The organism is Marinimicrobium sp. ARAG 43.8 (assembly GCF_050113635.1).
Classification (GTDB): Bacteria; Pseudomonadota; Gammaproteobacteria; order Pseudomonadales; family Cellvibrionaceae; genus Marinimicrobium.
This window is the reverse complement of the sequence record NZ_JBNJLT010000001.1, coordinates 944199-1001869: the sequence shown is the minus strand read 5'-3', so window position 1 is coordinate 1001869 and position 57671 is coordinate 944199. Positions and strand designations below refer to the sequence as shown.

General features: G+C 56.6%; 49 protein-coding genes and 2 pseudogenes (2 of these 51 cut by a window edge). 31 read left to right on the top strand and 20 right to left on the bottom strand.

What is annotated here, in order from left to right:
* The 9 genes from gspG to ACQCLF_RS04140 all read left to right on the top strand — a co-directional run.
* Nucleotides 1-123, top strand: the final stretch of a protein-coding gene (gspG, locus tag ACQCLF_RS04180) for a type II secretion system major pseudopilin GspG (RefSeq protein WP_426985026.1). The gene continues 336 nt to the left of window position 1, outside the view; only the last 123 of its 459 coding nucleotides appear in the window; its start codon lies off the left edge, out of view; its stop codon occupies nucleotides 121-123.
* Nucleotides 123-695: a type II secretion system protein gene (locus tag ACQCLF_RS04175; RefSeq protein WP_426985025.1), complete on the top strand. Its 573-nt coding sequence runs from the start codon at nucleotides 123-125 to the stop codon at nucleotides 693-695. Before gspG ends, ACQCLF_RS04175 begins: the two co-directional genes overlap by 1 nt.
* Entirely contained in the window at nucleotides 692-1132 is a 441-nt protein-coding gene (gspI, locus tag ACQCLF_RS04170) for a type II secretion system minor pseudopilin GspI (RefSeq protein ID WP_426985024.1), read from the top strand. Before ACQCLF_RS04175 ends, gspI begins: the two co-directional genes overlap by 4 nt.
* Nucleotides 1122-1814 (top strand): type II secretion system minor pseudopilin GspJ, encoded by a 693-nt coding sequence (gspJ, locus tag ACQCLF_RS04165; RefSeq protein ID WP_426985023.1) that lies wholly within the window; start codon nucleotides 1122-1124, stop codon nucleotides 1812-1814. The genes gspI and gspJ overlap by 11 nt, the downstream gene beginning before the upstream one ends.
* Nucleotides 1783-2793 carry a type II secretion system minor pseudopilin GspK gene (gene gspK, locus ACQCLF_RS04160; RefSeq protein ID WP_426985022.1) on the top strand — a complete coding sequence of 337 codons (1011 nt, stop codon included), beginning with the start codon at nucleotides 1783-1785 and terminating at the stop codon, nucleotides 2791-2793. The genes gspJ and gspK overlap by 32 nt, the downstream gene beginning before the upstream one ends.
* Before the next feature lie 93 nt (nucleotides 2794-2886).
* Nucleotides 2887-4146 carry a type II secretion system protein GspL gene (gspL, locus tag ACQCLF_RS04155; protein WP_426985021.1) on the top strand — a complete coding sequence of 420 codons (1260 nt, stop codon included), beginning with the start codon at nucleotides 2887-2889 and terminating at the stop codon, nucleotides 4144-4146.
* The gene (gspM, locus tag ACQCLF_RS04150; protein ID WP_426985020.1) at nucleotides 4143-4625 is read left to right on the top strand and encodes a type II secretion system protein GspM; all 483 of its coding nucleotides are present in this window, start codon (nucleotides 4143-4145) and stop codon (nucleotides 4623-4625) included. Before gspL ends, gspM begins: the two co-directional genes overlap by 4 nt.
* A 17-nt stretch (nucleotides 4626-4642) precedes the next feature.
* The gene (locus tag ACQCLF_RS04145; RefSeq protein ID WP_426985019.1) at nucleotides 4643-5422 is read left to right on the top strand and encodes a type II secretion system protein N; all 780 of its coding nucleotides are present in this window, start codon (nucleotides 4643-4645) and stop codon (nucleotides 5420-5422) included.
* Between the two features lie 41 nt (nucleotides 5423-5463).
* Complete coding sequence (locus tag ACQCLF_RS04140; protein ID WP_426985018.1) at nucleotides 5464-5646, top strand: PLDc N-terminal domain-containing protein; 183 nt, start codon at nucleotides 5464-5466, stop codon at nucleotides 5644-5646.
* 62 nt (nucleotides 5647-5708) lie between these two features.
* Here ACQCLF_RS04140 and ACQCLF_RS04135 read toward each other — a convergent pair whose 3' ends face one another.
* Nucleotides 5709-6218, bottom strand: a complete 510-nt coding sequence (locus ACQCLF_RS04135) for a TlpA disulfide reductase family protein (protein ID WP_426985017.1) — start codon at nucleotides 6216-6218, stop codon at nucleotides 5709-5711.
* A 91-nt stretch (nucleotides 6219-6309) separates the two neighbouring features.
* Here ACQCLF_RS04135 and ACQCLF_RS04130 point away from each other — a divergent pair, with 91 nt between their 5' ends.
* Both ACQCLF_RS04130 and ACQCLF_RS04125 read left to right on the top strand, forming a co-directional pair.
* On the top strand, nucleotides 6310-7809 hold the full coding sequence (locus ACQCLF_RS04130) for an NfeD family protein (RefSeq protein ID WP_426985016.1): 1500 nt from the start codon (nucleotides 6310-6312) through the stop codon (nucleotides 7807-7809).
* A 22-nt stretch (nucleotides 7810-7831) separates the two neighbouring features.
* The gene (locus ACQCLF_RS04125) at nucleotides 7832-8590 is read left to right on the top strand and encodes a slipin family protein (RefSeq protein ID WP_426985015.1); all 759 of its coding nucleotides are present in this window, start codon (nucleotides 7832-7834) and stop codon (nucleotides 8588-8590) included.
* A gap of 62 nt (nucleotides 8591-8652) precedes the next feature.
* On the opposite strand, the gene ACQCLF_RS04120 is transcribed toward ACQCLF_RS04125, so the two are convergent.
* The 6 genes from ACQCLF_RS04120 to ACQCLF_RS04095 form a co-directional block, all read right to left on the bottom strand.
* Entirely contained in the window at nucleotides 8653-8844 is a 192-nt protein-coding gene (locus ACQCLF_RS04120; RefSeq protein WP_426985014.1) for a CPXCG motif-containing cysteine-rich protein, read from the bottom strand.
* Nucleotides 8845-8950: 106 nt separating this feature from the next.
* Nucleotides 8951-10561 carry an ABC transporter ATP-binding protein gene (locus ACQCLF_RS04115; protein WP_426985013.1) on the bottom strand — a complete coding sequence of 537 codons (1611 nt, stop codon included), beginning with the start codon at nucleotides 10559-10561 and terminating at the stop codon, nucleotides 8951-8953.
* Between the two features lie 7 nt (nucleotides 10562-10568).
* Nucleotides 10569-11591, bottom strand: a complete 1023-nt coding sequence (locus ACQCLF_RS04110; protein WP_426985012.1) for an ABC transporter permease — start codon at nucleotides 11589-11591, stop codon at nucleotides 10569-10571.
* Nucleotides 11592-11606: 15 nt separating this feature from the next.
* On the bottom strand, nucleotides 11607-12677 hold the full coding sequence (locus tag ACQCLF_RS04105) for a microcin C ABC transporter permease YejB (protein ID WP_426985011.1): 1071 nt from the start codon (nucleotides 12675-12677) through the stop codon (nucleotides 11607-11609).
* Nucleotides 12678-12716: 39 nt separating this feature from the next.
* A complete protein-coding gene (locus ACQCLF_RS04100) occupies nucleotides 12717-14588 on the bottom strand; it encodes an extracellular solute-binding protein (protein WP_426985010.1) in 1872 nt (623 codons plus the stop codon).
* Between the two features lie 78 nt (nucleotides 14589-14666).
* Entirely contained in the window at nucleotides 14667-15287 is a 621-nt protein-coding gene (locus ACQCLF_RS04095) for a uracil-DNA glycosylase family protein (protein ID WP_426985009.1), read from the bottom strand.
* A 375-nt stretch (nucleotides 15288-15662) separates the two neighbouring features.
* On the opposite strand from ACQCLF_RS04095, the gene ACQCLF_RS04090 reads away from it, so the two are divergent.
* Nucleotides 15663-17315: a lytic polysaccharide monooxygenase gene (locus ACQCLF_RS04090; RefSeq protein ID WP_426985008.1), complete on the top strand. Its 1653-nt coding sequence runs from the start codon at nucleotides 15663-15665 to the stop codon at nucleotides 17313-17315.
* A gap of 70 nt (nucleotides 17316-17385) precedes the next feature.
* On the opposite strand, the gene pulA is transcribed toward ACQCLF_RS04090, so the two are convergent.
* The 7 genes and pseudogenes from pulA to ACQCLF_RS04055 form a co-directional block, all read right to left on the bottom strand.
* Nucleotides 17386-20868 (bottom strand): pullulanase-type alpha-1,6-glucosidase, encoded by a 3483-nt coding sequence (pulA, locus tag ACQCLF_RS04085; protein WP_426985007.1) that lies wholly within the window; start codon nucleotides 20866-20868, stop codon nucleotides 17386-17388.
* 292 nt (nucleotides 20869-21160) lie between these two features.
* A complete protein-coding gene (locus ACQCLF_RS04080) occupies nucleotides 21161-21304 on the bottom strand; it encodes a hypothetical protein (protein WP_426985238.1) in 144 nt (47 codons plus the stop codon).
* A 42-nt stretch (nucleotides 21305-21346) separates the two neighbouring features.
* A pseudogene (locus tag ACQCLF_RS04075) lies at nucleotides 21347-21687 on the bottom strand (tryptophan 7-halogenase); the annotation flags it as partial.
* Nucleotides 21647-22015: a tryptophan 7-halogenase gene (locus ACQCLF_RS04070; protein ID WP_426985231.1), complete on the bottom strand. Its 369-nt coding sequence runs from the start codon at nucleotides 22013-22015 to the stop codon at nucleotides 21647-21649. The gene ACQCLF_RS04070 and the pseudogene ACQCLF_RS04075, both read right to left, overlap by 41 nt.
* Nucleotides 21993-22425: pseudogene (locus tag ACQCLF_RS04065) on the bottom strand (tryptophan 7-halogenase). The gene ACQCLF_RS04070 and the pseudogene ACQCLF_RS04065 overlap by 23 nt, the downstream one beginning before the upstream one ends.
* Before the next feature lie 142 nt (nucleotides 22426-22567).
* Nucleotides 22568-25384, bottom strand: a complete 2817-nt coding sequence (locus ACQCLF_RS04060) for a TonB-dependent receptor (RefSeq protein ID WP_426985006.1) — start codon at nucleotides 25382-25384, stop codon at nucleotides 22568-22570.
* Nucleotides 25385-25687: 303 nt separating this feature from the next.
* Entirely contained in the window at nucleotides 25688-27364 is a 1677-nt protein-coding gene (locus tag ACQCLF_RS04055) for an alpha-glucosidase (protein WP_426985005.1), read from the bottom strand.
* A 316-nt stretch (nucleotides 27365-27680) separates the two neighbouring features.
* Between ACQCLF_RS04055 and ACQCLF_RS04050 the strand changes: the two genes are divergently transcribed.
* On the top strand, nucleotides 27681-29186 hold the full coding sequence (locus ACQCLF_RS04050) for an MFS transporter (protein WP_426985004.1): 1506 nt from the start codon (nucleotides 27681-27683) through the stop codon (nucleotides 29184-29186).
* Nucleotides 29183-30856 carry an alpha-amylase family glycosyl hydrolase gene (locus ACQCLF_RS04045; RefSeq protein WP_426985003.1) on the top strand — a complete coding sequence of 558 codons (1674 nt, stop codon included), beginning with the start codon at nucleotides 29183-29185 and terminating at the stop codon, nucleotides 30854-30856. Before ACQCLF_RS04050 ends, ACQCLF_RS04045 begins: the two co-directional genes overlap by 4 nt.
* Before the next feature lie 38 nt (nucleotides 30857-30894).
* On the opposite strand, the gene ACQCLF_RS04040 is transcribed toward ACQCLF_RS04045, so the two are convergent.
* The 4 genes from ACQCLF_RS04040 to ACQCLF_RS04025 form a co-directional block, all read right to left on the bottom strand.
* Nucleotides 30895-31935: a LacI family DNA-binding transcriptional regulator gene (locus ACQCLF_RS04040; RefSeq protein WP_426985002.1), complete on the bottom strand. Its 1041-nt coding sequence runs from the start codon at nucleotides 31933-31935 to the stop codon at nucleotides 30895-30897.
* Between the two features lie 175 nt (nucleotides 31936-32110).
* Nucleotides 32111-32542, bottom strand: coding sequence for a hypothetical protein (locus ACQCLF_RS04035; RefSeq protein WP_426985001.1), 432 nt, complete (start codon nucleotides 32540-32542; stop codon nucleotides 32111-32113).
* A 103-nt stretch (nucleotides 32543-32645) separates the two neighbouring features.
* Nucleotides 32646-33314: a response regulator gene (locus ACQCLF_RS04030; RefSeq protein WP_426985000.1), complete on the bottom strand. Its 669-nt coding sequence runs from the start codon at nucleotides 33312-33314 to the stop codon at nucleotides 32646-32648.
* A gap of 2 nt (nucleotides 33315-33316) precedes the next feature.
* Nucleotides 33317-34726: an ATP-binding protein gene (locus tag ACQCLF_RS04025; RefSeq protein WP_426984999.1), complete on the bottom strand. Its 1410-nt coding sequence runs from the start codon at nucleotides 34724-34726 to the stop codon at nucleotides 33317-33319.
* A gap of 204 nt (nucleotides 34727-34930) precedes the next feature.
* Here ACQCLF_RS04025 and ACQCLF_RS04020 point away from each other — a divergent pair, with 204 nt between their 5' ends.
* The 8 genes from ACQCLF_RS04020 (at nucleotide 34931) to ACQCLF_RS03985 (ending at nucleotide 42379) form a co-directional block, all read left to right on the top strand.
* Complete coding sequence (locus tag ACQCLF_RS04020; RefSeq protein ID WP_426984998.1) at nucleotides 34931-35224, top strand: YrhK family protein; 294 nt, start codon at nucleotides 34931-34933, stop codon at nucleotides 35222-35224.
* 31 nt (nucleotides 35225-35255) lie between these two features.
* Nucleotides 35256-35684: a hypothetical protein gene (locus ACQCLF_RS04015; protein WP_426984997.1), complete on the top strand. Its 429-nt coding sequence runs from the start codon at nucleotides 35256-35258 to the stop codon at nucleotides 35682-35684.
* Between the two features lie 107 nt (nucleotides 35685-35791).
* The gene (locus tag ACQCLF_RS04010) at nucleotides 35792-37636 is read left to right on the top strand and encodes a copper resistance system multicopper oxidase (protein WP_426984996.1); all 1845 of its coding nucleotides are present in this window, start codon (nucleotides 35792-35794) and stop codon (nucleotides 37634-37636) included.
* A gap of 12 nt (nucleotides 37637-37648) precedes the next feature.
* Nucleotides 37649-38428, top strand: coding sequence for a copper resistance protein B (locus ACQCLF_RS04005; RefSeq protein ID WP_426984995.1), 780 nt, complete (start codon nucleotides 37649-37651; stop codon nucleotides 38426-38428).
* A 209-nt stretch (nucleotides 38429-38637) separates the two neighbouring features.
* Nucleotides 38638-39204 carry an alkyl hydroperoxide reductase subunit C gene (gene ahpC, locus ACQCLF_RS04000; RefSeq protein WP_426984994.1) on the top strand — a complete coding sequence of 189 codons (567 nt, stop codon included), beginning with the start codon at nucleotides 38638-38640 and terminating at the stop codon, nucleotides 39202-39204.
* Nucleotides 39205-39317: 113 nt separating this feature from the next.
* Entirely contained in the window at nucleotides 39318-40919 is a 1602-nt protein-coding gene (gene ahpF, locus ACQCLF_RS03995; RefSeq protein WP_426984993.1) for an alkyl hydroperoxide reductase subunit F, read from the top strand.
* A 77-nt stretch (nucleotides 40920-40996) separates the two neighbouring features.
* Complete coding sequence (locus tag ACQCLF_RS03990; protein WP_426984992.1) at nucleotides 40997-42007, top strand: zinc-dependent alcohol dehydrogenase family protein; 1011 nt, start codon at nucleotides 40997-40999, stop codon at nucleotides 42005-42007.
* 93 nt (nucleotides 42008-42100) lie between these two features.
* The gene (locus tag ACQCLF_RS03985) at nucleotides 42101-42379 is read left to right on the top strand and encodes a hypothetical protein (protein ID WP_426984991.1); all 279 of its coding nucleotides are present in this window, start codon (nucleotides 42101-42103) and stop codon (nucleotides 42377-42379) included.
* Here ACQCLF_RS03985 and ACQCLF_RS03980 read toward each other — a convergent pair.
* Nucleotides 42376-43494 (bottom strand): endonuclease/exonuclease/phosphatase family protein, encoded by a 1119-nt coding sequence (locus ACQCLF_RS03980; protein WP_426984990.1) that lies wholly within the window; start codon nucleotides 43492-43494, stop codon nucleotides 42376-42378. The two genes, ACQCLF_RS03985 and ACQCLF_RS03980, sit on opposite strands and share 4 nt — an antisense overlap.
* Before the next feature lie 346 nt (nucleotides 43495-43840).
* Here ACQCLF_RS03980 and ACQCLF_RS03975 point away from each other — a divergent pair, with 346 nt between their 5' ends.
* The 5 genes from ACQCLF_RS03975 (at nucleotide 43841) to ACQCLF_RS03955 (ending at nucleotide 53956) form a co-directional block, all read left to right on the top strand.
* Nucleotides 43841-46987: a TonB-dependent receptor gene (locus ACQCLF_RS03975; RefSeq protein ID WP_426984989.1), complete on the top strand. Its 3147-nt coding sequence runs from the start codon at nucleotides 43841-43843 to the stop codon at nucleotides 46985-46987.
* A gap of 492 nt (nucleotides 46988-47479) precedes the next feature.
* The gene (locus ACQCLF_RS03970) at nucleotides 47480-48832 is read left to right on the top strand and encodes a TolC family protein (protein ID WP_426984988.1); all 1353 of its coding nucleotides are present in this window, start codon (nucleotides 47480-47482) and stop codon (nucleotides 48830-48832) included.
* Entirely contained in the window at nucleotides 48829-49773 is a 945-nt protein-coding gene (locus tag ACQCLF_RS03965; protein ID WP_426984987.1) for an efflux RND transporter periplasmic adaptor subunit, read from the top strand. Before ACQCLF_RS03970 ends, ACQCLF_RS03965 begins: the two co-directional genes overlap by 4 nt.
* Nucleotides 49774-49788: 15 nt before the next feature.
* Nucleotides 49789-52908, top strand: a complete 3120-nt coding sequence (locus tag ACQCLF_RS03960; protein ID WP_426984986.1) for an efflux RND transporter permease subunit — start codon at nucleotides 49789-49791, stop codon at nucleotides 52906-52908.
* A gap of 100 nt (nucleotides 52909-53008) precedes the next feature.
* Nucleotides 53009-53956, top strand: coding sequence for a cation diffusion facilitator family transporter (locus ACQCLF_RS03955; protein WP_426984985.1), 948 nt, complete (start codon nucleotides 53009-53011; stop codon nucleotides 53954-53956).
* Nucleotides 53957-53994: 38 nt separating this feature from the next.
* Here the strand turns inward: ACQCLF_RS03955 and ACQCLF_RS03950 are convergent, their stop codons facing one another.
* On the bottom strand, nucleotides 53995-54804 hold the full coding sequence (locus tag ACQCLF_RS03950; RefSeq protein ID WP_426984984.1) for a hypothetical protein: 810 nt from the start codon (nucleotides 54802-54804) through the stop codon (nucleotides 53995-53997).
* 103 nt (nucleotides 54805-54907) lie between these two features.
* Here ACQCLF_RS03950 and ACQCLF_RS03945 point away from each other — a divergent pair, with 103 nt between their 5' ends.
* From ACQCLF_RS03945 to ACQCLF_RS03930, 4 genes are all read left to right on the top strand, one after another.
* Entirely contained in the window at nucleotides 54908-55567 is a 660-nt protein-coding gene (locus tag ACQCLF_RS03945; RefSeq protein WP_426984983.1) for a Fe2+-dependent dioxygenase, read from the top strand.
* Nucleotides 55568-55710: 143 nt separating this feature from the next.
* A complete protein-coding gene (locus ACQCLF_RS03940; RefSeq protein WP_426984982.1) occupies nucleotides 55711-56019 on the top strand; it encodes a hypothetical protein in 309 nt (102 codons plus the stop codon).
* Between the two features lie 103 nt (nucleotides 56020-56122).
* Nucleotides 56123-56677: a CBS domain-containing protein gene (locus ACQCLF_RS03935; protein WP_426984981.1), complete on the top strand. Its 555-nt coding sequence runs from the start codon at nucleotides 56123-56125 to the stop codon at nucleotides 56675-56677.
* 292 nt (nucleotides 56678-56969) lie between these two features.
* Nucleotides 56970-57671: the 5' end (the start) of a TonB-dependent receptor gene (locus ACQCLF_RS03930; RefSeq protein ID WP_426984980.1), read on the top strand. The gene runs 2223 nt beyond the window's last position; only the first 702 of its 2925 coding nucleotides appear in the window; its start codon is at nucleotides 56970-56972; its stop codon lies beyond the right edge, outside the window.

The window sequence follows — 57671 nt, the reverse complement described above, 5'->3', positions numbered from 1 at the left end:
TACATGAGCCCGGGTGAATCCCGCGAGTACGACATTTATACGCTGGGGGCGGATGGCGTGTCCGGAGGCGATGGTCAAAACGCGGATATCAGCGTCTGGGACGAGAGCTCTCAAGGTAACTAATGAGACACGCGGCCCTGGCGCAGCGACAGCGGGGCTTCACATTGGTGGAGCTGCTGGTCGTGCTGATGATTATCGGCATCGCCGTCGCCATGGCTTCGCTGTCCGTTGGCGGCGACGACGGCGGCTCCCCGGCGGAGGAGGAAGCCGATCACTTTCTGCTCATGACCCGGTTTGTCTCTGAGCAGACGGTGTTGGATCAGGAAGTGCTCGGGTTGTTCTGGGAACCCCGTTCAGTGTCCGGTACCACGCAACAACAGTGGTGCTATCGCTGGGAGCGGTTTCGCGACCAGGTTTGGGAAGCCACCAGCGACTTTCTGGAAGAGCGGTGCCTGCCCGAAGACATGCAATTGGAAGTGCGGGTGGAGGGCGATGAATGGCAGTACGACCCGCGTCAAGATCCGCCGCGTCCGGTGCTGGTGTTTTATCCCAGTGGCGAGGCCACGCCTTACGAAATGGCCATCATCCCGGACCGTTTTGGCGATGCGGAAACCCAGCGGGTGGAAGTGTCCATGATGGGGGAAGTGGCCTGGCTGAATCGGCTCTCTGAAGAAGAGTGGGAGCGGTGGGAATGAGCCGTCAACGCTTCATACAACCCCTTCAAAGGGGGGCTCAATCCCTCCAGCGGGGTTTTACGCTGATTGAAGTGATGGTGGCGCTCGTGGTGGTGGCCGTTGCGCTGCCGGCGTTCCTGACCCTCGTCATGACGCAGCTTGATGGCGCCGCCGCCATTCGCGATAAAACCCTGGCGTTCTGGGTCGCCGAAAATGAAATGACCAAACTGCGATTGCGCCGTCGTGAAGTACAGGATTTTACCCTGCCCGACCAGGAACAGGGCGAAGTGACGTTGGCCGGGATGGAGTGGCAGTGGAGGCTGACCAACGGCCCGCTCGAAATTGGCGAGTACGGTGAAATGGCAGAGTTCCGGGAAATCGATATCGAAGTCTCGCCGCTGTCACAGCCCGACAATATCCTGGCAACGCTTTCCGGGGTGTTTCAGGATGACCCATAGTCGCGCCCGGCGCCAAGGGGGCTTTACGCTCCTGGAAATGATGGTGGCGCTGGCCATCGCTGGCGCTATCGCGGCGATTTCGTATCAGGCGCTGTCGGTGGCGAGCGATGGTGCGGAGAGAACGCGGGAAGTGATGGGCCGGATCAATGCGCTGGATCGTACCTGGCAGATCATCGGCGCTGATTTTCGGCACATACTGCCTCCGGAACCGGGGCCAACTGGAATGCGTTTTTCCTTTCAGTCCGATCCGCTGAACGGCATTGGCCAGGACGAACGGCTGTTACTGTTTTCCCGCCACGCCTGGCTCAACCCGATGGAGCGGCTGCGCAGCGACTTGCAGGAGGTGAGCTACCGTTTGGAGGAAGGCACGCTGTGGAGAGATTATCGGCCGGTGCGCAACCGACCGTTCGATGAGCTGGATTTTGAGGAGCAGGCCCTGAACCAGCGCATGGTCGAAGGCGTGGAACGTTTTGAGCTGTTGTTCCTCTCGCGCTCACTGATGAGTCGCTCAGGGCGCAGCGCACTGGAAAGCGATGATTACACCCGGGACTGGGCGCTGGCCTGGCCAGATCCGAATCAGGTGGGAGGCGACCCGACGGAGCTTCCGCTGGCGGTTCTGGTAAGAATTGAGATTGAGGGGGTAGGTGTCAGTGAGCGCCTGTTCGAAATCACTCAGTTCTGAGCGCGGCACCGTACTGATCATGGCGCTGCTGATCGTGGGCGTGGTGGCGGCCTTGGCGGTGCGTTTTACCGCCGACTACCAGTTAGGGCTGGCCAAGGCGGAGAGTCGCTGGCACGGCGCTCAGGCACGCTCTTACTTATTGGCGGCCGAAACCGTGGCACAGTTCGTGTTGGAAATGGACCCGGATCCGGCGGTGGATTACCCCGACGAAGGCTGGGGTGGAGAAACCCCGGTGGAGTTTGGTGGAGTGTGGCTGTTCGTGTCGATTACCGACGCGCAGAGCCGGATTAACCTGAATGATCTGAGCGGCGGTGACCTGACCTCCCAGAGAGCGCCGACAGACCCGCAGCGCTACACCGAACCGCAACGGCGTTTCATCCGGTTGCTGCAGACGTTTGAACAGGAGGGTGTCCCGCTGAATCCCGACGAAGCCGTAGCGATACTAGAGGCGGTGGTGGATTGGTTGGACCCGGACAACGAGGTTAGCGGGTTTGGCGGTGCCGAAGCGGATTATTATCTGGGGCTGGATCCGGAGTACCTGCCGGCCAATGGAGAGTTCAAAAGTGTGGAAGAGCTCCGGATGGTGCGCTACATCACCCCGGATCTTATGGAGCTGATCAGGCCCTATATTGAAGTGCTGCCCGCCGGGCAGTCGTTGAATGTCAACACGATGTCGCCGCGCTTACTGCGCACCTTGAACAGCAGCGATAACCTGATGCCACTCAGCGAGGTTCAGGCAGAACAGTTGGTTCAGGGCTGGCCACAGGACGGTTATTTTGTGGACGTCGCAGCGTTCCAGGGGGACAGCGTTTGGGCCAGCCTTGGGGTGACACCGGACACCAACGGTTTGGGCGTGGGCACCAGCTATTTTGCGGTGAACACCATCGCTTCGCTGGTGGAGCAGAGGCGCGCTATGCGCAGTATCCTGCAACGTAACAATGACGAATTTGTCGTCGTGCGCCGCAACGATGTCTATTAGCGGCTTTTACGGATAAGATCTTTACGTTTATAGATCTTCACGCATATAGATCTTCACGCATATAAGGTAACGAATAAGGCAGCAAGCGTTTTTATGGCGAATCAACTTGTACTGTATAGCAATCGCGCTCAGGACCAGTTTCGCTGGTGTTGGCTCGACAGCGAACGACGCCCCCTGCTCGACAGTGCGGCGGCAGGCGATCTGGAAACGCTGGCCGCGGTGCTGGGCGACGGGCACCATAATGTCTGGTTGCTGCTGCCGGGCAACCAGGTGGTGACCCGCGAGCTGGAATACCAGGAGGCCGAGAAAAAACACCTGCGCCGCTTGCTGCCGTTTCAGCTGGAAGAGAGCGTGATTGGCGATATCGACCAGTTTCATTTTGCGCTCGGTGTCCCGCGTGACGGAAAAGTCGTTACGGCGTATGTGGAACGTGCCTGGCTTCGGCAGTTGTTTGATCGTCTGGCCGAGTATCGTATGGAAGTGCAGCACACCTGGCCACTGCCATTGCTGTTGCCGCTGGCCAAAGCCGAGATCGCCTCGTCGGAATATCCGGCGTGGAGCCTGCGGCTTCTGGGGGACAAGGTGCTGGTGCATTACGCGCCGAACCTGGGTTTCAGTCTGGAGCGGGACCAGGCGCGGCTGAGTCTGCAACTGCTTCTGACCGCTCAGAACCGCGTGGAGAATCTGCCTCGGCTGACGTTGCGCGCAGAAACCGATGCCGACCTCGTCGCTCTAATCGAGCTTTTGCCCGATGAGCTGAAAGATCGGATCGATGACCAGGCGGTTGCCCCGCTATGGGAGCTGGACTTTCAGCCGGACCATCGTCTCGATATCTCTCAGGGGGAGTTTTCCCGCCGCCTGCCGGTGCAGCGCTGGTGGCTTGATTGGCAGGGTGTCGTGGTGGCTGCGGCAGCCTGCCTGATGCTTTACATTGGCACGACCGTCTACCAGGTCAAGGCGCTGGAATCCGAAAATATCGAGATTCGCCGGGACATCGAACAGGTGTACCGGGGCGTGGCCGGGCAGGGCAACCTGGTGGATGCCGAACGGCAGTTGCGACAACAACTGAGCGAACTGCAACCGGCCAGCGCAGGGGGGCGGGTTACGCCGGTCCTGGCGGAACTGTTTCCGGTCCTGGCTGAAGCCGAGGATGTCACCCTGGGTGCCATTTCCTATTCGGCGCGCAACGGCGAACTCAGCTTGAACGTCAGCGCCAGCGCGTTTAACGCCATCGAGACATTGCGCGGTGCCATCGACGAAGCCGGGCTGCCTGCGGAATTGCTCAGCGCCAGCGCCCAGGGCGAGCGGCACAGCGCCCGCTTGAGGGTAACGCCCCCGGGAGGCCGTCCATGAAAGCATTTTTCGACTGGCTGGATCGCTACAATCGCCGTGAACAAACGATTCTGTTAATTGGCGGTGTCGCCGTGGTGCTCTACATCCTGTGGAAAGCGCTATTGGTGCCTCTGGCCGACTGGCGTGACAGCCAGGCCCGCACCAATGTCTCGACCAGCCAAAGCCTCGGGCGAGTGGAATTGCTGGCCGCGCAACTCGAACAGGCGCGCCGCCAGGCTCAACAGGGCGGCAATGGAGGCAGTAACCTCAGTGCCCTGGTGGACTCCAGCCTGAGGGCCAATAATTTGAGTATGAGCGGTTTTCAGCCGGGCACGGGTGGGCAGGTTCGGGTTCGTTTGGATGAGGTGCCGTATGACCGTTTCATGCAATGGCTGCACGACATGGAATATCAGCACGGTGTCAGCGTGGTGGATTTCTCCATGGCAGGCACCAGTGAGCAGGGCCGGGTTACGGTCAATATCCGTTTGCAGCAAAACTGAGGAGTCCAGACAAGATTATGTGGGATAGCATCTCCAGGTTCATTCCCCGGCTGCGCTGGATTGTATTGCTGGCACTGTTCACCGTACTGTTCGCCATCACCCGGATACCCGCCACATGGGCAGCCCATTTCATGACGCAGGGCAGTACGCTCGGGCTCAGCGGCGTGACCGGAACCGTCTGGTCCGGGCAGGCACGCATGGCCAGCGTGCGGATCGACAGCAACGATTATTCGCTGGGGGCGTTGCGTTGGGAACTGAACCCCTGGTCGGTATTGACCTTGCGGCCCTGCGCCGATGTCGCCGCCGATCTCGAAGCCCAGCGCATCGAGGGGCGGGTATGCGCCGGGCTGGGTGGCGCCGTCACCGTCACGGACACCAGCATCGATGCCCCGGCCAGTCTGGTGCAGGCGGGTGTCCCGGTCCCCGTGGATGGCCTGCTGGCCGCGAATATTCAACGGCTGCGTATGAATCAGGGGCAGTTGGTCGAGTTAAGTGGTAATCTGAGCTGGACTAATGCCCGTATTCAGGTGCAGGAGCGGTGGGTGAGCCTGGGCAGTTATGCGGCCGAGGCCCGGTACGACCCTGAGCCGGAGGCGCTGATTGCGGACGTGTTCGACTTGGACGCACCCGTGGATATTGACGTTGAGGCGCGCCTGCCGCTGGCCGGTGGGATTTTCCTCAACGGTGAACTGACGCTGAGTGATGCGTTCAGTGACAGTCTTCAGGCCCGGGAATGGTTGCCCATGGTCCTGGAGCACCGGGGGAGCAATCGCTATCGCGTCAACCTGCAATTCTAGGCGTGCTTCTTACTTAACTAACGAACGACGAGGGAAAGCCTATGTCCGTTGAAATCTCTGGTATTCTTGGCCTGATTCTTCTGGTGTGCGTGATCTACGCCATCATTCAGACGGCCCAGAGTGGCGAATCCAGCACCGCCAAGTTGATTTGGATCCTGGCGCTGTTGTTCCTGCCCTTTCTTGGTTTCATCATTTGGTTGTTTATCGGCCCGCGAGGAAAGTAAACAGTTTCGGGTTTCGGCAGGGGCGCCGCCAGTGAGCGCCGTCCTGCCGCTTAACGCCGTTTTCACTTATCCAGCAATGCTTCTACCTGCTTGCGATACTTTTCCTCATCGCCCGGGCGATAGCCCCGGTTAACATGCCTTACCTGCCCCCGCGCATCCACCACCACCGTGGTGGGCATGGCATTTACCTGATAGCGTCGGCTGACCTCACTGCTCGGATCGGCCAGTATCGGAAAGGAAACGGGCAGCTTTTCAAGGAAGGCTTTGGCGGCTTCGGTATTCTGTTCCACATTCACGCCGAGCAACACAAACCCGTCTTCTTCATACTCTTGATACATCGCATCCAGTAAGGGCATTTCTTTTCGGCACGGTGCGCACCACGACGCCCAGAAGTTGAGCATCACCACTTTCCCGCGCTGGTCGGCCAGGCTGATGCTCTCCCCCTCGAAGCTCTCGAGCGTGAAGTCCGGCGCTGGCTCCGCGTTTGTGCCCAGGCTCAAGGTCAATAACAGCGGCAGGCTCAGCCAGTGCCACATCGGGTATAGGGACCATTTCGAGTACAGCGGCATCATGTCATCCTCTCAGTGCAAACAGCCGTTAGCTTCTCCAACTCTATGGTCCGCTGTCAATCTTTGGTAGTCTTCATTGTGGAGGTGGCCAATCATGAGTCGAGCTCGTTGCGGTGTTACCTTTTCCTTCCGGGCCGTAAGTGCCCGTGCGTCCCGGTATCTTCTGATACTGGTGAGTCTTTTGATGCTGATAGCTGGCGCCACAAGCGCTCAAGCCGACACCCAGGCCAACACCCAAGCTCAAGCACCTCATATCGCTGAACTGACCATCGACGGCGCCATAGGCCCGGCGACCAAAGATTATATCCTGCGCTCCATCGACACGGCTTATGACGCGGGCGCTACGGCGATACTCATTCGCATGGACACGCCGGGAGGCCTGGACGCAGCGACGCGGGATATGATCAAAGGCCTTCTGGCGTCCCCACTGCCTGTGGTTACTTATGTTCATCCCGCTGGCGCCCGAGCAGCCAGCGCTGGCACCTATATTCTCTACGGCAGTCATATTGCGGCCATGACGCCCGCCACCAGCCTTGGCGCCGCCACACCGGTACAAATGGGCGGTTTGCCCTCCATGCCAGGCGGGGAGGAGGACACATCAGACCGGGATGAGCGTGACAGTGACAAACCAGAGGGCAGCGGTGACAGCGAGGAAGCCCCGCCGGAAACGCCTGCCAGTGAACCGCAAGACAAAAGCGGTGTGCCGCAACCCGCCAGCGCCATGGAACGTAAGGTCATTAACGATTCAGTGGCGTTTATTCGCGGGCTTGCGGATCGCTACGGACGCAATGCTGACTGGGCCGAGCGGGCGGTGCGTGAAGCCGTCAGTCTGACGGCCAGCGACGCGCTGGCGCAGAATGTCGTCGATGTGGTGGCCGAGAATCGTGAGTCTCTACTGGAGCAGATTGATGGGCGCGAAGTGGTGCTTGAGAGCGGTCCGGTGGTGCTGGAAACAGCCGGTCTGGAGATCGTGTCTTACGCCCCGGACTGGCGCAGTGAGTTGCTCAGCATCATCACCAACCCGCAAATCGCTTCGATCCTGCTATTGATCGGCGTCTATGGCCTGATTCTCGAAGGCTACAACCCCGGCGCCATGGTGCCCGGGGTCGTGGGTGTGATTTGCCTGCTGCTGGGGTTGTACGCCATGCAGGTGTTGCCAGTGAACTATGTGGGCCTCGCGTTGCTGGTGCTCGGTGGTGCGCTGATTGTGGCAGAGGCGTTCGTGCCGAGTTTTGGTGTGTTAGGTATTGGGGGTGTCATCGCGGTCGTGATGGGATCAATCATGCTGGTAGACAGCGATATTCCGGGGATGGAAGTGTCTTACGAAATTGTTGGTGCAATGTCCGTGGTGGGCATACTGATTGTGCTGGGTATTGTCACCATGGTGGGCCGAAGTCTGAAAATACCCAGTCGTGATAGTCGCTATGCGATGGTGAATCGTGAAGCCGAGGTGGTTCAGAGCCACGGGCTAAACGGGACGGTGAAAATTGATGGTGAGTTCTGGTCGGTCAGCAGCGAGCAAGCGCTGCGGCCAGGAGACTGGGTTCGGGTGGTGGACCAAAACGGGTTGCATCTGACGGTGGTGCCTAAATAGTTCAACCCTTAACGGAGGACTTATGTTGATTGAATATATGGTCGGTTTGTTACTGACGTTCATTGTATTGTTAATCGCCTATGCGATTCGCATTCTGCGCGAGTATGAACGTGGCGTCGTGTTTATTCTGGGCCGTTTTCAAACGGTAAAAGGTCCGGGTCTGGTCATCATCATTCCCTTCATCCAGACGATGGAAAAAGTGGACTTGCGCACGATTGTGATGGACGTGCCAAGCCAGGATGTGATCAGCCGCGATAACGTGTCGGTCAAAGTGAATGCGGTGGTTTACTTTCGAGTGGTTGATCCCGAAAAAGCCATCATCAATGTGGAGCAGTATTACGAAGCCGTGAGTCAACTGGCTCAAACCACATTGCGTTCGGTGCTGGGTAAACACGAGCTTGACGAAATGCTGGCGGAACGCGACAAGCTGAACCAGGATGTGCAGGAAATTCTGGATCAGAGTTCAGACAGCTGGGGCATTAAAGTCAGCAACGTGGAAATCAAGCACGTCGACCTTGACGAGAGCATGATTCGAGCAATTGCTCGACAGGCCGAGGCGGAGCGGTCGCGGCGCGCCAAGGTGATTCACGCCGAAGGTGAATTCCAGGCATCCGCCAAATTGACCGAAGCGGCGGAACAGTTATCGAAAAACCCGAATGCGATGACGCTGCGGTACTTGCAAACGCTGATCGATATCGCGGGCGAAAAGAACTCCACCATTGTGTTTCCGTTGCCGGTGGACATGATCGGGTCGATTATGGATCAGTTTAAATCCAAGTAGAGGAGCTTGTGGCCTATTGGTGTTTGGTTGGACGCTTGACGTTCGACCAGTCACCATAGGCCCTATTCATTCTCCTGCCGCGCATACACCTCAATCGCGTCGGTTTCGTCAATCACCACATCCAGAAGTATCGGCTGGCAGCATACCTGGCAATCTTCCACATAGGATTGCTCGGGTTCCGATGGGTCGATCAGTATGGCGATGACCTCGGAGCAGTAGGGGCAATGGATGTTTTTCTCGACCAGATCCGTCATAAACACCTCCCGGTATTCTATGGATGATGGGTCACCGTGTGCCCGCTTAGACGATGCATTGGCGGTGATGTTCCCGCGCATCGTGGGCGCGGTTATGGGTCTCCGATTACAGCGTGGGAATGGCTGCCATTAGTTGTTGCGTATAACGTTCCCTGGGGGCTTCGAACACCGTTTCGGCGTCGCCGGATTCTACGACGCGACCTTCCTTCATGATCATTACGCGGTGACTCAGTGCGCGCACTACGCTGAGATCGTGGCTGACAAAAAGATAACTGAGATGCCGCTCGCGCTGCAAGCGTCTGAGCAGATCGATAATATCTTTTTGCACAGACCGATCCAGGGCGGAAGTTGGCTCGTCCAGGATTAACAGTTTCGGGTCGAGAATCAGAGCGCGGGCGATGGCAATACGCTGGCGCTGCCCTCCGGAGAATTCGCCGGGGTAACGGTGGCGGGTGACGGGATCGAGCTGTACCGCTTCCATCGCACGAATCACTTCCCGGTCCAGTTCGGCGGCACTCAGGCGGGTGTGGACGCGCAGCCCCTCGGCGATAATCTGGCTGACTGACAGACGCGGGCTGAGGCTGCCGTAGGGGTCCTGAAAAATAATTTGCAGCCGTTGGCGCAGGGGGCGCATGGCTTTGTGGTCAAGGGTGTTGAGGTTGAGCTTCTCCCGCCCGGTGTCGGTAAACCAGATGTCGCCCCGGCTGCCGATCAGGCGTAGCAAGGCTCGGCCCAGTGTGGTTTTACCGGAACCGCTTTCACCGACGATGCCCAGGGTTTCTCCGGCGCGCAGCGTAAGGTTGATGCCGTCTACGGCTTTGACGTGATCGTATACTCGCTTGAACAGGCCGCGTGTCATGGGAAACCAGACGCGAATGTCATCCGCATCCAGCACCACCGGGGCATCCTGAGGCACAGGTTCCGGCTTGCCGCGGGGTTCGGCATCGAGCAGGCGGCGGGTGTAGTCGTGGCGGGGCTGGGTGAACACGTCAGAGGTGGCCCCGGTTTCCACGATCTGTCCCGCCTGCATGATCGCCACCCGGTCGGCCAGTTGTTTCACAATCGCGAGATCGTGGGTGATGAACAGTACGGCCATATGCAATTCGCGCTGCAACTGTTGAATCAGCTCCAGCACCTGAGCCTGAATCGTAACGTCCAGTGCGGTGGTGGGCTCGTCCGCGATCAGTAAGTCCGGTTCGTTGATCAGCGCCATGGCAATCATGACGCGCTGGCGCTCGCCACCGCTCAGTTCATGGGGCAGGGCATTCATCCGCTGCTCGGCATCGCGCAATCCCACTCGTTGCAGCCAGCGCAACACCTCCGGCTTTGCCTGGGAACGGGTGGCGCCCTTGTGTAAAAACAATGCCTCGGCCAACTGCTTTTCAATACTGTGCAATGGGTTGAGGCTGGTCATGGGCTCCTGAAAGATCATGCTGATGCGCGCCCCGCGAATCGGACGCAACGCTTTTTCCGGCAACGTCAGCAAATCTTTCCCTTCGAGCCGGACGGCTCCATCCGCGTAACGCACGCTGTGCTCCGGCAGCAGACGCAGTATGGATTGTGCCGTTACGGATTTTCCCGAACCGCTTTCGCCCACCAATGCCAGCGTTTCGCCTTTGGCAATGGATAGATTCACGCCGGATACCACCGTCCGGTAGTCGTCGCCGGTACGGAATTGGACGCTGAGATTATCGATGGTCAGCAGATCGTCAGTCATGGCACGGCTACCGGGTACGGTTGGGGTCCAGGGCGTCGCGAGCGGCTTCGCCGACAAACACCAGGAGCGTCAGTAATACAGATAACACGACAAACACGGACAAACCAATCCAGGGCGCGTGCAGGTTGTTCTTGCCCTGGCTGATCATTTCACCGAGCGAGGGCGAGCCCGGGGGTAAGCCAAAGCCCAGAAAATCCAACGCCGTCAGACTGGTAATGGAACCGACCATGATAAAGGGCAAAAAAGTGACGGTGGCGACCATGGCATTGGGCAGCAGGTGACGGAACATCAGCGTGCGATCCGAGACACCCAGCGCCCGGGCCGCCTGCACATAATCGAAATTGCGGGCGCGGAGGAACTCCGCTCGTACCACGCTCACCAGTGCCATCCAGCCGAACAGCAACAGAATACCCAGTAAAATCCAGAAACTCGGTGGCACAAAACTGGCAATAATAATCAGCACGAACAGAGTGGGTACGCTGGACCAGACTTCCAGCAAGCGCTGGCCGAACAGGTCGATCTTGCCGCCATAGAACCCTTGCACCGCCCCGGCGGCGATACCGATGATGGACGTTAGCACAGTCAGGGTAAGGCCGAACAAAACAGAAATCCGAAAGCCGTACAGCAACCGGGCGAACACATCCCGCCCCTGGTCATCCGTGCCGAGCCAGTTTTCCGATGTCGGCGCACTGGGTGCGGGCGCGGGCAGGTCGTAGTTGATAGTACGGTAGTTGAAGCGCACCAGAGGCCAAAGCATCCAGCCATCCTTTTCAATCTGTTCGGCAATATACGGATCGCGGTAGTCGGCGGAAACCGCGAAGTCGCCGCCAAAAGTGAGCTCCGTGTAGTCGTTCCACAACGGGAAGTACCAGCCATTGTCGTAGTGAATCAGGACCGGTTTTTCATTGGCAATAAAGTCGGAGAACAGGCTGAACACAAACAGCCCAAGGAACAGCCACAGGCTCCAGTAACCGCGTCGGTTCTGACGGAACCGGTGCCAGCGCTCGCGATTGAGTGGACTCAGTGTCATGGCCAAAGCGGTGTCCTATCGGGATTCAAAATCAATGCGGGGGTCGACCCAGGTGTAGGCCAGGTCGCTGATAATACCAATCAACAGGCCGAGCAGGCCGAAGATATAGAGAGTGCCGAACATCACCGGATAATCTCTCTGCAGGGTGGATTCAAACCCGAGTAACCCCAGCCCCTCCAGGGAAAAAATGACTTCAATCAGCAGCGAGCCGGCAAAGAACAGGCTGATAAACGTGGCCGGAAAACCGGCGATGACAATCAGCATGGCGTTGCGAAATACGTGCTTGTACAAAATGCGTTTTTCGGTAGCCCCTTTGGCCTTGGCCGTCGTGACATACTGTTTGTTGATTTCATCCAGGAAGGAATTCTTGGTCAACATGGTCAGGCTGGCAAAACCACCGATGGTCAACGCCAGAACCGGCAGTGCCATATGCCAGAAATAGTCGAGAATTTTCTGATACCACAGCAGTTCGTCGAAATTCTGGGAGACCAGTCCGCGCAGCGGGAACCAGTTAAAGTAGGAGCCACCCGCAAACAGAATAATCAGCAGGATGGCAAACAGAAAGCTCGGTATCGCGTTGCCGATGACCACCACCCAGCTTGTCCAGACATCAAAGCCCGAATGGTGACGCACGGCTTTTCGGATGCCTAAAGGAATGGAAATCATGTAAATGAGCAGTGTGCTCCACAGCCCCAGGGAAATAGAGACCGGCAGCCGTTCAACGATCAGGTCAATGACCGAGCGGGCTCGAAATAAGCTGTCACCGAAATCAAACGTGAGGTAGTTGCCCAGCATGGTGAAGTAGCGTTCCCATATGGGCCTGTCAAAACCAAACTGTTTTTCGATTTCGGCAATCACCTCGGGGTCCAGCCCGCGAGCGCCGCGGCTGTCGCCCAGCTGAGAGACCTCTCCGGATTGCGCGCCAGTAGCTCTGTCCAGCGCTGTTCCTTCTACTTGAAGCGCAGAAGCTAAGGCCTGTTCAACTGGACCACCAGGTGCAGCCTGAACAATAAAGAAGTTCAGTGAAATGATAGCCAGCAGCGTTGGCACTAACAGCATTAACCGCCGAACAACGTAAACACCCAAAACGAACGCCTCTTTCTAAAGGGAAACCGCTCTTACCTGTTACTGTTTAATGGACGCTGCTTTGTCAGGGTCGTACCACCAAGTATCCAGACCAATGGAGTATCTGGGTCTTACTTCAGGTTGGGAGAACTTGTTCCAATAAGCGATTCTGAAGTTATTAGAATGCCAATGAGGGACTATATAAAAATTCCAACGTGCGACACGATCAAAGGCATGACCATAGGCTTTAAGTTGTTCGGCATTTTGCTGGTTCTCTTCAATGCCTTTGATCAATGCATCAATGACAGGGTCTTGAACACCGGCTTGGTTGTAAGTGGAATCTATATAATCCGATTGCCAAGTGATTTTCATGGCGGGATGAGGGTAGGGGTTTGCTCTATATCCCTGAAATATCATATCGAAGTCGCGAGAGCGCAGACGGTTCAGAAACTGTGTGCTGTCCACTTGCCTAAGATTCATTGTGACACCCATTCGCTCAAGGTTTCTTTTGAATGGGAGCGCCACCCTTTCGCCGCTTGCGGTATAAATCAGCAGATCAAATTCCAGTGGCTTTCCTGTCTTGGAATTGGTCATTTTACCTTCTTTAAGAGTCCAGCCAGCGTCATTTAGAAGTGCTATAGCTTTTCTAAGTGAAGGCCGGATGTTGCCGGAGCCATCTGTTTTATTGGGCACCCATACGGTTTGCTCGAACACCGCTTCAGGCAGCTGATCCTTAAAGGGTGTTAAAACTTCCAGTTCGGATTGCGTAGGTTTTCCTGAGGCCATGTATGGGGTGTTTTGAAAGTAACTGTATGAGCGTTGATACTGTCCGTAAAAGAGGTTTTTATTCATCCATTCAAAATCCATAGCGTAATTCAACGCCTCACGAACTCTTCGATCAGAAAACATAGGGCGCTGTGTATTGAATACAAATCCTTGTAAAGGCTGGGGGATGTCGTGGCTGATTTCATCCAGCTTTATGTCGCTTCTTCGGACAGCGGGTCCCTTGTACTCCTCAGCCCACTGCTTGGCGATATTTTCCTGACGAAAATCGTAAGCTCCGGCGAGAAAGGCTTCTAATGAAACATTGTGATCGCGATAGTAGTCGTGCCGAATGCTTTGAATATTGTACATCCCCTTTCTTGAAGGGAGGTCTTTAGCCCAATAATCCTCTATAAGCTCATAGGTAACTTGTTGCCCTATTTTATAGTTGGAAACTTTATAGGGGCCTGTTCCTAGTGGGGGGGTATTTAATGGTTCAGAGAAGTTCTTGTCTTCCCAGAATCGTTTGGGCATAACTGGAAGATCGACCAAGTTTAGAATGTCCTCTCTATTGGGTGTCTCGAGATGGAACTTTACTTGATGGCTGTTTAAAACTTCTGCCTGGGTAACATTTTTGTAATTGTTTCTGAAAAAAGGAACGCCCTGGTCCATAAACTTCTTGAATGTGAATGCGACATCTTCGGCGGTGATTGGCTCACCGCCTTGGTCCTTGGCAGCGGGGTTGATGTTGAAAATTACCCAAGCGTAGTTTTCAGGGTATTCAAGACTTTCTGCGATGAGTGGATAGAATACGCTAATCTCGTCGTCACTACTGACCATCAGCGTATCGTAGAGCTCTCCGCTCATTATGGCGGCGTCGCCTCGTTGAGCATAGCGGTTGAAGTTGTCGAATGTCCCGATTTGGGAGAGGACTATTTGTCCCCCCTTGGGCGCATCGGGATTGACGTAGTCAAAATGCTTGAAGTCCGAAGGGTACTTGGACTCCCCTTGAGCGGCGAAATAGTGGCTTTTGATGATGCGGTGGTCTGCTTCGCTATCCGTTTCGTGACCTGCGTTCTCCTCGGCCAGGCCCCAGGGGCTGATCAACAGCAGGCCGACCACAAGAGCGGCATAGTAGTTGATGTGACTGAAGCGGTTGAATAGGAACATGGTGACCCTCGTACTCGTTGAATCAGCAGCGTTAGAGCCCTCCGATGGCCAGGTGTTCAAGGCTAAGGTAAAACGGCGTCAATTTCCATGTTTATGGCTCAGTAGCCCGGCTACGCGGGCCCGTAGCGCGGGCACCACATCGGTTTCGAACCAGGGGTTGCGACGCAGCCACAGGTTGTTGCGGGGGCTGGGATGCGGCATCGGGAGGCGGTCAGGCCAGTAGTCTCGCCAGTTGGCCACGCGCTGCGTGAGGGTTTCCCGGCTTTTCCCCAGGTGGTAGGCATGCGCGTATTGCCCGATGACCAGCGTCAGTTGCAAGTTGGGCAGCCGGGCCAGCAGGTCGGCGTGCCACGTCTGGGCACACTCTGGTCGCGGGGGCATATCGCCGGAGCGCCCGGTGCCCGGATAACAAAACCCCATGGGAATGATGGCCAGCTGTTCCGGGTCGTAAAAGGTCTCTCTATTGATTCCCATCCAGTTGCGCAGGCGGTCGCCGCTTGGGTCGTTGAAGGGCAGGCCGGTCTCATGCACCCGGCGACCGGGTGCCTGGGCGGCTACCAGAATACGGGCGGCGGGGTTGAACTGCAGCACCGGTCTCGGTCCCAGCGGCAAATGGGCCTCGCACAAGGTGCAAGCCTTGACTCGCGCAATCAGTGACTGCCAGTCGTTGGGGTGGGTGTGAGGTTTGCGCTCGCTCATACCGGATTGATGATGGCTTCCTGATTGGTGAGTGGTTAACGATGACAATGTGTCCTGGATTAAATGTGCCTTGGGTTAATTGTAAGCAAGCGGAAACCTGTTGCCCAGCCATTGCCGTGCTTGAGTGAATGTGAACGGCTTCGTCGATGCGCGGGTGTTGGATTCGGTGTCGATATGAGGATTTGTCAGCCACAGACGCTCCAAAGTGTGGGCTGCGTCATGCTATTTCTCGGTTCATGGTGGTTATTTTTGCTATGACTATAACGGTGTGGTGGGTTATCAGGAATCCATCTAACCGGTTGCCCATTTGTGGATTCAGGTTGTGCTAGCTTTTGGGAACACCTTACGCTCAATCACAATAAGAGGGATAAAATTATGCGGTATCAACGTGTGTTATTCGGTTCAATAGCCCTGGCGTTATCCGCCAGCGTCATGGGGCATGGCTTGATGTCCGAGCCGGCGGCGCGAAACTGGTTTTGTGGCGCGGTCACCAAGCCTGACACCGCTGCGCCCGGGAGCGCTTGTGCCGAGGCATTTGCCGATGACTTTACGGGTGGCTACCAGTTCATGAGTGTGTTGACTCACGACCTGGGCCGCAAGGGAGTGTCGACGCTGCCTACGAATGTGTGTGGCTTCGATAGCGAAACCTGGCAGGGCGGCGCAACACCCTGGGACAAACCAATCGATTGGCCTACCAACTCTATCAGTTCCGGGCCGCTGACCATCACCTGGGATATTGCCTGGGGCCCACATTATGATGATACGGAAGAGTTCGTGTATTACATCACCAAGCCGGACTTCGAGTATCAAGTGGGTGTGCCCTTAACCTGGGATGACTTTGAGAGCGAGCCTTTTTGTGACCTGACCGGCTACGACGATACGAATCCGGGTGCGACGCCGAATATGGTGCCGGATAAGGGGAATGCGCTCTTTCACACGACCTGTACGGTGCCCGAGCGCACAGGCCGCCATGTAATTTACGGGGAATGGGGACGCAACTACTTTACCTATGAACGCTTCCATGGGTGCATTGATGTGGAGTTCGATGGCGGTGGCGGACCGGCACCCGTGGTGGCGGATATTGCCGCGACACCGGGCAATAGCGTCTTCTCTGGAGCGGGCCAGATTAATCTGAGCGCGAGCAATTCCCAGGGAAGTAATCTCAGTTACGCCTGGAGCGTGGAGGCAGCGGACAACAGTCTGTATACCCTAAGCAGCACCAGCGGTGTGGATACGACGTTAACACTGGGCGAACCGGCGAGCGAAAGTTCGGTGACGGTGCGTTTGCAGGTCAGTAACGCCAATGGCAACAGCACGGATTCGTTTTCCTTTACCCATGTACCCTCTACGGGTACCAGTTGGGAGAACCTTGGGGCGCTCACCAATACCGCACGTACCCTGGCCGCAGGCGATGAAGTGTCACTTCGTCTCGTGACAAATTCAGGTACAGATGTGTACTTGCCCGCATCGCCCTATGTGGTCAGCAACGGTTCGGCCAGTGTGTGGACTGAAACGTTCGCGCAAGCTGTCAACGCGGAAAATACCGATGTCCGTGTCGGTGTACTGGATGCCAACGGGGATGTGACGCCGCAGACCAGTGCCACCAATAACAGCGTGTATGCCCAGGTTCCGTCCAGCTACACCAGCGCTTTCCTGGTGGTGGATGAACAGGGGAGCTCCAGTTCCTCATCCAGTTCTTCTTCCAGTTCATCGTCAAGCTCATCTGAGCCCGCGCAGGGTAACTGCGAGTATGTGGTGGTGGATAGTTGGGGAGCCGGTTTCGTGGCCAACATTATTATTACCAATAATGGCAGCAGCCCGATCAATGGCTGGGAAGTCTCCTGGGACTATGACGGCGCCGTATCGGTGAGCAACAGCTGGAGTTCGGTGTTGAGCGGCTCGAATCCCTATACCGCCGTGAATGAAAGCTGGAACGGCAACATCGCTCCTGGAGACTCGGTGGAATTTGGTTTCCAGGGCACCGGTCCCGCCGAAGTGCCCGAGGTCACGGGCAATGTGTGTGACTGAGGACTGATGTTAACAACAACCACCCCGGCTTGAGCCGGGGTGGTTGTACATGGCAGGATGCCAATGATTTTTAGCGGCGATCAAGTGACATACACCAGCGTCGGCGGGCACCGAGCACCGTCAATAGCAGCAGTAACAGGGCACCGGTGTAGCCACTGCTTTTCTTCCCTCCCCCACTATTGCCTGGGTTGCTGGCTTGCTGTGCTATCTGGAACACCGCTGTGGTTCGGGCGGGGACGGAAAAGGTGCCCGTTTCGTTATCGAAGCTCGCCTCTGCCAGCAAGGCGTCATCGGAGTTTTGCTGTACGGGGTGCAGTTCAAAGTCGGCGTTTTGCCACGCTTCCCGGCTGAGCGTCTGGGCTTCTGTTCCGGCATTGAACAGTACCAGTATCGCGTCCCTTTCGGGGTCCAAGTCGGCGTCGCTGTCTTGCAGGTGCATGGCGATCAGTCCCGGCTTTTGGTCAGCGCCGGTATTTTCAAATCTCAACTGCGATTGAATGGCTTTGGCAGTGTGTAACCGGAACAGCGCAGAGCTTTTGCGTATCGCCAACATTTCCTCGACGTGCGCCAATGCACGCTGGATATGCTCACCGCTGACGGCCAGGCGCTCGTCGGTTAAGCGAGTGGCGATCTGCTCCCAGCTTTCCTCTGTGGTCCAGGCCGGGGGAAGGCCGCGAGCCCAGCCATTATCCTCGTAGTGATAATCAAGCCGGTTGAACCAGTCGCCGGAGTCATAGCTGTCCCGGTCCATGGATTTTGACCGCAATATTTCCTGCCCGGCGTGCAGGAAGGGAACCCCTTGGGAAAGCAGCACCAGGCTATTGCCGAGGTTTTGCACGCGCACACGAGTGTCGGCATCGCGGTCCAGAGGAATTTTGTATTGGTTGATGTCGAACAGGGTCTCGTTGTCGTGAGCGGCAATATAGACAATCGATTCCTGAGGGTCTTCGGTGTAGCCGACCTGCGCGTCGTAGTCGCCGGTCGTGTCGTTGCCCTGCCAATCTGTCAATGCGAACGCTTTCAGGTTCCCTGCCAGTCCAATACGAATGCGGTCCGTGCTGTCGAGCAGTTGTTCCAGTGTATCGGTGTCCGCGTCGTTGTTGGGGTCATAGTACAAACCGTTAATGAATCCTTGATGGCGCACATGGTTGATGCCGGTATCAAACGGGCTGCCGCCGCGCACGGCATCGCGCATCCGGTCATTGAAAGTGCCGATGCCGGTGCCCGCCATATTGGGTTGTGTGGCTTGCTCGAAGCGTGCATCATCGGCCACCTCGCCGAAGTTCCAGCCCTCTCCATAGATGTACAGGCTGCCGCCATCTACACCGTCGGTTTCCATGGTCAGTGCTTTTAGCGTGTCACGCACCTTGAGAATATTGGCTTTGCTGTGGTGGCCCATCAGATCAAAACGGAAACCGTCGACTTTGTATTGCGTGGCCCAAGTGTGCAACGAATCCACCATCAATTTTTCCATCATGACGTGTTCGCTAGCGGTGTTCTCGCAGCAACTGCTGCGCTCAATGGCGCCACTGTCGTTCAGGCGGTGATAGTAGCCGGGCACCACTTTATCGAGTACGGATTTACCCCCAAGTAGTGCCTGGCTGGTGTGGTTGTACACCACATCCATGATGACTCGCAGGCCAGCGTCATTGAGTGCACTGACCATCTCGCGGAATTCCAGGATACGGTTCGTACCTTCGGGGTTGGTCGCGTAGCTGCCTTCGGGCACCGTATAGTGATGCGGGTCGTAGCACCAGTTGAAGGCATCGCTGCCGCGAATGGTGTTGATGGCCTCCTGTTGCTCGGTGCTGTCGGGTGCGTACACCGACAGGTCGTCCGTCAGGGTGAGACGGTCATCGGCATTTTCGGGAATGGTGGCGCAATCGAATACGGGTAACAAATGAACGTGTGTTAACCCAGCGGCCGCGAGTCTGCCCAGGTGCTTCATTCCCGCGCTGTCGTTGGCTGTGAAGGCTTTAAATGTGCCTCGCCGGTCTTCGGGTACGCTCGTGTCACTGATGCTGAAATCGCGTAAATGCAGTTCGTAAACCACGATATCTTCGGGCGCATCCAGTGCCGGCTTGCTCAATGTCTGCCAGCCCTGGGGTTGCAGGTCGGGGTCATCAAGGTTGACTAACTGGCTGCGAGAGCCATCGGTGTTGGCGCTTATTGTATAAGGGTCGGTGACGAGGTTTTGCTCAATTGCCTGGGTGGCGGGCACATAGACATCGACACGAAAACGATAAAATTGACGATCCCAGCTTTCCGAACCCGTGATATGCCATACCCCCGTGTCGGTGTCGAACGTCATGGGTAGTTCGGTGGGGGATGTGTCCTCTTTGCCGTCGGCGTACAGAAGCAATGTGACGGACTGCGCGGTAGGCGCCCAGAGATGGATGGTGGGAACCCCCTCATTGTAGACCGGGCCCAGGAGACCATCGTAAGCGAATACGTCATCCAGTACACCGGGGATCTGAAGGCCGGTGGCGTCGATCAGCCGACCCTCACCGGTAGTTGCAGAGAGCGCCGTTTGTTGTTTCAGTATCCCGGGAATTTTGTCCAAATCCGAGTCACTGATGCGGAATACCGGATAATCGGCCAGGTGAGGAAAGCGGGCACGCAATGCGTCACTTAGCCCGGAAGCGTCATGGGTAAGAGGAATTTGCTCGCCGCCGCTGACGCCGTCGACACTACTGGTGAGACCGGCCTCGGCATCATAATGCAACGCCACATCAGCGTCGGGGGGAACACGCCACACGAGCGTGTTCCGGCTGAGCCAGTGCGCTTTGGCACTGCCGAGATCCCCCGTGTTTACCGGGTCACCAACACTCACGCTGTTATCCAAACGGTTGTAGGTGAAAGTCACGCTTTCATCGATGACACTGACTTCGAACGCGATGTTGTTCCCGTTTACATCACCGTAACTGATGTCCCAGGATTCATTCAGTGCGATCTTTGCCTCATAGTTTCCAGGCGGAATGTCCGTCGTCGTAAATTGGTAAATGCCCGTGTTCGCCGGGTCCTGCACCCAGCCGCGCAGGCATTCAGGGTCCCAGTTGGATGAGCATCCAAGCGCTGTCTGGAAATCACCGACGGCTGTGGCGATGACATAGTTGCTGGAGTCCGCGATCCAGTGCGTGTGAGGGTTGTAGTAAAAGTGAACGGCTGTTGGCTCATCAATGATCAGATTGATGTTGCTGCCATCGGCAACGCCACCCTGGCCGTAGTTTTCATCCCAGCTGTTGTTGAGGGCAGCCTTGTATTCATACTCACCTTCGGGCAGGGAAAAGGTGCCGCGCCAGATACCATCGTCGCCAATCGCCAGTTGTGTATCAGCACAGTCTGGAGCCCAGTCCGCCGGGCAGCCAATGGCCGTTTGCAGGCTTCCGGGTATGGAAACGGCGTTGGGGGTGCCGGTGTGATCCGAGTGGGCGGCACAGGAGATAATCAGATACGTTAACGGAAGCAGTCTGGTGACCAGCCGCAGGCGAGGCAGGTAGTCAATAATAAAAGGCGGTTTTATTAAGGACGGTTTTATTAAGGATAGTTTCATCGTGTCTCCAAGCGTGATTATGATTATTAATGACCTGGTTCTTTAAGGCGTGCGCATAAAAAAGGCGCAGATAACTGCGCCAAAACTTCCCAACACAAAGCAATGAAATGGGTCAGCTGTGCAAGCCACACCAATTCGCCCTTGGTCTCCAAGGGCACGGGGGTAAAGGAGAGTCCCAACCGTTTTTTGATGCTAGCTGTAGCCCAACGTGGGCTCAAGCGCATGCATACGTATGCATCGAGCAGTGGTAAATGAATACGTATGTAATGCGAGAAGGGTGCGCGCTTTTCCTCTATAGGTCTTGGAAAGCACTGCGCGGTTTCAGTGTTCTAAGGTACTCGTCGTGTGTGGGCAAGCGCTCAACGGTGTGTGCCACCAGTTGCCGCCAGGAGGACATGAACTCGGAAAGCTGTTGCGGTGCTACGTGTTCTGCCACGGGGTGATAGTCCTCTGGTTCAACCTCCTGGCCAAGCATAACCTGTTCCCAGGCGGTCTCGGTAAATAACTCGTCCTGTTCTCGAAAAACCTGTGCCGAACCGGAAAATAGTTCAATGCGGCGGAGCAGGGAGCTGGGTTTTTCCGTTGTTCGGCAGTTACGCCAGAAAGAACTGGTTTTTTTATTCAGGTGATAATGCAGGATAATGAAGTCCCTAATGTTTTCCCACTCAATGGAGGTCTGACGATTGTATTCGTCGATGTCGGTAGGTTTAAAATCCAGGCGGGGAAAAGCTTTAGTAAGCGGGTGATGCCCTGCTGCACGAGGTGCAAGCTGGTGGACTCAAGGGGTTCCAGAAAGCCGCTGGCCAGATCGAGAGCCACCACGTTCTGGCACCAGGGCTGGCGCACGCGTATAAGGAGTGGTCGGAGCGACGGGCTCGCTGGCTACAGCGAGGGCGCGGTCGCAAGGGAGCCAGTGACTCCAATCCTCGAAGTTTACGCCAAGCGCCTCGCCAATCAACAGCGCACGAAAACCAGAACAATCGATAAACAAGTCGGCGGACACTCTCTCGCCAGTAGTCAACTGCACCGAAAGGATGTGGCCCCGCTTGGGATCCTTGTGGACCTGATTAACCCGTCCGTCTATACGCTGGACGCCGCGTTGCTCACTGTAATGTCTCAGCATTTCAGCGTATCGGCCCGCGTCGATATGGTAAGCCTGGGTCAGGCTGGGATAATGAGTGTTTGGAAAGGGTGGGTAATGGTGTGTAGCGATTGTTGATGGCGGCCTGTTGATTGATTGAATAATGCCAGAAGTCATCGGCCAGTCCCAACGCCCGCGCGCGCAACCAGTAATGATGAAATCCGGCCAGCCCGACGTTGCGGCCGATGTCACCAAAGGCATGCATATAGCGCGTGCCTTCGCGGCTCCAGTTAACAAACTCAATGCCAAGTTTGATGGTGCCCTGGCACTGTGAAAGAAAGTCCTGTTCCGTGATTCCCAGTGCATCGTTGAACGTCTTGATGGGGGGGTGTGGCTTCTCCCACACCGACGGTGCCGAGTTCACTGGACTCGATCAGCGTAATAGTCAAACTCTCGCCCATAAAGCGCGAGAGCATTGCTGCGGCCATCCAGCCTGATGATCCACCGCCGATAATCAGTACCTGTCTGATAGCATTATTCATACGTTATTCTCGCGTTCAAACAAAAAAGCCCCCGCTACAGCGTTCACTATAGCAGGGGCTTGGGGTAGTGCTCGATTTAGAACTGGTAGTTCACGCCGAGCAGGTAGTTGGCTCCAAAGGTTTGATAAGACGTGATGCGGCGGGCATCAGCATCTTCGAATGCCACGGTGTCCTCGTCGGTGAGGTTCTGAGCTTGCAGGGTAATGCTCAGGCCATCGAGGGACTGGAAGCCGCCGGCACCGAAATCATAGCCGATCTGTGCGTCCCAGAGTTCTTCGCCCTGACGCATTTGTTGCTCAAGCGCCAGGCTTACGCCTCGGCCTTCGCTCAGGAACTCGTCGCGCTTCCGGCCACTGATACGGAACTCGAAACCGTTCTTCTCGTAGTAGAACGTCAGCTGGTAGATTTCTTCCGACAGTCCAGGGATACGCAGCATTTCACCGTCGTTATCAATGTTGCCATCCAGGAAGGTTGCGCTGGCGATTACACCAAAGCCATCGAGCAGTTCACTGAACGTATAGAATGGCAGGCTGCCTTGAAGCTCCAGACCTTCCACCTTGCCTTTGCCCAGCTCGGCCAGTTCGCTGGATGGACCCGTGTAGGACTGGAAGTCCACACCGCCATTATCGTGATAGCCCGGAATAAAGTAAGGCGTAAAGTCCATCTCCACTTCACGGGACAAGTGCCAGTTCAGAAGATCCTTGTAGAACCAGGTTGCCGCCACATAACCATCGTTGGTGAAGTAGTACTCATAGGACAAGTCCATTTGAATCGCTTCCAGAGGGCGCAATTCAGGGTTGCCGCCATTGGCGTTCCAGGCACTGAACTCGGGATCGGTACTTTCGCGACGGGTATCGTCGAAGTTAAAACCAATCGTCGTGTTTGCACGCATGTCATCCATACGGGCACGGGACAAGGTCTTGGACGTGGCGAAACGTACGACCTGATTGTCCGTCAACTGGAAGTTGAGGTTCAGGCTGGGCAGCAATTTTACGTAGTCTGCACCGCCGGAAACCGCGACAGTTTGCACCTGCGCCAGCCCGGTATCCTCGTTAACCCCGGGTTGAGAGCGAAAGCCCTCGGAGCTTTGATCGGTGTCGACGATTTGCAAACCGAAATTGCCCGACAGAATGCCCGTTTCGAAGTCTGCTTTAGCGTAGGCGGTGAGCACTTCTTCGGTGACGCTGTAAGTGTCTCCCAAACGATCAGTTTCAAACTCGGTGGCATCAACTTCCGTGTAGAAACCGTCGCGATACATGCCGACACCGTCGTAGGCCACCATGCCGCCGAGACCAAGGAAGCTCAAGTCAGTGGTGCCCACATAATAAGGTTGCAATGAAGCGTCGGTGAACGCCAGTGCGGTCTGGTCTTCATAGGCCAGGTTTGCATCAAAGCCCGGGGCAACGAGGAAAGCGCCATAGTTGATCTTGCTTTTGGTGCGGTCAGAGTAATTCAGGCCGAACTCCACGCTTTGCAGGAAATCGCCGTTAATGGCGGCGGTGGCTGATAGCCGCAAAGTGTCCAACTCTTCCTCGAAGCTCGGGTAGTTCACAAAACCATCCTGGGCGTTGTCGTATCCTCCCATACGCTGAGCAATAGCGCCGCCCCAGTTTTGTGGACCAGCCAGCCGAATGACGGCGGGGTCGGTATAGTCGGGCATGTCAATACTGGAATGCGGGCCGAACATGACCCCTTCCGGAGAGACTTGTTGCCAGGAGCGAGCGGCGGCGGCACCTTGTTGCGTAGTGCCGGCGCGACCGGTGCCCGAGTAGCTTTCGATGTTGACCAGGTCTTTGGTGGATTCGCTGGTGGCGATATCCAGTTCGGCACTCCAGGTGTCGTTGATGCGATAGGCAGCGTTGAAACCAAAGGTGGACAGCTCCCCATCTTTTTCTTCGCCGTCGTTACGAATGACGCTATGGAAACCGTTGAACTCACCATTCACCACCAGCCCATCGACCACGTCGCCGGGCGTATAGGCGGCACCGCTCCAGATTGGCCCACCTTCTTCAAAGCCGCGAAACACTTTGGATTCAAGAAAATCGATGTACAGTGCATCGACGGTGAGGGTCAGGTCCTGATTCGGTTCCCATTGGAAGACACCGGAAATGGTGTCGCGCTCCATGGTCGCCGAGCGCACATAGGAGTCGTGTCCACCAAAAATAAAGTCGCCGTTGTCGTCAATTTGCGGGTAACCCCAGATGCGCACATTCTCTTCCTGACTGGGGGATTCCATAGTGGCCAGGCTCAGGGCCAGTCCCATGGTGTCATTGGCGAAAGTGTCCGAATACGTGAAGGCGAGGCGGTGGCCAGTGTCATCGTAATCCGGGTTGGCAGACTCCATGCCGTTCAGTTCATAGCTTCCGTTGAAGCTAATGATGCGCTCATTTTCCAGGGGGCGCAGGGTGCGCAGATCAACAACGCCACCGAGGCCCTGGTTGATCAGACTGGCGTCTGGCGTTTTGTAAACGACCGCACCGGAAATAATTTCAGAGGGGTATAGATCATATTCTACGCCGCGGTTGTCACCGATACCCAGCAATTCCCGACCGTTCATCGTGGTGGCCACATAATCTTCATTGAAGCCGCGCACTGAAATCCCACTGGTGCGACCGTTGACGCGCTCACCAGCAAGCCCCGGCAGTCGTGCCAATGATTCGGCGATGCTGGTGTCGGGCAGTTTGCCGATATCCTCGGGAGAAATGGCCTCAACAATTGAGGATGAATTTTCCTTGATGGCCATGGAGTTAATCAGGCTGCGACGGATACCGGTCACGACCACCTCTTCCAATGCGCCGACTTGTGTGTCCTGAGCATAGGTGGGTACAGCGGTGAGGCCCGCGGCGAGGCATCCAATCACGGAAGGTAGAATGAGCTTTCTGGTATTTATCATCTGTTAATCCCCTTTCATAGGTTATTATGGTTTCGATTCTGGCCGCAGCTTACTGCGCTGCGGTGGTTCCGATCTTTCACCACCTGGCATTCACTTCCTAGTATTCACCTCCTGAGAGTGTCGTGACGGTGATGATCGGATAATTTGCAGTAGCCATTTCGTTTTCGTTCGGCCGCTCCTCTGCTTGATTTCAGGCTATCCCATACCCTGGGGAGCGGCAATTCATTGCATACGTATTCAATCGCCTTTTTCGAGGATGGACTTCTGAATACGTATGCAAAGCGTTCAGAAATTTCACCGAAATCAGCGAGTAATCACCTGAAAATACCCGGCGCCGAGAGCGGGCAGGGAGATTTCGTTCCCCTGGGCTTCGGCTCCTTCAAAGCCGTGGCCGTGCATCGTTTGTAGGGAGACATCTCCCGGTACGGTGAGAGCGGCACGCTGGTCGGTAAAATTCAGCGCGACCCAAAGTGTCTGCTCTGAGTGCTTGCGCTCAAACAGCAGTTGCCCCTCTGGTGTGGGGATAAACCGGATATCGCCGGTTTGCAGGGCGGGCTGTTGCTTGCGCCAATGCACAAAAGTCCGGTAATGGTTGAGCACTGATGTGCTCTCCTGCTCCTGCAGGCTGACCGCAATATGACGATGCTCCTCGGGAACGGGAAGCCAGGTGTGTTCACTGTCAGAGAAGCCGGCCTGGGCGTCCGAAGCGTTCCACGGCATGGGGGTACGACACCCGTCACGGCCTTTGAAGCGCGGCCAGAATGCAATGCCGTAAGGATCCTGCAGTGCCTCTTTGGGGAGGTTGGCCTCGGTCATCCCGAGTTCTTCTCCCTGATAGCTGCACACACTCCCTCGAAGGGAGAGCAGCATGGTGTTAAACAATTTGGCGAGCGCAGGAGAGGCGGCAGCGCCTCCCCAGCGAGACATGACGCGTGCCACATCGTGGTTGCCAATGGACCAACAGGGCCAGCCCTCGCTCAACCGGTGCTCGAGTGTCTCTACGGTCTCGCGCAGATAATCGGTGGAAAACGTATCGACCAGAAGCTCGAAACTGTAGGTGGTGTGTAAGCGCTGTCCCTTTGTATATTCCGCCATGGTGGCGAGCGAGTCTTCCGAGGAAATCTCACCCAGTGTGACGGACCCCGGGTAGCGGTCCATCAGGGCACGCAAAGACTCCAGAAAGGAGAGGTTTTCCGGCCGGTCATTATTGAAGTAGTGATATTGAAAGGCGTAAGGGTTGTCTTCACTGAACCCTCGTCCTTTACGTTCCGCTTTCGGCTTGGCGGGGTTGTCCCGTAGTTCTTGGTCGTGGAAACAGAAAGTGATGGCGTCCAGGCGCAAGCCGTCGACACCGCGTTTCAACCAGAACTCTACCTCGTCCAAAATGGCTTGGCGCACCGCAGGATTGTGAAAATTAAGGTCCGGCTGGCTTTTCAGAAAATTGTGCAAGTAGTATTGCTCGCGGCGTGCTTCCCACTCCCAGGCACAACCCCCAAAGATTGATAACCAGTTGTTCGGCGGTGTGCCATCTTCACGAGGGTCGGCCCACACATACCAGTCGGCCTTGGCGTTGTCGCGGCTTTGGCGACTTTCTTCGAACCAGGCGTGCTGGTCGGAGGTGTGGCTCAGTACCTGGTCAATAATGATTTTAATATTGCGTTCGTGTGCCCGCTCAATGAGTCGGTCAAAGTCGGCAAGGCTGCCGAAAATCGGATCAATGGAACGGTAGTCGCTGATGTCGTAACCGAAGTCTTTCATCGGCGACTTGAAGAACGGAGACACCCAGATGGCGTCCACGCCAAGGCTGGCGATATAATCCAGCTTGTCGATAATGCCCGGAATGTCACCAATGCCATCGGCGTTGCTGTCACATAAACTGCGAGGGTACACCTGATAGATAACCGCGCCGCGCCACCAGGGAGTGTCATTGAGAGTAGCGGTATTGGAAGAATGGGCGCTGAAAGAGTGGGTCGAGCACATATCGAAAGGCCTTGAAGCGTTATTGTCTTGGTAATACGTTCGGTAAGTACCGGCGGTTTTCATGTTGAAATTAATATACGCCAGCGCTGGAATGACCAGCAACCGGCTACATACGTATGCATAAGGTGAATGATTGCCACAAAGGGCTTTTCGTATAAAAAATGGTCATGAATACGTATGCAGCGGCTTGCCGTAGAAGAGGCGCTTGCTTACTTTGTCTCCCGCAGAACTTGATGTTCTTGATGGCCAGACGTCCTTCTCTGGCAGGAACATGCTAAGCTGGAACTTTCCCTATAATCGATAACAAGTGGTCAAGATGAAACAGCAACCCCCATTGAGTTTTTGGCAAATCTGGAACATGAGTTTCGGGTTTTTGGGAATTCAGTTCGGCTTCGCCCTGCAGAACGCCAATGTCAGCCGCATCTTTCAGACGTTGGGCGCGCCCATTGATAACCTCGCGTTCCTTTGGCTCGCCGCACCGGTAACGGGGCTTCTGGTGCAGCCGGTGATTGGCTACCTGAGTGACCGAACATGGAATCGACTGGGTCGCAGGCGCCCCTACTTCCTTTTCGGTGCGATCGCGGCGAGCCTGGCGCTGCTTTATATGCCGCACTCGCCAGCGCTCTGGGTTGCAGCGGGCATGCTGTGGATTCTGGACGCCTCCATCAATATTTCCATGGAGCCCTTTCGGGCGTTTGTCGGCGATATGTTGCCGGAGAAACAACGCACTAAAGGCTTTGCGATGCAGAGCTTTTTTATTGGCGTGGGTGCCATTGTGGCGTCGTTTATGCCCTGGATCATGACCAACTGGATGGGCATCAGTAACACCGCTGCCCCCGGGCTAGTGCCTGATTCGGTGATCTATGCGTTTTGGATCGGTGGTGTGATTTTGCTGCTGGCCGTACTCTGGACCGTGCTGACCACCAAAGAATACAGCCCCGAGCAAATGGCGGCGTTCGAGCAGTTTCAGCAGGCGCAAAAGCAAAATGCCCCGCCCCGAGTAAACCGAAGCCTGTCGGCCTATATAAACTGGGGTGCGGTCTTTATCGCTATCGGTGTGGTGATCGCACTGTGTGTGGTATTGCTCGATTTTGAAAAGGAAATCATGGTGTTGGCCGGGCTGTCAGGGGCCGTGGGTTTACTGCAGTGGGCTGCCGGCTGGTTGCAGCACCGTGGTCGAACCGAGAACGGCCTCTATCAGGTAGCGCACGATCTTTTCCACATGCCAAAAACCATGGCGCAATTGGCGGTGGTACAGTTTTTCTCCTGGTTCGCGCTGTTTTCTCTGTGGATTTATGCCACCAGCGCAGTGACCAGTTTCCATTATGGCGCACTCGATACCACCTCTAAAGCGTACAACGATGGCGCTGACTGGGTGGGCGTACTGTTTGGTGTCTACAACGGTTTTGCAGCCCTGGCAGCGGTGGTTATTCCCTGGCTGGCGAAAAAGACCAGTCGCAAAGGTGCCCATATGATCAACTTATGCCTGGGTGCGGTAGGGCTGATTTCCTTTGTGCTGATTCGCGATCCACTGTGGCTATTGGCTTCAATGGTGGGGATAGGTTTCGCCTGGGCGTCCATCCTTTCCATGCCCTACGCCATTCTTTCCTGCTCGCTGCCTGTACACAAAATGGGTGTGTACATGGGAATTTTCAATTTCTTTATTGTCATTCCACAAATTGTAGCAGGCAGCTTGTTGGGATTGATTCTGACTCATCTGTTTGATGGGCAGGCGATTTATCTGTTGGTGGCCGGGGGCGTTTCTTTCCTGATTGCGGCGGTGGCCACATTGCTGGTTGACGATGAAGGGGCTGTAAAATGAACATACTGCGACGGACGTTTGGTTTGGTGGGCATGGCGCTGTTACTCAATGCCTGCGCTAATTCACCGGAGACGACTTCAACGGCTCATTATTACGGCACCCAGGAGCCGTTTGCCGAAGAGGCCATCTACTTTCTGTTGACCGATCGGTTTGTGGATGGCGACCCTTCCAACAATCACGAAAATCAGGGCGGTGCGTTTCCGACCTTTGATCGGCCCATGTATGGTCGGGGAGAGGATCAAGTAGCGAATGTCGGTTACATGGGCGGTGATTTTCAGGGCATCTTGGATAATGCCGATTACCTGGCGGACCTGGGCGTTACGGCGCTGTGGATCTCACCCATTGTCGATAACCCCAACCAGTCGTTCAGCGGGGGCGATCCGGTAGGGTTTGCTCAGCCGGGCGATGGTGGGAAAACCGGTTTTCACGGCTACTGGGGAACCAATTTCTATCGAGTGGACGAACACTGGGAATCCGATGGGTTACGTTTCTCTGACCTGACGCAGCGATTGCGGGATGAGTACGATCTGAAACTGGTGCTGGACATTGTTGCCAACCACAGCTCACCGGCTTACTCCATGCCGGAAGATCAGCCCATGTTTGGCGAGGTGTATGGCCCGGATGGCGAGCGTGTGGCGGACCATAAAAACCGCGAACCGGAAAACCTCGACCCGAACGACCCGTTGCAGGCCTTCTACGAGCAGGAAAAGGATCTGGCGCAGTTGGGCAAGTTTGATGCGAATAACCCGGCGGTCATGGATTACGTGGTCGGCGCCTATCTGCAATGGATCGATCAGGGCGCGGCGGCGTTCCGCATTGATACGTTGCGACATAAACCCCACGCCTTCTGGAAAACCTTTGCCGAACGTATCCGTGAGCAGCACCCGGACTTCTTTATGTTCGGTGAAAGCTTTGTGTTTGACGCGGAGTTTCTGGGCGAGCACACCCGTCCGGAACACGGTGGCCTGAGTGTACTGGACTTTCCAGCTCAGCGTGCATTGACCGGGGTGTTTGAAAATCCAGCCAGTGACTATGCCGACATACTGAGCTACCTGCATTTGAAAAACGGCCCTTATCACAACCCTTACGAACTGGTAACTTTTTACGAGAATCACGATATCCGGCGTATGAACGGCGACGCTCAGGCGTTTATCAACGCCAACAACTGGCTGTTCACCGCCCGGGGGATTCCTGCGATTTATTACGGTTCGGAAATTGGCTTTATGCCGGGAACGAAAGAACATGAAGGCAACCGAAATTACTTCGGAGAAGAGGGAATTGAGCGCGCCCGTCATCACGACATTGCGCAGAACCTCAAGCGCATTGCGCATATTCGTCAAGGCTCAGTAGCGTTACAAAAAGGGTTGCAGGTCAATCTGGATTTCGAAGGTCAAACAGCCGCGTTCCTGCGGGTCTATCAGGATGACGAGCAGGCGCAAACCGCATTGGTCTTGCTAAATAAGGGAAATACTCCAGCAACCATGACGGTAGACCGCTGGTTGAATCGGGGCGACTGGAAAGACGAGACAACCGGTGACATTCATTCGGTGAAGCGCGAGGTTTCACTGGAGGTGCCGGCGTATGGGGTCCGGGTGTTAACGTTTGAAGGACGAGTGAACAACGAGGATCTGGTGGAGAGGCTCGACGAGTTGCAGCAGTCGGTGCCGTAGAGGGCCGGTCCCTGTCCCTGGGGGGGGTAGCCGGGTCGTTAATTTTCTTTCGTGGGGCTTCCACACGAACCCCGCACAATCAGGTCGGTGGGCAACAAAAAGGATTCCGGTTGCTCGCCGTCGAGCATTTTTAGCAGGTTGTCCACGAGCAGCTCACCCGCCAGGCGGGTGTTTTGCTGGACGGTAGTCAGTGGCGGGTGCGTGTAGCTGGCCGCCGGAATATCATCAAAGCCAATTACAGCGACATCTTCCGGTACGGTTTTACCGAGCGCTTCAAGGCCCTGGATAGCGCCGATGGCGATCAAATCGCTGGCTCCGAAGACCGCATCGAACATGACGCCTCGTTCACTCAGCGTCTCTATTCCCGCCCGTCCCTCTCTCTCTGAAGTTTCGGCGTTAACCTGCAAGCCGGGATCGACGTCGAGACCATGCTCTGAAAGCGCTTGCGCATAGCCTTCGTAACGTCGCTTGAACTCGGGCGCGTGTTCACTGGCATTGCCGATAAACGCGATACGGCGGTGGCCAAGTGTCAACAAATGCTGCGTCGCTTTGTAGGCGCCCTGGTAATTGTCGCAGCCAATGGACATCCCGGGCTGGCCCGGCAACACCGGTCCGAACGTAATGTAGTGCGCCCCCACTTCATTAAGCTGAATCAGCTTTTCCACGTAGGTCACGTAATCGCCATAACCGAGAAAAATAATGCCGTCGGCGCGATGCGCATCTTCAAAGTCCGCATGCCAGTCGTCACTCATCTGCTGAAACGACACCAGCAGGTCGTATTGGCGGTTGGCGCAGGCCCGCGTGATACTGCCGAGCATGGATAAGAAAAAGGGGTTGATCATGGAGTCGCCAATCCCCTGGTCTTCACACAGCAGCAGGGCGATCGTGCGCGTTTGTTTGGAGCGAAGATTGCGAGCGTTCTTGTCGACTTTGTAATTCAGTTCCTGGGCGATGGCCTGGATGCGGTGACGCGTGGCTTCATTCACCAGAGGACTGTCACGCAGTGCGCGGGACACCGTGGACTGGGACACGCCGGCCCGGTAGGCGATATCAAACGAAGTGGGCTTGTCGTCTTTCATACCTCGGTGATCCCGGGCCTCGGGGCCGCTGTTGTTATGCGTTTATTCCAGGAAATCGTCAACGGATCGTCGCCGTTGGGATATTGGGAATATACCACAGTGATCGAGCCTGACGCACCTGCCAGGCGCGACCACTGTTAGGGCATTTTACCAGAGGCCGAAATACAAGAGGATCTTACGGTTGGTCACTTTCTCGCTCGCCGAGAGGGCGCTCATCTCCATGCGCTTGCCCGCGCTTGTGCCACCGGTGTGGGCGCGGCCGGTGGGCGTCCAGGTAGGTCAGCAGGTCCTCTACCTGCTCGTCGGTCATCACGGTATTCAGCCGTTCGGCCAGCTCAGCGCGGTGCGTCTCCCGCCGGGCTTTCATTGTCTCCCGGTCCGGGCGAGCGTCGCCGCTTTGGCGGCGGGCCTGAATGTCCTGGCGGCGTTGCTCCATCGTGCTCTTCATAATGTCGAGCGTCTGGGTGCGCTGTTCGTCGGTCAGTTGCAGTTCGTTGAAGATGTAGTCCAGCCGGTGTGCTCGCGGTTCGTTACGATCTTCGGCCCAGGCCGGAGTGGAGAGCAGCGCACTGGTGAGTGTGGCAATCAGCAATCGGTGTTTGATCATGGGTATTTCTCCTCGTGAGAGCGGGGCCTTTGACGAGTAATCGGCTCCCTTCAAGGAGTAGAATGCGCCCGGAACGCGCAGGGAATACGGAGAAAATAAGGATTTATTCGAATTTGTAACCAGCGCCATACACCGAGCGCACAAAGTCCTGCTCCGGGTCCAGTTCCTGCAGTTTGCGGCGCAGGTTTTTAATATGGCTGTCGATGGTGCGGTCGCTGACCATGCGTCGGTCCGGGTAAATGGCATCCATTAACTGGTCCCGGGACAGGATGTGTCCCGGTCGCTCCATCAGTGCCTGGAGCAATCGCATTTCCACCGCTGTCAGTTCTACCCGTTGTTCGCCCAGTAACAGTCGGTTGCCCTGCCAGTGAAAGCGTTGTTCCGGTTGTGACTCCAAAGTGGTGGTCTGCGCAAGGCTCCGCCGTAGTACCGCCTTGACGCGGGCGGCGACTTCTCGGGGGCTGTACGGTTTGCAAATGTAGTCATCAGCGCCGAGCTCAAGGCCAATCAGGCGGTCGACTTCCTCAACGCGGGCGGTGGTCATGATGATGGGCAGATTTGAGCGCTGGCGAATGTGGCGACACAGCGTAAGACCGTCCATGCCCGGTAACATCAGGTCCAGCAGCACCAGATCGGGCGTTTCGGTGTTCAGCCAGTGGGCGGCGTCATCACCGCGTTCAAACTGCACGGTTTCGTAACCGTCACGCTCCAGATACTGGGTGAGCACACGGGCCAGTTTGAGTTCGTCTTCTACAATCAGTATGCGGGGCATGGTCATATCGCCTGGTTGCTTTTAACGGTGGATGCCGGGAAGTGGATAACCAGTTGTAAACCGCCCCACTCGGAGGTGTTGGCAACGATGGTGCCACCGTGTGCGGTCACCACATTGTGCGCAATGGCGAGCCCGATCCCGGAGCCACCGGTGGCCCGGCTGCGAGAGTGCTCGCTTCGGTACAGGCGTTCGAACAGCCGCGGGAGGTCGCTCTCTGGTACGCCGGGTGCGGAATCGGACCAGAGCAACTGCCAGCTGTCGCCGTGACGCTGCAAGGTAATGTGCACCCGTCCGGGGCTGTCGGCGTCGCCTTGCGTGTAGCGCAAGCTGTTGTGCATCAGGTTCGTCAACAACTGGGTGAGACGCTTGGCGTCGCCTTCAATGAAGGCAGGCTCAGAGGGAGCCTCCCAGTGCAGCTTCAGATGAGCCTGGCGCAGGGCGGATTGGCACTGAGCACACACTCGCTCAATCAGCTCCGACAGGTTGACCGGTGCCATTTGGTAACTTAACGCCCCCGCATCGGACAACGACAGCTCGTGCAGGTCATCGATCAAGCTGCCCAGGCGCCGGATTTCCTGATACAGAGACTCCAGGGTATCGGAGGTCACCGCGCTGATGCCGTCCTGAATGGCTTCCAATTCAGCCCGCAAAACCGCCACCGGCGTGCGCAGCTCGTGGGAAATATCGGCAATCCAGCACTGACGTGCCTTGAGGTTAGCCTCCAGGCGTTCGGCAAGCCGGTTAAAGTCCGAGGCCAGATCACCGAGTTCATCCGAGCGTTGATCCTCCAGGCGCAGATTGTAGTGCCCATCGGCCAACTGCCGGGTGGCGCGGCCCAGCCGGCGAATCGGGGTGACCAGCGCGTGGGCAAACGGAATAGCGATGACCGCACTTAACAGTAAGGCCACCAGCGCGATCCAGAGGAAGTGACGACGTTGCTGCTCGGCGAATACCTCGTCGAACTCGGCGGTGAGCCGCAGGCTGGACGGCACTCCCAGGCTGCCGATCACCTGGCCGTCGACCTCAATGGGAAGCCAGGTGGTACGGCGCTCGGCGCGAGGGTCTCCCCACAGCAGCGTGCCGGTGGCATCGCGCAGCTGAAAGATCCGGTACAGGCGTCGGTGCTCGGGCCGGGGGCGCGGCTCGCGCGCATGGCGCGGTGACAGGAAGCGCTCGTTCAAGGCGCGCCAGAGGTCGGGGTGATCTTCGATCCAGCCCCAATTCCCCTCGCGTTGGTACTCATCGGCCAGAGCGTCGAGCAGCGGCGCCAGCCGCCGTGACTGCACTTGACTCAGGTAAGTGTCGAAACTGGTGCTGAACGCCCGGGTGTTGGCATAGAGCATGGCCGCCGCCAGCAACACATTGGCGAGCAATATAATGAAAAAGACTTTATAGCGAAGGCTCAGGCGCATATTTCAAGGAAAATTCAGGCGTTAACGGTATAGCCGACGTCATACTCTAACGCAATTTTATGCACACAATATGGATTTAGTGTGGTAGCAGGCGCCAAAGTGAGGGCGTATAGTGGTCGGTATACTCTCGTTACCGCCAGTGTGTAAGCCATGACTCATGGTGCGCCGGGAAGATGGCGAGCAGCAACAAGATGCGAGTTCATTATGGAGCCCACCCCGACAAACCGTAAGCGGAATCTCGATAACCCGCTGACGTTCACTTTTGGTCACGAGCAACTGATTATTCGTCGGCGATACGAAGTGCTCAGTATCCTGAACGATTTCATGATTGCCCTTTGGTTTCTGGTGGGGAGCGTGCTGTTCTTGTTTCCCTCGGAGGAAGCGGCCGCGATCTGGCTGTTTATTATCGGGAGCTTCCAATTCTTTGTGCGGCCCTGCCTGCGCCTGGCGGCGCACATCCATCTGCGACGCATGCCGGAGAGTGAGTGGCAGCGTTGATTCTCGCTTGAGCATTCTTTACGATGCTTTTATGAACGTCATAAACGCCGCAAGGGTAAAGCCCGTCGCTGTACTGCTTTTGCTTTGGCTGCTCTGCTATCAGGCCGTGGCGGTAGCGGGTGCCTGGCCGTTTGCTTCAGGTAACCACAGCGGGCCGGAAGCGGGTTCAGCCTGTCACGAGGCGGGCTCGCAGGCCTTGTCGACGAACCGATCGGTTACCAATGCCTCTCATGGGGCCATGCACGACAGCCACGAGGGGCACTCTGACGATGCAGCCGCGCAAGCGGGTGACTGCTGCCACCTGGGGTGTGGTTGTTGCGTGATGGGATGCCACTCTCTGGCCTCGCCAGTATTAACCCGCTTACTTGCGCCCGGCTCGCTCCCCTTGCTCGCCAAGGAATCACCTGCCGTGCCGGAAGGGCCTGCCAATACCCCTTATCGACCTCCTATCCTGACGTAGTTCTCCCCGCCCCCCTGTTTTCTTTACTGGATCGTCCGTGGTTATGCCGTGTCCCGGCCTGACGGCGCGACGGTATACGTTATACAGGTATACCTGGAGATTGCGTTATGGCACCTGTTAAACAGCCGGCTCGTCGCCGGTTTATTCAAACGTTGGCTGGCGCTGCGGGCTCGGTCGCCCTGGCCGGGATGATGCCCGGCTGGGCCAGCCCCCAGGGCCGGACTTCCCCGGTACAAGCTAATTCTGGTGAACCCAAGCTCGGTGAACCTAAGCCCGGTGAATCGATGGAGTTACATATTCGTCGTGAGTCCCTGGATATTGGTGGCCGGCTCGGCCAACCCGTCACCATTAATGGCACCATGCCCGGCCCTCTGCTTCGTTGGAAAGAGGGCGAGCGAGCCAGGATTGATGTTATCAACCACATGAAGGAAGACACGTCCATTCACTGGCACGGTATTTTGCTGCCGGCGAATATGGACGGTGTGCCAGGGCTCAGTTTTGCCGGCATCAAGCCGGGCGAGACGTTTCGGTACGAATTTGATTTACGGCAAAGCGGTACCTACTGGTACCACAGCCATTCCGGCTTGCAGGAGCAGATCGGGCACCTGGGGCCGTTGATCATCGACCCGCCTGACGGCGATATCGGGGCCGACCGCGAGCATGTCATCCTGCTCAGTGACTGGACCTTTGAGAATCCCCATACAGTGTATCGTCGCCTGAAAGTGGCGGAGGGTTACTACAACCACCAGCAGCGTACCCTTGGCGATACGTTAAAAGATGTGCGTGAACAGGGGCTGGCCGAAACCTGGAAAAGCCGCGCCATGTGGAACCGGATGCGAATGAGCGCCCGCGACCTGCTGGATGTCACCGGTTCGACCTACACCTACCTGATGAACGGGCGCGACAGCAGTGCCAACTGGACGGCCCTGTACCAACCGGGAGAGTCCATCCGGCTGCGCATTATTAATGGTTCCGCCATGACTTATTTCGACGTCAGGATTCCCGGGCTGGAAATGATCGTGGTCGCGGCAGATGGCCAGCCGGTCAAGCCGGTTGCCGTGGAGGAATTCCGTATTGGTGTGGCGGAAACCTACGATGTCATTGTGCGCCCAAATGATGCGCGCGCTTATACCCTGTTAGCCGAAAGCATGGACCGGAGCGGCTACGTGCGCGGCACACTGGCCACGGCGCCAGGGCAGGAAGCGGCAATCCCTGAACGACGGCCGGTCCCGGAGCGGGGCATGGCCGCCATGGGAATGGGGCATGGCATGGAACACGAAATGCCAGGCCACTCAATGCAGGGAGCGGCGGGGGCCGCCATGTCGATGGAGACGGGCGAGCACAGTGGCCATCACAGCGCTCATCAACATCCCGGCCATGCTCATGATGAGCGGTCTGAACCGGATAAGGTGCGCCCCACTGCGCCCGCCTTTGATATACAGCACGGGCCAAAGGGGCATGGGACGGGTGCCGCCATGGTCGCCATGCACCCGGTCAGTCGCCTGAACGAACCGGGCGTCGGGCTGGAGCAGGTGGAGCACCGTGTGCTGGTCTATGGCGATTTGCAGGGCGCTCACCCTTGGCCTGACCAGCGCGAGCCGACGCGCACAATTGAGCTGCATCTGACCGGCAATATGGAGCGCTACATGTGGTCGTTTGATGGCAAGACCTTCTACGAAGTGGAAGGGCCTTTGCGGTTTGAATATGGAGAGCGGCTGCGCCTGGTCATGGTCAATGACACCATGATGGACCACCCCATCCACCTGCACGGTATGTGGATGGAGTTGGAGAATGGTCACCATCCACGCCCGCGTAAGCACACCCTCAGCCTGAAACCGAACGAGGTGGTGTCGGTGCAGATCAGCGCCGATGCACCTGGGCGGTGGGCGTTTCATTGTCATTTGCTGTATCACATGAAAGCCGGAATGTTCCGGGTGGTTGAAGTGGCCTGAGGAGGTGCTGTTATGTCGAAAATGAAACGATGGATAGCTGTCGGGCTGCCCGTAGCCGGAATATTCGTGCTGACCATGCCCGCTGTGGCTGCCCCTTCTGACGATAGGCAACCGGAGGAAAAGTGGCCAGAGCCGATGGCTGCTCACCCGACCGGACAGGTGTTGTTTGACCGACTGGAGTTCTCTCACACCGACCGGGACGAATCGTCCGTGGCCTGGGATATGCTCGCCTGGTATGGCGGGGACCGGAACCGACTGTACCTTAAAAGCGAAGGGGAAAATCGCCTGGACGATGGTAAGCCCAGTGATCTACATAGCCTTGAGGTATTGGGCAGCCGTCTGGTGTCGCCATTCTGGGAGCTACAGGCGGGGCTAGGCACGGCTGGTTCAACGGCCTCGGGTGCCGATCGGGAGAATTATGTGGTGCTGAGCCTGTTTGGCACTGCGCCCTACCGGTTTGAAATGGACAACGCCTTGCGGATTAACGAGGACGGCGATGTGTCGTTCAGCCTGGAGGCCGAATATGACCTGCGGTTGACCCAGATATCCTACTTGCAGCCGCGCCTGGAAGTCTCAGGAGCGCTGACGGAAGCCGAGGACTTTGATCGACCCCGAGGTATTAACCAACTGCGACTGGGGGTGCGTTACCGCTATGAACTTTCCCGTGAATTTGCTCCATACCTGGGGGTCTACTGGAGCCGGTCGCTGGGTCAGAAGGCCGACTGGCTGCGGGGGGCGGGAGAGGACGTAACGGAGACGGGCGTGGTCGTTGGCGTGCGATTCTGGCTGTAGCGGGCTTTAGTGGTCTTGGCGGTTGAGCGGGGCTGGAGCCGGTCCCGCCCGGCCTTTTAATATCTTGTTTCGTATCAATCGGATTTTCTTGATAGTTAAAATCAATAAATGCCATCGATATATAAAATTTCTATCAGTAGGTGATTTTTAATAGTATTTAAATCGTTAACTGACCCAGACATCAACTGGCTAACGAGGAGCTACTATTTATGTCTCGCTATATTGAATCCGAACTGAAACCTTTCAATGCCCAGGCTTACCACAATGGTGAGTTCGTACCGGTATCCGACAGTGACGTAAAAGGGAAATGGGCCGTCTTTTTCTTCTATCCGGCGGATTTCACCTTCGTCTGTCCGACCGAGCTGGGTGATCTGGCCGATAACTACGCGGAGTTCCAAAAACTGGGGGTTGAAATCTACTCGGTTTCCACGGATACGCACTTTACCCACAAGGCCTGGCACGACTCGTCCGAAACCATCGGCAAGATCCAGTTCCCGATGATTGGCGATCCCACCGGGCGTATCACGCGAAACTTTAACGTGATGATTGAAGAGGAAGGCATTGCGGATCGCGGTACTTTCGTCATCGATCCGGAAGGTCGTATCCAGATTGTGGAGATCACCGCTGGCGGTATTGGTCGCGATGCGCAAGAGCTGCTGCGCAAAATCAAGGCGGCCCAGTACATCGCGGCTCACCCGGGCGAAGTTTGCCCCGCCAAATGGAAAGAAGGTGAGGAAACCCTGGCGCCGTCATTGGATCTGGTCGGCAAGATCTAAGCCTTCCCCCACTTTGAGGCCCGCTACGGCGGGCCCTCGCTGATGCCTTTCCTGGCCTTTTTTCTGGCTGCTTTTTTAAGGGCTATTGACCACTTTTTATGCAGGACACACTGATGTTGGACGCCACTTTGAAACAGCAACTGGACACCTATTTGCAAAAGATCAATGATCCGATTGAAATTCGTGTGTCCGGTGATGAGTCTTCCCAATCCTCTGAAATGACAGACCTGGCCGAGGAGATAGCAGGGCTCTCCAGCCTTATTACGGCCACCGCCGGGCAAGGCCGTCGCCGGCCGGCGATGGCGGTCGCTCCCAGCGGGGAAGAACCGCGTGTGAGTTTTGCCGGCATTCCCATGGGGCATGAGTTTACCTCGCTGGTGCTGGCGCTGTTACAGGCGGGTGGCTACCCCTCCAAGGCCGATCCTGAACTTCTGGAGCAGATTCGTCAGCTCGAGGGTGAATACCATTTTGAAACCTTTATATCCCTGTCGTGCCAGAATTGCCCGGATGTGGTTCAGGCGCTGAATGTGATGGCCCGACTCAACCCGAACATTACCCATGAAATGGTTGATGGCGCACTGTTCCAGGACGAAGTTGATGAGCGGCAGATCATGGCCGTGCCCTCGGTTTACCTGAACGGTGAGCATTTTGGACAGGGGCGCATGAGCCTGCAGGAGATCGTCAACAAACTCGATGCCGGGGCCAGTGAACGCAAGGCCGCCGCGCTGAGTGAGCGGGACCCCTACGATGTCCTGATTGTCGGCGGTGGCCCGGCGGGCGCGGCGGCAGCGATCTACGCGGCCCGCAAGGGCGTTCGCACGGCGTTGTTGGCGGAACGCTTTGGAGGCCAGGTGATGGATACCGTGGGTATTGAGAACTTTATATCCGTGCCCTATACCGAAGGCCCAAAACTGTCGGCCGCGCTTGAGCAACACGTCAAGGAGTATGGTGTAGACATTATTACGGAGCAGCGTGCCGCCAGCTTGAAGCGAAATCGCCGATGGCTGGAAACGTCGCTCGAAAGCGGGGCAACGCTGTCGAGCCAGTCCGTGGTCCTGGCGACGGGTGCACGCTGGCGCGAGCTGGGGGTGCCGGGCGAGTCCACCTATCGAACCAAAGGTGTCGCCTACTGCCCGCACTGTGATGGCCCTTTCTTCAAGGGCAAGGACGTGGCCGTTATTGGCGGTGGCAACTCCGGGGTAGAGGCGGCCATTGATCTGGCGGGTATCGTGCGGCATGTGACCCTGCTGGAATTTGGCGACCAGTTAAAAGCGGACGAGGTGTTACAGAAAAAAGCGCGCTCCCTGCCCAACGTGGACATCATTACGGGCGCACAAACCACAGAGATTCTCGGTGACGGGCAGAAAGTGACCGGGCTGGCCTATACCGACCGCTCTTCAGGGGAGTCCCGTGAGGTAACACTGGCGGGTGTATTTGTGCAAATTGGTCTGGTGCCCAATACCGAGTGGTTGAAAGGTGGTGACCTGGCACTGAACCGGTTTGGTGAAATCGAGATCGACGCTCGCGGCGCGACGTCTATGCCCGGCGTGTTTGCCGCAGGGGACGCCACCACCGTGCCCTACAAACAAATTGTCATCTCCATGGGGGCAGGCGCGACGGCGGCGCTCAGTGCATTTGATCACTTGATTCGCACCTCGGTGGAAGACAGTGATGCGTCCCAACGCCGGGAGCAGCCCGAGGGTGCTCTTGCCTGACGGCACCTGAAGCGCTGCTTTATTGCTACACTGCGTTTACGGTATTGATCCATTTACGACACAGTCAGGGGGAAGTCATGAAAGCCTTTGTGGTGAGAAACCCAGCCAGTCTTGAGTCCCTGGAGCTTCGTGAACAACCCGAGCCGAATGAACCCGGGCTCGGTGAAATTCGGGTGCGATTGCACGCCAGCTCCCTGAATTACCATGATTACAGCGTGGTCACTGGTGCTATTCCCACCCAGGACGGACGGATTCCAATGTCGGATGGCGCCGGCGTGGTGGACGCCGTCGGACCTGATGTTCAGGACTTTGTGCCGGGAGATCGGGTGGTGTCGACCTTCTTCCCGAACTGGCTGGCGGGACCTCCTCCCATCGGGGATTTTTCCACCACGCCGGGTGACGGCATAGACGGTTATGCCCGGGAGTGGGTGGTCTGCCCGGAACGTTATTTCACGCATGCCCCGGCGGGCTACACCCATGAAGAAGCCGCCAGCCTGACCACCGCGGGTCTCACCGCTTGGCGGGCGCTGATGGTCGATGGCCCTCTCAAGCCCGGTGCGACGGTGCTGACGCTGGGAACGGGCGGGGTTTCCATTTTTGCCGTGCAGTTGGCCAAGATGATGGGGGCGAGGGTGATTTCCACGTCGTCTTCGGACGCCAAGCTGGCTCGTCTGTCCGAGTTGGGTGCGGATGAGGTCATCAACTATCGCCGTGAGCCGGAGTGGGGTAAGCGGGTGATGGAGATGACGAACGGACGCGGTGCTGACCATATTATTGAGGTGGGTGGCCCGGGTACGCTGCCGCAATCCATTCAGGCCGTGGCCATCGGCGGGCATATCGCATTGATCGGTGTATTGACCGGGGTGGCGGGAGAAGTCCCTACAGCCCGGTTAATGACTCGCCAGGCTCGTCTGCAAGGGCTGATTGTCGGCAGCAGGACCGAGCAGCAGGCGTTCGTTCGTGCGCTGGAAGTGAATGGCGTCCGCCCGATTATCGATCAGACGTTTGAGCTGGAGGCCATCGCGGACGCGTTTCGTCATGAAGCATCGGGCCAGCATTTCGGGAAAATCGGCCTCTCAATAGCCTAGACAAAAGGGCGGGGGAAGGGCTGTTCAATACAGGGAGGTTCCGTATAATGATGGAAAAATGCGCCAAGCCTACAACAAACGATAACAGCCCTGATGCAATCCACCACTGCCAATGCCAAGAATTCCAGCGTATTCCTGGCGTCCATTATCAAAGTGGACATCGAGCAGACGCCTCTTGCCCAGGCGGTGGCAAAACGCCGCCAGTTCCGGCACCTGCCGCTGCGGTGGCTGGCGGAACGGGTGAAAACCGTCGAGGGTCTGGAAAAGCGATTGGCGATGAAACAGAACCTGGACAATATCAATCGCACCCTGTTGGAACTGTACCAACACAGCGCTCACAATGTGCAAGCGCTGTTTAATGAATTGCCTTAATGACCGCCCTCCGCCCCGACGCAGATATCCACCCAGACCAGCCGATGATCGGAGCTGGTTTCCCGATCCTCCACCAGCCGGGATAACGGATCGTCTTTTGACGGCCAGAATACCCCGCTATCGATAACGGTAAACTCGCGCGAAGGAAGAACATAATCGGCGCGCAAGCCCCAACTGACAGTGTGCGAAGCCGCGTGAGGATCGTCTGGACGAGCCTCGGTGGCACCCCGGCTCTCGGGGGTGACCGCCTGCACGCGAGGGTGATGGATCAGGTCGGCGATGATCTCACGATGGCTCTCACCTTGCACCGGGGACGCATTGAGATCACCGGCGATAACAAAGCCCTGTTCGGACGACAGTCCGCCCCGCTTTCCTTGATCATCGTACAGGTAGCTCGCTGTGCCATTCAGATAATCGACCCACAGCCGGATCTCGTCGTGGTTGCGCAGACCGTTGCGATCTTCAGGGCCATCAAACACTGGTGGGGTCGGGTGACTGGCCAGCAGATGAAGGGTGTGCGTGCCGATGTGGATTGGCAGGTCCCAGTGGGATTTTGAGGAAAGCCTGAATATCTCCATAACTTCCGGGGTGTAATAATCGCTGCCGTCAGGACGGCGCGGTAGTCGAGCGTCCGGCATATCGCTCCACCGAAAATTTTGAAAAGTGCGAGCCGCGCTTTCATTAATGGGGTACTGGCTCAAGACGGCCATGCCGTACTGCCCGGGGTAATGCCCGAAACCGTAAGCGTCTTCCGGCGCGCTGATATTGCCATCCCCATTCTGGTCTATAGGCGTCAACACCCCGGTGTTGACCGGAGCGGTGAACCGATAGGGGTAGTGAATGGGCGATTGGCCGGATTGTGGCTGGTCCAGATAGTGTTGTTGAAACCGATCCAGGCCTTCGGTTTGCGGTGTTATGTAATCAAATTCATTCAGCAGAATAATATCCGGTCGCACTCGCTGAATGATTTCTGCAATGTTCCGAATTTGTGGATGGGTTCCGCTCGACAGGTGTTGCCGCAAAGCCTCGGGGTGAATGTCGGTGCTCGGTGACCGGTAATTGTCGGCTTCCATGCTGACGTTGAAGGTGGCGATACGCACAGGTTGACGACACATCTTTTCGAGAGATCCTGTTTGTGAAGGCAAACCCTGGAATGAGCAAGCCGTGATCCAAACCGTGCAGGCCAAAACGAAAGGAATTCGCTGCATCATATTGCTACCTAATAGGGCGGCCTTCGTTGCGGTCACACCGACAGGAAAGGCATCAGCCTAACGGATTTTCACGCGTTTTGCACAGGCATTTTGTTCGCGTTTTGCTTGCCATCAGACTGTCATCGCACGGTCATTTTATCGTCACCGAATCGTCGTCTCTTTTCCCTATAGTCCCTGAATCGTAATTTTTATTCTTCGATGTTGCGCCTGGCTAGACCGGCCGGGCGCTGCCTTACTCAGGGGATGACACATGAAAACAATATTTGTTCGACGCGCGCTTGGCGTGGCTGTCATGGCGGCCATGGGGTATACCGCAACGGGCCTTGCCCAGCAAACCAGTTCCTCCATCCAGGGGCTGGTAACGGATAATGGCGGTGACGTGGTTAATGACGCCGAGGTGTTGGTTACCCACCTTCCCTCCAATAGCCGAAGCCGTCTTACCACCAACAACGCAGGCCGCTTCAATGCGGATGGTTTACGCGTAGGCGGACCTTACACGATTACGATCCGCTCCTCTGAGGGTGAACGCACCGTTGAAGATGTTTATCTCTCCCTCGGCGATGCGTACGATCTGGAAGTGGTCATGGGCGCTGTGGTCGCCGAGGATATTGTCGTGGTCGGTAATCTGATCGAGCAGAATTTCGGGGCGGTTGGCCCCAACTCCACTTTCTCTGAAGCGGACCTTCGCAACGCGCCCGCTATCAATCGTGATATTAAAGATGTCGTTCGTCTGGACCCACGCATTTATGTGGATGAAGCGTTCAACGATTCCATTCAGTGTGCCGGTGCCAATCCCCGCTTTAACAGTTTGACGGTGGATGGTGTTCGCATGAACGACAATTTTGGGTTGAACAGCAATGGTTATCCCACAGAGCGCATGCCGTTTTCCTACGACGCAATTGAGCAGGTATCCGTTGAGCTGGCGCCGTTCGACGTGCAGTACGGTGGGTTCAGCGCCTGTAACATCAATGCGGTCACGCGCTCCGGCACGAATGAAGTGCACGGCTCCGTGTTCTTTGACTATACCGACGATTCCCTCAGTGGCGACTCGCTCGAAGGTGATCGCATTGATATCGCCCCGTTTGATGAACAACGTTATGGCTTCAGCGTCGGTGGCCCTATTGTCAAAGACAAGCTGTTCTTCTTTACAGCGTATGAAAAGCTTGAAGGTGTCAGCACGTTTGGTCGCGGGCCTGCGGATAGTAACGTCGCCACGCCGGTGGAAGGCGTCAGTCAGGATCAGATTGACGAGATCGCCCGCATCGCCCGCGACGTGTACGATTATGAGCCGGGTGGATTTCCCAGCAGTCTGCCCATCGAAGATGAAAAGCTGTTAGTGAAACTCGACTGGAATATTAACGAAGATCATCGCGCGGCATTGACGTACAACTACAACGATGGCTTCAGTATCAGCCAGTCCGATGGCGACTCCAATGAGCTGGAATTCTCCAATCATTACTACGAACGCGGTGCGGAGCTTAACAGCTACGTGGGCCACCTGTTCTCGGATTGGAACGATCAGTTTTCCACGGAAGTGAAACTGGGCTACCAAAAACTGGAAAACCGGCAGCTGTCGTTGGCGGGGGTCGACTTTGGTGAAGTGCAGATTAGCACAGAGAACGATCACGACAACGACGGCACCCCGTCCGAAGCCACCGTCTATCTCGGTGCGGACGATTCCCGTCATGCCAACAAGCTCAGCTACGAAACGTATAACCTGAAGCTGGCCGGCACTTACTCTCTGGATAACCAGTCATTCACATTGGGCTTCGAGCGTGAAGAGTTCGAGGTGTTCAATATGTTTGTGCAGGAGTCAGAAGGCGAGTACCGTTTTGATTCGATTGAAGATTTTGAAGCCGGTACACCCAGCACCATTATTTACGAAAACGCCAGTGGCACCAATGTGAAGGAAGATGCGGCAGCCGAGTTTGGCTACGCCATCAATACGCTCTACCTTCAGGACGAAATCTATTTTGGTCGCAACGACCTCACCGTGGTCGCCGGCTTGCGGTACGACTGGTATGAGAGTAACGATGTACCCGTCTGGAACCGCGATATTCTTCACTCCTACGGACTGGATAACGAGCAAAACCTGGACGGTAAGGACCTGTTGCAACCGCGCCTGGGTTTCACCTGGAATGTGACGCCCGCCATGGAGTTGCATGGCGGGGTAGGGCGTTACTCGGGGGGCAACCCGAACGTATGGGTGTCCAACAGCTACTCCAACGACGGCGTCACCCAGATTGAAGTGAGCGATGATTCCGGAACGTCTGTTTTTGATAGGCCTTTCACCGGTAATGGTCGACCGATTTACGACATTCCACAGGATCTGTATGACCGCGTAGCCGCCGGTGAAGGCGGGGCCGGTGGGGTGAACCTGCTCGACCCGGACTTCAAAATTCCCTCGGCCTGGAAGTATGCGTTGGGTGGTAGCTACGACTTTGGTAACGACCTGCTGTTGTCGGCCGACTTACTGTACAGCGAGATGGAAGATGCGGCGATCATCTCTGACATCTCCCGCGTGCAAACCGGCACCGCCATTGATGGCCGGCCAGTGTATGGCAGCATTGACGGTCGTTCGGAAGACTTTATGTTGACGAACGCAAAGGGCGATTCCGGCAAGTCCTTAACTTTTTCGGTAGGGCTCAGCAAGTACTTTGATTTCGGTCTGGAAACCGCCTTCGGTTACGCCTACAGCGATGCTGAAGATGTGAATCCCATGACCAGCTCGGTCGCCTTCTCCAACTACACCAACCTGGCCACGGCGAATCCGGAAAATCCCGGCGCCGCCACTTCCAACTACAATATTCCTCACCGCTTTACTGCGAAGATAGCGTATGAAAAAGCCTTTTTCGGTGATTACAACACCCGCATTACCCTGTTTGGTTCCGCGAACGAAGGCCGACCCTACAGCTACACCGTCGATGATGGCTTCCTGTTTGGCGACTCCACCGGGTTTATTCAGCGGCATCTACTGTATGTCCCCACCGGGCTCGATGATCCATCTGTCGTATTTGGCGATGAATTTAATACCGGTGCATTTTTTGACTGGGTAGATCAGGAAGGATTGGATCGGGGGCAGATCATGCCGCGCAATGATGTCTATAGCGACTGGTGGGTGAAATTCGACCTCAAACTTGAACAGGAACTGCCCGGCTTTATGAATGATCACCGATCGTCCTTGTTCATGGTGGTTGAGAACCTGGGCAATCTGCTGAATGATGACTGGGGCGTGCAGTACGAAACCAGCTTCCCGAGAATGCAGACCGCCGTATCAGCCAGTATGGACGACCAGGGACGTTACGTTTATGAGAGCTTCAATGACCCGTCCGGTCCGACTCGTGTGGGGGATGCGTCTCTGTGGAAAATTCGCATCGGGCTGCGGTACGACTTCTAAGCGTTCCCCGAGAGAATCGGGGTGCTTGCGGCAGGGCCGGAATCAGTTGTAGACTTCGGTCATGAAGCGAACTGCCCTGATGATATTCCTGATAGTGCTTTCGGTCGCGAACCTCGTGTTCGCGGCTGATTGGCATGAGGCGGATCAGGGAGCCGCTTTGGAGCACGTTGTGCCGGATGGGGAACTGTCGTCCAACGTTCGACTCCGCACGCCGAGCACAACCACGCGCATCCTCCCGGCGGTAGCTGTAGCCATGCGCACAGCTGTCACGCCCACGCTCACCTCTTTTCCATGGCGTTTAATGGCCATCACACGTCTCTGAACAGAAGCCATCGCTGGCAAACCCTGGCGTTGCCCATGCCTCCCCAGCATTTTATGGCGCCCGACGTTCCCCCTCCCATCGCCTGACTTTTCCCAAATGATCAAGCCGCCACGGTTACCGTACTGAGTGACGGTGGCGTTCTCCCTATTTGGAAAACAGGCAGATTAGGCATGTTTACAATTCTCGACGGCCAAAGCGCGAGGCGGATTGCGCTGGGGCTGCTATTGGTTGTCTTTCCGGCGCTGACGTGGGCGATAGATAGTTCGCCAGGATCGACGCCACCTCCCGACGGGACAACCTTGACACTTCAGCAGGCTCTGGCTTACACGCTGGAGCGTCATCCCGAACTATCCCAGTTTCCGTATCGCCAGCGCGCCGCCGATGCGCGCGCTTTGCAGGCAGGTTTATCGCCCAACCCGGAGTTGTCTCTGGAAGTGGAAAATGTGGCCGGCAGCGGTCGGTTTTCCGGCACTGACTCGGCGGAAGCCTCGCTGGTACTCAGTCAGTTGATAGAGCTCGGAGGTAAACAGGCGAGCCGCGAAAAAGTGGCTCGTTACCAAAGAGAGATGGTCGACAGTGACTACGATCTGATGCGTTGGCAGGTGCTGGCGGAAACCGTACGTCGGTTTCTTGCCGTTGCGTCGGCTCAAGAAGCGCAGAGGCTCGCTGAGCTGTCACTCAGCCTTACGCGGGAGAGCCGGGATGTAAGCCGTCGCCTGGCGACAGCGGGTGCCGCTAATGAGGCTTCTTTGCAGCGATCGATTATCGCAGTGAGTCGCGCCGAGGTGGCGGTCTTCGAATCTGAACAAAGGCTGGCGGCGGCCCGAGTCTCATTGGCCGTTCAGTGGGGGGATACTGAGCCACGTTATACAAAGGTCGCGGCCGATCTTTATCAACGGGTCCCGCTTCCCGGCTTCTCTGAGGTTCGCGAAAATCTGAAGCGGGCACCAGAGTTGATGCGCTTTGTGACGGAGCGTCGTTTACGTGAGGCCGAGCTGCAATTGGCGCAAGCTCAGGGCCGGCAGGATCTGAGGGTCGGGATCGGGATAAAACAGATACAGGAAAGCGACGATCAGGCGCTTACCTTCAGCCTGTCCATGCCGCTCGGATTTCGAAATCGCAACCAGGGGGCTATTGCAGCGAGTCAGGCGGAGTTCGAGCAACTCACGCTGGAGGAGCAGGCAACCCGTATCCAACTGATGGCGCGCCTTCAGCAAGTGTACCAGCAGCTGGAGATGTTTCGAAAAACCGTAACACTATTGCAATCGGACGCACTGCCAGCGGCTAGGAAATCGCTCGCCAGTATTACGAAAGGCTATGAACAGGGCCGGTACTCCTATCTTGAGTTAGCCGAAGCACGCCGGGAACGTATAGCGGTTGAGCGTGACGCGCTGCAAGCGGCCACAGACTTTTATCAGACATTGGTAACGCTGGAACAGCTGGTAGGCAGGGGGCTTGCAGGCCCTTGGCCTATTGAACCAAACCGGTCTTTCTCTGCTACAGAATTACAAGGTGACTCATGAACAGTGTGGCTGATTGTCGAAAAGTATTCGCGTGCGTTCTATTGACGCTCTTAAGTTTTTTCGCGCTTTCCCCGGCTATTGCAGAGGAAGACCACGATCACGATCACGAAGAGAGCGAAGAAGCGTCGCACATCAGTGCGGCCGATCTGGAGGCTCTGGGGGCAGAAGTTGCCGTTGCCGGTCCAGGTACCATTGCGCGCACGATTTCTCTACCGGGTGAGGTAACGCTGAATAGCGAAGCGGTTGCGCGAATCAGTCCGCGCTACACCGCGCAGCTGGTAACAGTCAGTGCCCGGATAGGTGACACGGTAGAGGCGGGCGAAACGCTGGCCGAAGCGGAGAACTCACAAACGCTGCAACGCTTTCCGTTGCGGTCGTTAATTGACGGCACCGTTATCCAGCGGGAGGTGGTGCTGGGGGATCAAATCCAGCCTTCGGAGGTGGCGTTTGTGGTGGCCGACTTGTCAACGCTGTGGGTCGACATCGCACTCTACCCGCAGGACCTGGCACAGGTGCGTAGCGGGCAGGTCGCACGTTTAAGTACCACCTTTGGTCCTGAGCCGACGGAGGTACGCATTGACTATGTGTCGCCCAGTGTGAGCGAAATATTACGCACCGGTATGGCCAGAGTATTCCTGGATAACACCCACGGAGAATGGCGGCCGGGCATGTTTGTTCAGGCCGATGTGGTCGTGGCCACGTCAGAGGTTGATATCGCGGTGCCCCACAGCGCGGTTATTGAGTACGAGGGGAATACCGTCGTGTTTGTGCAAGAGGGCGATCAGTGGCATCCCCGAACCGTCGAACTGGGTCAGCGTGGCAATGAGAGGGTCGCGGTTCAGTCTGGTCTGCAGGTAGGTGACACCTATTTGGCAAAAGGCGGGTTTATGGTGAAAGCCGATTTGCAAAAAAACGAATTCGAATCCGGTCACAATCACTAACGGCGGAGAAACAGTATGCACGCATTGATACGTTATGCGTTGGGCAGCCGCCTTCTGGTGATCGCGTTTTTGTTGGCGGTCGTCACAGGTGGTTATTTTTCCTATCGCAGTTTGCCGGTGGATGCCTACCCGGATATTTCACCAGCGCTGGTTCAAGTGTTTGTGGAAACTGAAGGGCTGGCCCCAGAGGAAGTGGAGAAATATGTAACCTATCCAGTAGAGAGCGCCATGAATGGCTTGCCAGCGCTGGATCATGTGCGCTCGGTCTCGAATTTTGGTTTGTCAGTCGTGAACATTTACTTTGAGGACGGGACGGATATCTACTTCGCCCGTCAACTGGTGAGCGAGCGATTGCAAAATGCCCGACAATCCATACCGGACGGTTTTGGTGACCCGGTAATGGGGCCAATCACCACCGGCCTCGGGCAAATTCTCTTTTATGTGCTGGAGGACACCACTGGCGAATACACGCCCATGGAGTTGCGGGAGGTGCAGGACTGGATTGTGAAATTCAATCTGCAAACCGTAAAAGGCGTAACGGAAGTGCTGTCAATTGGCGGCGAGGTTAAACAGTTTCAGATCCGTATTGACCCTAAGGCATTGAGTCAATATCGAATCTCTCTTCCGGAAATCAAGCGGCGCATCGAAGCTAACAATGCCAATGCCGGAGCGCAATTCATCGTGCAAAACGATGAGCAGTTTATTGTCCGTTCTGTCGGGCTTGTCGAAAACCTCGATGACCTGGGCAACGTCGTCATAAAAACGGTGGATGGCGTGCCCATATATTTGAAGCAGCTGGGAGAGCTGACGCTCGGCGGTGACATTCGGCGAGGCCTCACCACGATGAACGGCAGGGGCGAGGTGGTAGTTGGTATGGTGCTGAAGCTTATTGGCGCCAACACCTCCAGCGTGATCAGTGCGGTCAAGCAGGAGCTGAGCACTATTAATGCCAATTTGCCGGAGGGCATCGAAGTCGCCCCATACTACGATCAGGCGCAGTTGGTTGAGGCGGCAGTCAGCACGGTGGTTAATGCCCTGGTGCAAGGCGTGGTTCTGGTTGCCATTGTGCTTCTGGCGTTTATGGGAGGGTGGCGGTCCAGTCTTGTCGTGGCCCTGTCTATTCCGTTCTCTGTGGGGTTGGCGTTGGTGGCGATGAAGTTTTTTGGAATCTCCTCCAATCTGATGTCACTCGGCGGCCTGGCGATTGCAATCGGGATGATGGTGGATGGCGCCGTGGTGGTGGTGGAAAACGTTGACAGGAGGTTGCGCGAAGCCAGGGCGGACGAGTCGCGCTTGCATGTGGTGGGTCGTGCCTGCCAGTTGGTGGCCCGTCCCATCGTGTTCGCCATCAGTATTATCGTCGTCGTGTTTATTCCGCTGTTTACCTTGCAAGGCGTGGAGGGCGCCACCTTTCGTCCTTTGGCCTACACCGTCTCATTGGCAATGCTGGGGTCGCTGATCTTTGCGTTGATCATCGCGCCGGTGCTGTCGGTGGCACTCATGCGTCGCCCCAAGCGCCCGGCGGGTTCGACCGGTTCAGGAGGGATCGTCGGCATTTTGGAGCGGCGCTATCAGCCCGTGGTCAGCGCTTTGGTGCGACGGCGTGGCGTGGCCGTCGCTATCGCGGTGATCGTGTTAGGCGTGGGCTTGGCGGTGGTGCCCCGCCTGGGCTCCGAATTCGTTCCTCGGTTTAATGAAGGGGACTTGTTGATTCGGGCAACGATGTCGCCTTCTATTTCTCTGGAGAAAGCCGAGGCGTCCATGACGTTGTTCGAACGGCGTCTGCTTGAGCAATTTCCGGAAGTGACGCAAGTGGTGACGCGCATCGGCCGCGGGGAGGTGGGCGCCCATGCCGATCCGGTGAACAGTGCGGAAATTTTTGTCGCGTTGAAGCCACAGCAGGAATGGGAGACGGCGGATTCACTTGAAGGATTGTACTCGGCAATGAGCCGCGCGTTTGAAGACTTTCCCGGTGCGCAGTTTAACTTTACGCAGCCCATCGCCGCTGCGGTGGACGAACTGCTGACAGGGACCAAGGCTGAGCTGGCGGCCAAGTTGTTTGGGGATGACCTGGCGGTTTTGGATCGCAAAGCGGCTGAGATAGCGCAGGTCATGCGCTCGGTTCCCGGTGCAGAAGACGTTCAAAAAGATCAGGTCAGCGGAACACCTCAGGTTCGTATTCGTTTGAATCGCGAGGCGATTGCGCGCTACGGGTTGAGCGTATCCGAGGTGCAGGAGACACTGAGCGTAGCGGTGGGTGGTGCCAGCGCTGGCCAGGTGTTTGAGGGCATTCGCCGGTTTGATATCAACCTTCGATTACAGGGGGATGCACGGGATCGCACCGACGAGATTCGGCAACTGAAAGTTCACACTACGCAGGGACAACAAGTGCCGTTGCGTGAATTGGCTACAGTGGAGGAAGTCTCGGGGCCCAGGCAAGTAACGCGTGAAAACAATCAGCGCTTTATTACCGTCCAGGCCAACGTTCGGGGTCGCGATATCGGATCATTTGTTGCGGAGGCTGACCGGGTGATTGCCGATCAGGTGGAGCTGCCCCCGGGCTACTTCCTGAAATGGGGCGGGCAGTTTGAGCTGCAACAGAAAGCCAATCAGCGGCTGGCGATTGTGGTTCCCATTACGCTGGTCCTGGTGTTTCTGATGTTGTACGCCAACTTCGGGTCGGTGCGCAACGCGCTGCTGATTATGCTGAATATTCCGTTGGCGCTGGTGGGCGGGGCGGTATCGTTATGGCTCAGCGGACTCAGCCTCTCGGTACCTGCATCGGTTGGCTTCATCGCCTTGTTTGGTATTGCGTTGGAAAATGGACTGGTGCTGGTCAGTTACCTGAATGAGTTGGTCCGCAACGGTGTTCCCATGGCCCAGGCCTGTGTTCAGGCCGCCGTCTCTCGCTTGCGCCCGGTCATTATGACCGCCGTGACCACCGGCTTGGGTTTGCTACCGTTGATGTACGCTACCGGAACCGGCAGTGAAGTACAGCGCCCGCTGGCCACCGTTGTGGTAGGAGGCCTGGTCACCGCCACTATCCTGACGTTGCTGATTTTACCCGCGCTCTATCCGTGGTTTGTCGGCCGTTCAGCCTACAGGCAAGCCTGGCGCGGTGCCAACGTAGAGTGATTGTTGGAGCCATGCGATCTGTCAGACTTTGAGGAGCCTATCGTCATGTCCGGTATAACCGCCTATAGTAAAGATGAAAATTTCTTGTGTGGTGACGTTTATGCATAAGCACTTTCATGGATATCACGCTCATGGACATCACTCTCACTCCCATGGGGATCACCATCAGGGAAACGGCAGCAGCCGTCGGATCGCCTGGGCGTTTTTTCTGAATCTCGGATTTACCGTGATTGAGTTTATCGGCGGGCTGCTCACCAACAGCACCGCGATCATGGCCGATGCGGTCCATGACCTGGGCGACAGCCTGTCCATTGGCTTGTCCTGGGTGTTGGCCAAATTCAGTGGGCGTGAGGCCTCGGGCTCATTCACCTATGGCTACCGGCGTTTCTCTTTGCTGGGGGCGTTGATCAACGGACTGGTTCTGGTCGCCGGTTCGTTGTGGGTGCTGGCCGAGGCATTACCGCGTCTGGTCGATCCGCAAATGCCAGTGGTCGAGGGCATGCTGGGGCTGGCCGTGTTCGGAGTGACGGTGAATGGTTATGCCGCCTATAAACTCAGCGAGGGTAAAACGCTGAATGAGCGAGTGCTTAACTGGCACTTGCTCGAAGATGTGCTGGGATGGCTGGCGGTGCTGGTGGTGTCGGTCGTCATGCTGTTTGTGGACTGGCCCATTCTGGACCCGCTGCTGTCCATTGGCTTTACGCTGTTTATTTTAATTAATGTTGCGCGCAATTTCTGGGAGACGGTGCGTTTGTTCTTGCAGGCAACGCCCTCACCGGAGACGCGCGCGGAGATTGAGCGAGCACTGGAGGCCTTACCGGGTGTCTGTGGCATTCACCATTTGCATTTCTGGTCGCTGGATGGCGAGCATCATGTACTGACGGCACATCTGAGCGTGTCGGGGTTGCGCACCGCGGATGAGGTCCGTTTGCTGAAGGAGAGGGTGTCCGTGGCGCTGGCCGATTATGATCTGGCGCACACGACCGTGGAACTGGAATTGGAGGATGAACAATGTCGGGACGTCAGTGGGGCCAGGGTGCCGCACTGATTCTCTACGGCGGCACCCGGTTCGGATAAGCTGGGGGATCAGTCGAGATCCCACGCGGCTAGCTGGATACGGGCGGCCGCGCCGTACAAAGTACTGGCGTCACCGTCGATATTGCCCTCCGGAACCAGCATCGGCCACAGGGGGCGTACTAGTTCAAGCTGTGCACTGACTTCGTCGACAATACCCGGGCCTTCGGCGCGCTGGGCATCGGTCAGGTTGGCCAGGCGGATGCGGGCGATTTCCACGAAGCCCATGGCATCCTGGTATTCGTGAGCGTTGACGATTTCACCGTTTTTCACCCCGATCGCGTACTCTTCGGCGGCTACACGAACCATACGCTCAATGCCCAGCAAAGCGGTTTTCAGGCTGTCATCCGCGGCATTCTCAGCGGTGGCTACCGCCTGCTCGAGTTCGCGGTGACGCTGCTCGACAGTTTCCTCGGACTCCCCGTTTTCAACGGCGTTGGCCAGGGCGCTCAACTCGTCAGCGAAGCCATCGTTATCCCTCGCCTCAAGCGCGGGCAACAAACCCGCGTACAACTCATCGCCCGGGTGTTTCATGTGCGTCAGCGCCATGTCTTTATGGCCGTGCTTGTAGAGCTGCACACCGACCCACAAATGGCCCCGTACCAGACCCAACTGCCCCAGGAAAGCGGCATCGTTGGTAGTGAGATCAATGTCGACCGCTCCCTCGGCTTCGCCGCCACCGGTAGCGGCTGCCGCCTGCATGGCGGAGTGGCTGCTGTGTGAGTTTACGGCGTCGTGCTCACCGGAGTGATTTTCTGCCATGGCACTGCCTGCAATCAGGGCGGCGCCGAGGCCTAGCCAAACTTTACGCTGTTCATTCATGGCGTTTATGTCTCTTAGTTGGATTTCAATGAATTGTGACAAGTCGCTATAATACGGGCGATTTTGTCATAAATGAGATTGAGTCTCAATATAGGTGGCGTCGATGATTTTGTACCTGCAGCACGTGCTGGACCCCGGCACCCTGGAAGCCGTTCGGGAACGCCTGGCGGATCAGGCGTTCGACGACGGCGCGACCAGTGCCGGCTGGGCCGCCCGCGAGGTAAAACGCAACGAGCAGGCGAGGGATGATAAGTCCCGCGCGGCGGTACTCTCCCTGGTGGAGTCCCACCTGCGTAAGCATGCCCTTTTTGCCAGCGCTGCGCTGCCCAAGGCGTTCCCCCGTTTGTTGATTAACCGGTATGGGCCCGGCATGCACTACGGGTCTCATATGGATGACAGCGTGGTTCACGGGCAGCGCACGGATTTGTCGTTCACGCTGGGGCTGACGCCGCTGGCGGACTATGAAGGCGGGGAGCTGGTGCTGGAGGACAGCACCGGGGATCGCGCCTGGCGCGTGGGTGCTGGCGACGTATTGCTGTATCCCTCCACGTTTTTGCACCGGGTCGAAGCGGTGCGCTCCGGCACCCGCCTGGCCGTGGTCGGTTGGGTGCGCAGCCTGGTGCGCCATGACCATCAACGGGAGATTCTGCTGGATCTCGATACGGCGATGCGCACTGAATTTGATGAAAAAGGAAAAACCGCGCAATTTGATCGGCTGAGCCGGAGCCGAAATAATTTGCTGCGACTGTGGGCGGAGGATTGAACTTGTCGCGCTTGGCCCCCATCTAAGTGTCAGGTTAAGAAACGTAGTTTTGCTTGTGTTCCGGGAATTGTTCCGGTAGCGTCAAGGATACTGACGCCAAGTCAGGCCGCTTTCAGAATTTATTAAGGCGATACACACACACCATGTTCTTGCGTCCTTTTTATGCCATCCTGACCGCCCTGTTGCTGGGTGTGAGTCTGTCGGGTCCCACAGTGGCCACGGCAGAAGGCATTTATGAAGCGCATGAAAAGGTGTTCAAAACGGCGGTGGGAGACCGGGTTGCGCTTCCTCCCAATACCGTGGATCACGACTCCGAGGATGTAGGTGCCCCATTCGTGGCGCTGGTGCCTCAAAGCCACGGATTTTCGTCCCCTGTCCTTGCCTCTTTTCCATTTGTCAAAGGGCCGGATGCCCAATGCCCCCCGGCTCGCGCCTCCCCTCTGTACCTCTAAACCGCATTGATTGAATCAGTCGGCGACTGTGCCGATGTGTGAATTTACTCGCGCCTGTATTGATTGCCAGTCGCGTTTTAGAGCGTGTTATAGAGGTAGTACCATGAAAACATTGAACGTTTACCGTCTCGACCCTGTTGACCACCTGGTAAAACCCCAGGAGTTTTCCGATGTTGATGAATTCTCTCCGGCGTTGAGCCTGATGACGGATTTCCGCACCCATCAGCCGCACATCGTCAGTGCTAATGTTCCGGCGTTGGGCGTGGCGCGCCTGATGGCCATGGAGGGCGTGGACAGCAAGCTGGTCGTGGACCGGGATCATGAATTTATCGGCTTGTTGACTGCGGATCGCCTGTCGGAACAGTATATCCTGGTGACTCAGACCATGCAGGGCGTGGAGCGGTCCGAGCTGACCGCCGCTGACATGATGCTCCCGCGAGCCGCTATTCCCGCGCTGGATTACGAAGCACTGAAAGGCGCTACGATCAGGGATCTGGTGCGTACGCTGCGTGAAGCGGGTGAAAACCATTGCCTGGTGCTTGACCGTGACGAGCACCACATTCGGGGCCTGATCTCCGTTCAGGATATTGCCGAACGCTTGCACCGCGACGTTCAAGTGCGCCCCAAAACCTCCATTATGAACGCTGTACAGGCTTGATGCGCTTGCCCCGCCCAACCCCGGCGGGGCTTTTTTAACCACAGCTTTCCTTTTTACCACGCCCTCTTCCCCACTTCCTTCTCCCTCGCCTGAGGCTGACCTAAGACTGAAATGTCACTGACTTTTACGGCGGTCGGCTACCCTGCCGGAAAGTATTGCAATTTGCTTTGGTATTAAATACCATTATTTTTTTATAAGTGTGAAAATAAGTATCAGGCCAGGCCGGTGCTTGTCCTCCAGTGGGTCGGACGGACGTTCTCAACAATCAGAAATATGCACCTGGAGTGAATATATGAAGTATCACTGTTTTACCCCCAAGGCGCTTGCGTCGCAAATCACCCTGGCTACAGCCGGGTTGTTGTCCGTGGGCAGCTGGGCGCAGGCACCGGCTCAACCGATGGTCGAGGAAGTTGTGGTGGTCGGCTTGGCAGCCAGCCAGGAGAGAAACCTGGATGCCAAGCGGTTCGCCAACAGCGTCACCGACACGGTGACCGCCGAGGAGATCGGCAAACTGCCGGATGTGACCATCGCCGACACACTGCAGCGAGTGCCGGGGGTTCAAATCCGTCGTTCGGCGGGTGAAGGCTCTACCATTAATGTTCGCGGCATGCCCCAGGTGACGGCGCTGCTCAATGGCGAGCAGTTCCTCAGTGCCGGTTCGATCACGACGGTACAGCCGGACTTCACCGATGTGCCGTCCTCCCTGATTTCCGGTCTTGAAGTCCATAAGTCTCCTACCGCTTCGCTGTTGGCCGGGGGTGTTTCCGGCACGATTAACATGCAAACGGTGCGTCCGTTCGATCTCGATGAAGGGCTGACACTATCCGGTAACGCGGAGATGAGCCGCGGCTCCGAATCCAAAGAGGATGACGGCAAGCTCTCCGCGTTTGCCGGTTTTAACCATGGGGATTTTGGCGTTGTCGTAACCGCGACATTCGATCAGAGCAATCTGGCCAACTATCGCAATGGCACCATCCTGAACGGTATGGAAGTG

Bases quoted from the DNA above. Each gene is read 5' to 3' on its own strand.
- ACQCLF_RS04140 (WP_426985018.1), top strand. From the start codon at position 5,464: ATGTCCGTTGAAATCTCTGGTATTCTTGGCCTGATTCTTCTGGTGTGC.
- ACQCLF_RS04020 (WP_426984998.1), top strand. From the start codon at position 34,931: ATGGAGCCCACCCCGACAAACCGTAAGCGGAATCTCGATAACCCGCTG.
- ACQCLF_RS04035 (WP_426985001.1), bottom strand. From the start codon at position 32,542: ATGATCAAACACCGATTGCTGATTGCCACACTCACCAGTGCGCTGCTC.
- pulA (WP_426985007.1), bottom strand. From the start codon at position 20,868: ATGAAACTATCCTTAATAAAACCGTCCTTAATAAAACCGCCTTTTATT.
- ACQCLF_RS04090 (WP_426985008.1), top strand. From the start codon at position 15,663: ATGCGGTATCAACGTGTGTTATTCGGTTCAATAGCCCTGGCGTTATCC.
- ACQCLF_RS03965 (WP_426984987.1), top strand. From the start codon at position 48,829: ATGAACAGTGTGGCTGATTGTCGAAAAGTATTCGCGTGCGTTCTATTG.
- gspM (WP_426985020.1), top strand. From the start codon at position 4,143: ATGAAAGCATTTTTCGACTGGCTGGATCGCTACAATCGCCGTGAACAA.
- ACQCLF_RS03955 (WP_426984985.1), top strand. From the start codon at position 53,009: ATGCATAAGCACTTTCATGGATATCACGCTCATGGACATCACTCTCAC.
- ACQCLF_RS03945 (WP_426984983.1), top strand. From the start codon at position 54,908: ATGATTTTGTACCTGCAGCACGTGCTGGACCCCGGCACCCTGGAAGCC.
- ACQCLF_RS04030 (WP_426985000.1), bottom strand. From the start codon at position 33,314: ATGCCCCGCATACTGATTGTAGAAGACGAACTCAAACTGGCCCGTGTG.
- ahpC (WP_426984994.1), top strand. From the start codon at position 38,638: ATGTCTCGCTATATTGAATCCGAACTGAAACCTTTCAATGCCCAGGCT.
- gspJ (WP_426985023.1), top strand. From the start codon at position 1,122: ATGACCCATAGTCGCGCCCGGCGCCAAGGGGGCTTTACGCTCCTGGAA.
- ACQCLF_RS03975 (WP_426984989.1), top strand. From the start codon at position 43,841: ATGAAAACAATATTTGTTCGACGCGCGCTTGGCGTGGCTGTCATGGCG.
- ACQCLF_RS03985 (WP_426984991.1), top strand. From the start codon at position 42,101: ATGCAATCCACCACTGCCAATGCCAAGAATTCCAGCGTATTCCTGGCG.
- ACQCLF_RS04025 (WP_426984999.1), bottom strand. From the start codon at position 34,726: ATGCGCCTGAGCCTTCGCTATAAAGTCTTTTTCATTATATTGCTCGCC.
- ACQCLF_RS03960 (WP_426984986.1), top strand. From the start codon at position 49,789: ATGCACGCATTGATACGTTATGCGTTGGGCAGCCGCCTTCTGGTGATC.
- ACQCLF_RS04100 (WP_426985010.1), bottom strand. From the start codon at position 14,588: ATGTTCCTATTCAACCGCTTCAGTCACATCAACTACTATGCCGCTCTT.
- ACQCLF_RS03980 (WP_426984990.1), bottom strand. From the start codon at position 43,494: ATGTGTCGTCAACCTGTGCGTATCGCCACCTTCAACGTCAGCATGGAA.
- ACQCLF_RS04135 (WP_426985017.1), bottom strand. From the start codon at position 6,218: ATGATGCCGCTGTACTCGAAATGGTCCCTATACCCGATGTGGCACTGG.
- ACQCLF_RS04125 (WP_426985015.1), top strand. From the start codon at position 7,832: ATGTTGATTGAATATATGGTCGGTTTGTTACTGACGTTCATTGTATTG.
- ACQCLF_RS03990 (WP_426984992.1), top strand. From the start codon at position 40,997: ATGAAAGCCTTTGTGGTGAGAAACCCAGCCAGTCTTGAGTCCCTGGAG.
- ACQCLF_RS03940 (WP_426984982.1), top strand. From the start codon at position 55,711: ATGTTCTTGCGTCCTTTTTATGCCATCCTGACCGCCCTGTTGCTGGGT.
- ACQCLF_RS03970 (WP_426984988.1), top strand. From the start codon at position 47,480: ATGTTTACAATTCTCGACGGCCAAAGCGCGAGGCGGATTGCGCTGGGG.
- ACQCLF_RS04045 (WP_426985003.1), top strand. From the start codon at position 29,183: ATGAACATACTGCGACGGACGTTTGGTTTGGTGGGCATGGCGCTGTTA.
- ACQCLF_RS04145 (WP_426985019.1), top strand. From the start codon at position 4,643: ATGTGGGATAGCATCTCCAGGTTCATTCCCCGGCTGCGCTGGATTGTA.
- ACQCLF_RS04110 (WP_426985012.1), bottom strand. From the start codon at position 11,591: ATGACACTGAGTCCACTCAATCGCGAGCGCTGGCACCGGTTCCGTCAG.
- ACQCLF_RS04060 (WP_426985006.1), bottom strand. From the start codon at position 25,384: ATGATAAATACCAGAAAGCTCATTCTACCTTCCGTGATTGGATGCCTC.
- ACQCLF_RS04050 (WP_426985004.1), top strand. From the start codon at position 27,681: ATGAAACAGCAACCCCCATTGAGTTTTTGGCAAATCTGGAACATGAGT.
- ACQCLF_RS03950 (WP_426984984.1), bottom strand. From the start codon at position 54,804: ATGAATGAACAGCGTAAAGTTTGGCTAGGCCTCGGCGCCGCCCTGATT.
- ACQCLF_RS04175 (WP_426985025.1), top strand. From the start codon at position 123: ATGAGACACGCGGCCCTGGCGCAGCGACAGCGGGGCTTCACATTGGTG.
- ACQCLF_RS03935 (WP_426984981.1), top strand. From the start codon at position 56,123: ATGAAAACATTGAACGTTTACCGTCTCGACCCTGTTGACCACCTGGTA.
- ACQCLF_RS04055 (WP_426985005.1), bottom strand. From the start codon at position 27,364: ATGTGCTCGACCCACTCTTTCAGCGCCCATTCTTCCAATACCGCTACT.
- ACQCLF_RS04005 (WP_426984995.1), top strand. From the start codon at position 37,649: ATGTCGAAAATGAAACGATGGATAGCTGTCGGGCTGCCCGTAGCCGGA.
- gspI (WP_426985024.1), top strand. From the start codon at position 692: ATGAGCCGTCAACGCTTCATACAACCCCTTCAAAGGGGGGCTCAATCC.
- ACQCLF_RS04130 (WP_426985016.1), top strand. From the start codon at position 6,310: ATGAGTCGAGCTCGTTGCGGTGTTACCTTTTCCTTCCGGGCCGTAAGT.
- ACQCLF_RS04040 (WP_426985002.1), bottom strand. From the start codon at position 31,935: ATGAAAGACGACAAGCCCACTTCGTTTGATATCGCCTACCGGGCCGGC.
- ahpF (WP_426984993.1), top strand. From the start codon at position 39,318: ATGTTGGACGCCACTTTGAAACAGCAACTGGACACCTATTTGCAAAAG.
- gspL (WP_426985021.1), top strand. From the start codon at position 2,887: ATGGCGAATCAACTTGTACTGTATAGCAATCGCGCTCAGGACCAGTTT.
- ACQCLF_RS04115 (WP_426985013.1), bottom strand. From the start codon at position 10,561: ATGACTGACGATCTGCTGACCATCGATAATCTCAGCGTCCAATTCCGT.
- ACQCLF_RS04120 (WP_426985014.1), bottom strand. From the start codon at position 8,844: ATGACGGATCTGGTCGAGAAAAACATCCATTGCCCCTACTGCTCCGAG.
- ACQCLF_RS04015 (WP_426984997.1), top strand. From the start codon at position 35,256: ATGAACGTCATAAACGCCGCAAGGGTAAAGCCCGTCGCTGTACTGCTT.
- ACQCLF_RS04095 (WP_426985009.1), bottom strand. From the start codon at position 15,287: ATGAGCGAGCGCAAACCTCACACCCACCCCAACGACTGGCAGTCACTG.
- ACQCLF_RS04010 (WP_426984996.1), top strand. From the start codon at position 35,792: ATGGCACCTGTTAAACAGCCGGCTCGTCGCCGGTTTATTCAAACGTTG.